Origin of the sequence: Sinomicrobium soli (genome assembly GCF_003285545.1) — a bacterium.
Taxonomy (GTDB): domain Bacteria; phylum Bacteroidota; class Bacteroidia; order Flavobacteriales; family Flavobacteriaceae; genus Sinomicrobium.
On the sequence record NZ_QLNV01000009.1, the window covers coordinates 115,343 to 172,664 of the forward strand.

Here is a 57,322-nt window from a genome sequence, read left to right on the forward strand (position 1 = left end):
TTACCCTGCAGCATATAGAACTCATGAACATTGTGATCATGATCACCGGTTCTATAGTAGGGTGTGCCTATATCACCGAATTGTTTATCGCGTGGTATTCGGGAGTGGAATACGAGCAGTATGCATTCCTGAACAGGGCTACCGGACCTTATGCCTGGGCCTACTGGATGATGATGAGCTGTAATGTGTTCTCTCCCCAGTTCATGTGGTTCAAGAAACTGCGAACCAGTATCATGTTCTCCTTTATTATTTCGATAGTGGTAAACATAGGAATGTGGTTTGAGCGTTTCGTGATTATCGTGACATCGCTTCACAGGGATTACCTTCCCTCTTCCTGGACCATGTTCTCCCCGACTTTTGTGGATATAGGGATTTTCGTAGGGACCATAGGCTTTTTCTTTGTGCTCTTCCTGCTCTATTCGAGAACATTCCCTGTCATTGCACAGGCCGAAGTGAAGACCATCATGAAATCATCTGCTGAAAATTATAAAAAACTAAGAGACGGCGATCATGAGCAATAAAGTAATTCAGGCAATTTATACCGATGATGACGTACTGCTGGGAGCAGTAAAGAAGGTAAAGGCCGCACATCATCACATAGAGGAAATATATACGCCATTTCCCGTTCACGGTCTCGATAAGGCGATGGGGCTTGCCCCCACACGTATAGCGATAGCATCGTTTATATACGGATGTATTGGTCTGGCCGTTGCCATAGCAATGATGAACTATATCATGATCGAAGACTGGCCCCAGAATATAGGGGGAAAACCGAGTTTCAGCTTTCTGGACAATATGCCTTCCTTTGTGCCGATCATGTTCGAACTGACCGTGTTTTTTGCGGCCCACCTTATGGTGATCACCTTTTACCTGAGGAGTAAGCTCTGGCCTTTTAAAGCGGCGGAGAACCCCGATGTGAGAACTACCGACGATCATTTCCTGATGGAAGTGGCCGTGAGCGGAAATGAAGAAGAACTGTCTGCCTTTTTGAAGGATACCGGAGCAGTTGAAGTTAAAGTTTCAGAAAAGCATTAGCAGGGAAACAGGCGGTATGGGATTGTCTTGAAAGCACAATACCGGCCGGCCTGGAACCCACAACGTAAATATTGTTTCAATGAAGAGCTTTGTAAAAATAGGAATAGCACTTGGTGTGGCTGCGATCATGACCTCTTGTTTCGACAAGTCCAGCCGGAACTATCAGTTTATGCCCAATATGTATGAGTCGGTAGCTTATGAGCCTTATCAGGAGTCGGAGGCCTTTAAAAATGGTGTGGAGGCTCAATTGCCGGCAGAACACACGATAAACAGGGGCTGGATGCCATACGAGTACGAGAATACTACCGAAGGAAAGGATCTGGCCATGGCAGAACTGAAGAACCCTCTCGCTGCCGATTCTGCTTCCTATGAGAAGTATGTGGGCAACGGAAAGGAGCTTTACGACATATACTGTGCCATCTGTCATGGTGATAAGGGTGACGGACAGGGACCGCTGGTAGAGCGTGAAAAGTTTCTCGGGATTCCCAGCTATGCAGACCGTGAGATTACCGAAGGAAGTATCTATCACGTGATCTATTACGGCCTGAACTCCATGGGGTCTTATGCGGTGCAGCTCAATGAAAAGGAGCGTTGGGAAGTGGTTATGTATGTGGAGCAGCTCAGAAAGGATCTGACCAAATAAAACAATCAGGTATACGGCAGTACCGGCGGATAAAACAGGCAAGGCCGGGTTCGGGACTGGGGATATACGAAACAGAATTTACAATAAAGAGAATTTTCAGGATATGTACACGTTTTCAAACAAATTAAGGCTGTCTGCATTTGTTCTAATGATTGTAGGTGTTCTCGGTCTGGGATACGGCTTTCTGGCTGCTCCTGCTACGGTAGAAGAAGCAAAAGCCATGGTGGCAGACGCCCATCACGGTCACGGTGATGCCCACGGGGAAGCCGCACAGGCACATGAAGAACACCACGATGCTTCGCACGATGAACATCTGTTGCATCAGTTACAGAACAAGCCCTGGGCGGCACTGTATGTGGCGGCTTTCTTTTTTATGATGATCCCGCTGGGAGTACTGGCCTTTTACGCCATTCAGAGAGTGTCCCAGGCAGGGTGGTCTCCGATTCTGTTCAGGGTTATGGAAGGAATTACGGCTTACCTGCTGCCCGGTGCCGTACTGGTATTTGTCATCCTGGCCCTTTCCGGTGTGCATATGAACCATCTCTTTATATGGATGGATTCCGAAGTGGTAGCCCATGATGAGCTTATACAGGGAAAGGCGGGATATCTCAACGTGCCCTTCTTCCTGGTAAGAGCCGCGGTGTATATCGCGGGATGGGTAGCATATCGCCACTTTTCGAGAAAGTTCTCCATCGCTCAGGACACTGCCGGCGACGATAGTAATTTTAAGAAACTTTTCAAAATGTCTGCCGGGTTCCTGGTGTTTTTCCTGGTATCCGAATCCATGATGTCGTGGGACTGGATCATGAGTGTAGACCCGCACTGGTACAGTACGCTGTTCGGATGGTATGTGTTTGCAAGTATGTTTGTCTCCGGAATTACGGTGATAGCACTTACTACCATCTACCTCAAGTCCAGGGGATATCTCGAGGAAGTGAATAACAGCCATATTCACGACCTTGCCAAATTTATGTTCGGGATCAGTATTTTCTGGACCTATCTCTGGTTTTCACAGTTCATGCTGATATGGTATTCCAATATTCCTGAAGAGGTTACTTATTTTATCACGAGGATCGAAGATTACAAGTTACCGTTCTTTGGTATGGTAGTGCTGAACTTTGTGTTCCCGCTGCTGGTGCTTATGAACAGTGATTACAAACGTCTGAACTGGTTTGTGGTGATGACCGGAATAGTCATACTCGCAGGTCACTATCTGGATATCTATAACATGATCATGCCGGCAACCGTAGGAGACCAGTGGTTTATAGGAGTTGCCGAAATAGGAGGGGTGCTTTTCTTCCTCGGGTTGTTTATCTACGTGGTATTTACGGCGCTTACAAAGGCCCCGCTGGTACCGAAACGCAACCCTTATATAGAAGAGAGCCGACACTTCCATTATTAATAAGTAAAGAGAAATCAAGTAAACAGGAGATAGTAAAATGACTGCTTTATTAACCATAATTGTACTTATACTCATTGCCATAGCTGTTTGGCAAATGACGAAGATATTTGAGTTTTCACAGATCGGAATAGAAAATGCCCAGGTGGCCAATGATAAGGACAATAAGCTCAACGGGTACCTCATGTTTGCTTTCCTGGGGTTCCTGTATATACTTACTATCTTCAGCCTGTGGAAATGGAGCAGGGTGCTGTTGCCGGAGGCTGCCTCCGAACACGGTAAGGACTACGATACCCTGATGGCCATATCGATGGCACTTATTTTTACCGTACAGCTTATTACGCAAACATTACTCCATTACTTTGCATTCAAGTATCACGGGAAAAAGGGCAGGAAGGCACTGTTTTATGCAGATAACGATAAACTCGAATTTATCTGGACCATAATTCCCGTTATCACCCTCGCCGGGCTTATCCTGTACGGGTTGTATACCTGGACGACAATTATGGATATAAACGAGGACGACGATCCTATTGTTATAGAATTATATGCCCAGCAGTTCAACTGGAAAGCGAGATATGCCGGGGAAGACAATGTGCTGGGAGATGCCAATGTCCGTTTCCTGAATGACTATGACGGACAGAATATACTGGGGATCGATTCTTCCGATCCCAACGGGATGGACGATGTGGTGTCTACCACCGAAATTCACCTGCCCGTAAACAGGAAGGTAGTGTTCAAGATGCGTTCGCAGGATGTATTGCATTCGGCCTATATGCCTCATTTCAGGGCGCAGATGAACTGTGTGCCCGGCATGATCACCCAGTTTTCCTTTACGCCTACCATAACTACGGCAGAAATGCGGGAGAAGCCCGGTATTCAGGACAAGGTAGAGCACATCAACGAGCTCAGGGCGGAAAGAAGGGCCAAAGGAGAAGACCTGGACGACTGGGAATTCGATTATCTTTTAGTATGTAATAAAATTTGCGGAACTTCGCACTACAATATGCAGATGAAGATTGTGGTGGAAACAGAGGAGGAGTTCAATGCATGGATGAAGGAACAGAAGACTTTTTCGGAAACCGTAGCCGGAACCGAGAGGTAGTACACGAAAAGTCATTTAGTTTTAGAAAGTAACAGTAACGATAACGATTAGCAACAAGATTATGTCAGCAATAGCAACAGCACAGGCGGACGACCACGCGCAGGATCACGGACATCATCATAAAGAGACCTTTATTTCCAAGTACGTATTCAGTTATGATCACAAGATGATCTCCAAACAGTACCTCGTTACGGGGATATTTATGGGGATAATCGGTATTATGATGTCGTTGTTATTCCGGATGCAACTGGCATGGCCGGGAGAATCTTTTGCCATTTTCGAGGTGCTTCTCGGAAAATGGGCGCCGGAAGGGGTAATGGACCCGAATATCTATCTTGCCCTAGTAACCATTCACGGTACCATCATGGTGTTTTTCGTACTCACTGCCGGGTTGAGCGGTACGTTCAGTAACCTGCTGATCCCGTTGCAGATCGGGGCGAGGGATATGGCATCGGGCTTTATGAACATGGTCTCTTACTGGCTGTTTTTCCTTTCCTGTGTTATTATGGTGAGCTCCATATTTGTGGAAGCAGGTCCTGCTGCTGCGGGATGGACCATTTATCCTCCCCTGAGTGCCCTGCCACAGGCGCAGGGTGGTTCCGGTCTCGGAATGACGTTGTGGCTCATATCTATGGCGGTCTTTATCGCGTCTTCCCTGCTCGGGTCGCTGAACTACATTGTTACGGTACTTAATCTGAGAACAAAGGGTATGTCCATGACCAGGCTGCCCCTTACTATATGGGCCCTGTTTATCACGGCTGTTATCGGGGTGGTTTCTTTCCCCGTATTGCTGTCTGCTGCATTGCTGCTGATTTTCGACCGGAGTTTCGGTACATCCTTTTTCCTTTCCGATATCTTTATCCAGGGAGAAGTATTGCATTATCACGGCGGGTCTCCCGTGTTGTTCGAACACCTTTTCTGGTTCCTCGGGCACCCCGAAGTGTATATCGTATTACTGCCTGCGCTGGGGATTACCTCGGAGATCATAGCGACCAATGCACGTAAGCCTATTTTCGGTTATCGTGCGATGGTAGCCTCTATCCTGGCTATTGCCTTCCTGTCTACCATCGTTTGGGGGCACCATATGTTTGTCTCCGGAATGAACCCGTTCCTGGGATCGGTATTTACCTTTACGACACTTCTGATCGCGATACCTTCGGCGGTAAAAGCATTTAACTATATCACTACCCTGTGGAAGGGGAATCTGCAGATGAACCCCGCCATGCTGTTTTCGATAGGACTGGTATCTACCTTCATCACCGGGGGGCTTACCGGGATCATCCTCGGCGACAGTACGCTGGACATCAACGTTCACGACACCTATTTTGTGGTGGCACACTTCCACCTGGTAATGGGGATATCGGCCATTTACGGTTTCCTTGCCGGGGTATATCACTGGTTCCCGAAAATGTTCGGAAGAATGCTGAACAAGAACCTGGGATATGTACACTTCTGGGTCACCGCAGTCTGTGCCTACGGAATCTTCTTCCCCATGCACTTTGTAGGGATGGCCGGATTGCCGAGACGGTATTACACCAATACCAATTTCCCGATTTTTGACGACCTGATGGACATCAATGTGGTCATGACGGTATTTGCCCTTATTGCCGGGGCGGTCCAGGTGGTATTCCTGTACAATTTCTTTTACAGTATGTTTTACGGAGAAAAAGCTCCCCGTAACCCCTGGAAATCCAATACGCTGGAATGGACTACCCCCGTGGAGCACATACACGGTAACTGGCCGGGGGAAATACCGGAAGTACACCGGTGGGCATATGACTATAGCAAAACCAAGGAAAACGGGGAATACGTTATTGCCGGGCAGGATTATGTGCCGCAAACCGTACCTCTCCAGGAAGGTGAAGAGGAACTCAATCACTGACCTGGTGTTAAAAAATAACAGGGAGAGGCTGTTTTCAATAGAAGGCAGCCTTTTCCTGTTTTAAGATAACTTTCCGATATGCTCCATGGTTTTTTCCAGGCGGGCAAGAGCTTCCCGGATCTCATCCGTATTGAGTGAAGCAAACCCCATGCGTGTACCGGGATAAGGAGGTTCGATGGGATCGTTTTCATCTCCGCAGGAACCCCCGATCTGCAGACCGTTTTTCAAAGCCTCTTCCTTTATTTTATTCCACGAATAATTACCACGCAACCGTACCCATACGGCCATGCCGCCTTCGGGAACCTGAAAATCAAAGTAACGATGCAGTTTTTGCCGGAGCAGCGAACAAAAAAGATTCCGGCGTTCGTGATATATTTTCAGGGCTTTCTTACTGTGCCGCTGTATCTCTCCGTCGCGGATCATATGGGCAAGCGTAAGTTCCAGTAACGGGTCGCCCTGCCTGTCGATTACCCTTCGCAACCGCGAAGCTTCATCTGTAAAATCACGGGGCGCTACCATATACCCCACACGTATGGCCGGAGCTACAATCTTGCATAAAGCACCTATATAAATTACATTTCCCCCACTATCACTGCTGGCCAGGGGCAGAATAGGAGCATTGCTGTAGTGGAAATCATAATCGTAATCATCTTCGACAATGGCAAAATGGTATTTTTTAGACAGTTCCAGCAGGTGCATTCTCCGGTTTGCAGAAAGTGTTACCGTAGTAGGATGATGATGATGGGAGGTGACATATACGGCACTGATCTTTCTGCTGCGGCATATCTGCTCCACATCGTCGGTGACTATACCGCATTCGTCCACCCTGATACGCTCCAGTTTTCCTCCTGACTCTATAAATACCTTATTGGCCGACCTGTAATTGGTCTCCCCTACCACCACGGTGCCCCCTTGCCCGAGGAGCAGCCTTGCCGATAAGTATATCCCCATCTGGCTTCCCCTGGTAATTAATACGTTTTCGGGAGTGGTATGCAGCCCTCTCGTGTCATTGAGGTAATCGGTCAGGGCTTCCCGAAGTTCCCTGTTGCCATAGACCGAGCCATAAGACAGGTGTTTCCGGTTATAGGACTTTCGCACGACATTCCTGTACTCCCTCGCTATCTCCTCGATCGGGGCAATACGGCTGTCCGGTATACCATCATCAAACACGATCATCCCTTCTTCCGGGAAGCTGGCATCGGTGTTGTCCAGATGCCTGCGGTGTACAAAGGGGAACCCTGAAGCCTGCTGTATTCTCAGGGCCTCCCCCGTTCGTTTTTCTCCGGGAATGGGACGCTGTTCCACAATGGGAAGCAAACTGTTTACAAATGTTCCCCTGGCCGGTGAGACTTCGGTCCATCCCTGTGTTACCAGTTCGTCATAAGCTGCAATCACCGTTTTGCGATGAATACGAAGTGTGTCTGACATCCACCGTGTTCCCGGGAGTTTGGACGAAGGGGGCAGCACCCCGCACTTTATCAGTTGTACCAGCTGGTTGCATAACTGAATATATATGGGAGTGCAGGACTTTTTATCTAATCGGATAATCGTTTTATAAGGAATCATAACCGGACTACTTTATATGTTAAAACCGGACCACTAAAACACTCCATAAAACTACTACTTTTGAATAAACAAATCAAAATTACAGGAACCTTAGAGAATAATAAGCAGAAGCAAAGACAGAACCACAATCATAAAAACAGACATGTTATGCCGGATTACAGGATTTCCGATCTGAACAAAGTCACCCGTGGCCCGAAAAGGGCTGCTTACGACCAGGAGCAAATACATGGCATCCTCGACGACACCTTTTTGTGTCATATTGCCTATACCTGGCAGGGGCAAGCTATTGTTATCCCTACGGCTTACGGACGTGACGGAGACAAACTTTACATACACGGTTCGTTAAAAAACCGGATGATGACCTGTCTGCTGGAAGCGGGAAAGGCCTGTGTGTCGGTTACCCGTCTCGACGGGCTTGTGCTGGCCCGTTCGGCATTTCATCATTCGGCCAATTACAGGTCGGTCAATATATTCGGGAGTGTCCGGGCCGTAGAAGATGACACGGAAAAAATGCATGCGCTCCGGTATATTATCAATCATATGGTTCCGGATCACTGGGCTCACGTCAGGCAACCCAACGACAAGGAACTCCGTGCCACACTCGTTCTGGAGATCAGCATAGACACGGCCTCTGCCAAAATACGTGCAGAAGGCGTTATCGACGATAAAGAAGACCATCAACTTCCGCTATGGGCCGGGGTCATCCCGGTGGCCGAAGTTACGGGAACTCCCATCAGTGACCCTTTACTTCCGCCGGGTATTGAAATTCCCAGATCGGTCGAACAATATGTTAACCGGTAAACGCCCTGGGGCCGAAACCGGAATATTCAAACCTCAAAAACAAATAGCTATGTCTTCATCTGCATCATGTACCTGTTGTGACACCGGATACCGGGAGCGTTCCGGTTCTTTTACCCTGACCATAAAGAAATTTATGGAAACCACCCGGGATAAAATTTCGGTCTTACACCCGCAATTCCTGGTTTTCAGCAAATAAAAAAGAGGCCACCTTCTGAAAAAGGTGGCCTCCTCCCGTTTTTTGGCTGTCCTGTCGATACGGATGTACTGATGGGTTTCTTTTTTGGCAGAGAACCATTTGCAGCGCATTTGTCCGTAATATCCACAGTAAACATCCCGGCGTACAGGGGCTTATTTCCCGCTTATGGGCGCCGTCATACAGTGTTCCGGTATACCATAGCCGTCAATTAGTGAGGCGACATGAGGTCTCAGTTCTGTACATAGCCGTTCTACCCGTTGCCTGATCGCCTTGGATTTGTTGCCGCTGATATACCCGTGTTCCAGGTACCAGGAGGCATCGGCATGTATGTGGTGCAGGGCATACAAGGTGCCGAGTTTGCGGAAGAGGAACTGCATCTTCTCGTCTTCGATACGGTTTACGAATCCCGAAAAGATCTCATAGGAGAGCATGACGCCATAGGCTTTTCCCAGGGTTATAAGGTGGGTCTGAATGTTCAGGGAAACCTGTTGTGGCGGAACTCCTTTTTTCACATAGCGCCTTATCCGCGAGGCGGCACTGAAGGTAAGCCGTCTTACACGGTACCGGAAAGCCTCCAGGTGAAAGTCCGGATCAAAGAGATGTTCTTTGTCCGTATTATTGGTAAACAGTGGATTGAAAGTGGTCAGGCGGTCGCTGAGCTGTTTTCCTACCAGCTTGAGCAGGTCTCCGTAGCTGTCGCTGTTGAATTCGGAGGTGAAATCCGTCAGTACGCCTTTGGCGGCAAGCTGGAGCAGCACGGTATTGTCGCCCTCGAAAGTGGTAAAGATATCCACATCGTTTTTCAGGTCGGCGATGCGGTTTTCCAGCAGGTATCCCTTGCCCCCGCATGCTTCCCGGCATTCCTGGATGGTCTTGTTGGCAAAATCGGTGATCAGCGCCTTTAATGCGGCTACCTGGGTTTCCGTCTTTCTTCTCGACGCCTCCGATGAAGAAGCGTAGTCGCGTATCATCTGCTCCAGGGTAATGTGGTATACATAGCTCTGCGCGACAGGGACTATAAGACGCAGCTGGTGTGAGGGATAGTCCATAATGAGGTCTTCCTGGATTTTTCCCCCGCTGTTGAACTGCCGGCGGTGTAATGCGTATTTTGCGGCAATGGCCAGGGCCATTTTGGCTCCTCCCACAGCACCTTTGGCGACACATATCCTTCCGCCTACCAAAGTGCCGAGCATGGTGAAAAAGCGTTTGTTCGGACTATCTATGGCGGAAGTATACGTTCCGTTCTGGTCTATGTCCCCGAAGCGGTTAAGCAGGTTTTCCCGGGGAACACTCACATTTCTGAACCATATTTTACCGTTATCCACCCCGTTCAGCCCCAGTTTGTACCCGTTGTCTTCGATGTGCACCCCCGGCATCAGCTGGCCCTTGTCGTCCCGTATCCGGACCACTATTGCGTGAACCCCTTCGTTGGTCCCGTTCACGATAAGCTGTGCAAATACGGTGGCCATCTCCGAATGCAGGGCATTGCCTATATATTCCTTGTTGTCGTTTTCGCCGGGGGTGTCGATCACAATGCTATCGGTATCCGCGATATATGTTGCGGTGGTCTTTATGCCCCTTACATTGGAGCCATGCCGGGTTTCGGTCATGGCAAAACACCCTAATGTCTTCGCTTCTCCCGTAGATTTCAACCAGCGGTCATGATGCTTTTTCGTACCGAGGTTCTGGATACTGCCACCGAAAAGGCCGAACTGTACTCCGAATTTTATGGTCAGGCTGCCGTCGGCAAACATCAGGTTTTCAAAAATACCCGCGTAGGCAGGCATGTTCCCGATTCCCCCGTATTCCCTGTCATAGGCCATGGCGCCGTACCCGGCAGCTGCGAGCCGTTTTACCTGCTCCAGTACCCGCGGCCGGAAGCTGTCTTTGTCCCTGGAGATCTCCCATCGGAAGAGAGGATCGGAAAGGAATTCCCGGAATGCATCGATATGGGGGGTGTGCTCCCCCTTGAGCAGGGTGTCTATCTTTCGCGCATCGTAAAAATCGGCCCCGGACGATTTCCGGGTTTCCACTTCAAACAGATGGCGGTAGTGATTGGGCTGGATACCGAGGTTTATTTCGATGAATTTGAGGTTTTCATCGGATATTTCCTCTTCACTGTCCCTGGTATGCGACAGTTTCATGCTGAAGGAAGTAAGCGGATAGGTTTCACGCTCCACGAGTTTTATTCCCGATTGGCCTATGAGTTGTTTCCACGATGTGATCGTAGTGTCGGAAGGAGGGGTGCCGGGACGCAGCCACGAATTGATCTTTCGCTTTTCCTCTTCCGCAAGCATGTCGTTCTGCACGGCTTTTCTGAATACGGCAATTTCCGAAGCGGTCAGCAGGTCATCGGCCCATACGACGTACAGGAACGGAATGTATTTGGTAATACCGGAAGTGTATTTTTCAGTGTTCATAGTACTGCAGGTGATCGTTGTGTAATGATAGTGGAAAGTTACGATTTTTATTACATATCTTTGTCCTGTATGAATGAGTATTTAGATCCTACAGGCGAACATCTGTCCTCGGAAGAAATGGATATCGAAAAGACGCTCCGGCCACTCTCTTTCGACGATTTTACGGGGCAGGCACAGGTATTGGAAAACCTTCAGGTATTCGTAAAGGCTGCAAACCTCCGGGGCGATGCCCTGGATCATACCCTTTTTCACGGCCCTCCCGGTCTGGGGAAGACCACACTGGCCCACATACTGGCCAATGAGTTGGGGGTGGGCATCAAGATTACCTCGGGGCCGGTCCTGGACAAACCCGGTGACCTGGCAGGACTGCTTACCAACCTGGAGGAAAGGGATGTGCTCTTTATCGATGAGATACACCGCCTGAGCCCGGTGGTGGAAGAATACCTGTATTCGGCCATGGAAGACTACAAGATCGATATCATGATCGAAAGCGGGCCCAATGCCCGGACGGTCCAGATCAACCTGAATCCCTTTACCCTGATCGGGGCCACGACCCGTTCCGGGTTGCTCACTTCACCCATGAGGGCGCGTTTCGGTATTTCCAGCAGGCTGCAATACTATACTACCGAACTCCTGTCTACTATTGTGGAACGCAGCGCCGATATCCTGAAAACACCTATAACCGCGGAGGCGGCTATTGAAATTGCCGGCCGTAGCCGGGGTACGCCGCGTATAGCCAATGCATTGCTGCGCAGAATACGCGATTTTGCCCAGATCAAGGGAAATGGTCGTATCGATACCGGGATCGCCCGGTTCGGGCTCAATGCACTCCATGTAGATACGCACGGACTGGATGAGATGGACAACAAGATACTGGCTACCATCATCGACAAGTTCAAGGGAGGCCCCGTGGGAATCACCACCCTGGCCACGGCAGTCTCCGAAAGTGCCGAGACCATAGAAGAGGTCTACGAACCTTTCCTGATCCAGCAGGGGTTTATTGTCAGGACACCGAGGGGCCGCGAGGTTACGGAAGCGGCGTATAAACACCTTGGAAGAACACAAAGCGGATTCCAGGGAGGGCTGTTTTAACCCGGTAGTTTGAAGCCGGAAATCATGATCAGGAGCAAAACGGAGAAATACACACAACTCATTAAGGAAGAAGCCCTTCGCCTGGGTTTTATGTCCTGTGGTATATCCAGGGCAGAGTTTCTGGAAGAAGAGGCCCCGCGACTGGAAGGATGGCTCCGGCAGCAGATGCACGGCGACATGGCCTATATGGAGCATTATTTCGACAAGCGGCTCGACCCGCGACTGCTGGTAGAAGGGGCCCGGAGTGTCATATCCCTCACGCTGAACTATTTTCCGGAGAATGTCCAGAAAGATCCCGATAGCCCGAGGATCTCCAAATATGCCTACGGAAAGGATTATCATTTTGTCATTAAGGAGAAGCTTAAACACCTGCTGGAATTTATACGGGAAGAGGTCGGGGAAGTAGGCGGCCGGGCATTTGTAGATTCCGCTCCCGTACTGGACAGGGCGTGGGCCACCAGGGCAGGATTGGGATGGATAGGAAAGAACAGTAACCTCATTACCAAAAAGGTGGGGTCCTTCTTTTTTATAGCCGAACTCATCATAGACCTCGAACTGGAATACGACCACCCCGTAACCACGGATCACTGCGGGAGCTGTACGGCCTGTTTGGATGCCTGCCCTACACAGGCCATCACGGCGCCGATGGTGGTAGACGGGAGCAAGTGTATCTCCTATTTTACCATAGAACTCAAGGGCAATCTCCCTGCGGAGTTCGAAGGTAAGTTTGACGACTGGATGTTCGGTTGCGACGTATGCCAGGATGTTTGCCCGTGGAACCGTTTCTCAAAGCCTCACAGCGAACCCCTTTTTGACCCGCATCCCGATCTTCTGGAGATGAGCAGGGCAGACTGGGAAGACATTACCGAAGACATTTTCCGGGACATCTTCCGGAAATCCGCCGTAAAGCGGACTAAATTCGAAGGGTTGAAACGGAATATCGAATTTCTCAAAAAAGACTGATCCGGGATGCCAACACCCTCCGCATTTACAATTCAAAATTCCTACGATCTGGTAGTTTCCCGCAGCACCAGGTGTGTCTGTAACTTGATCTCGTAGAATTCCACAGGTTGCTTTTTGTGTTTTCTTTCGATTTCGTTGATGAGGAGCGAGGCCGATTCTTTGCCCATCTGTGTGCTGGGCTGGTCTACCGTGGAAAGATGCGGTTTTATGTAGGGCGTTATCATCCAGTTGCTGAACCCCATTACGGAGACCTGCCCGGGGACAGGGATACCGGCATCGTTGAGATAAGAGATGGTTCCCAGCGCTATATGGTCGGTAATACAGAATATACCGTCGGTGTCCGGGTGGTTTTTCAACAGGGTTTCGGCATTTTCCCGGCCTTCCTCTATGCTGAGATGACCACAGGAAAATACCCTGCTGTCGTCGTAAGCCATCCCGTGTTCTTCAAGAGCCCTTATATATCCCCTGAGGCGGGAGTTGTAGTTGCTGGGAAATTCCGGCCCCGACAGGATGCCAATGTTGCGGCACCCGGTCTTTATCATATGGTTTACGGCCTTGTAAGCCGCTTTTTCGTCGTCTATAATGACCTTGGAACAATTGACCTGCCTGGTTATCTTGTCAAACAGTACCAGGGGTACCTGGTTCTTTACCACCTTGTGAAGGTGCCCGAAACGGTTGGTTTCATTGGCCAGGGACATCAGGATGCCATCTACCCTTTTTTCCAGTAAAAGGTCTACCTGCCTCTCTTCGGTGGCTACGGATTCGTCAGAAAACAGTACGATGACCTGGTAACCATGTATATTGGCTTCCGAGATAATCCCTGTTATGGTCTCTGCAAAAAACTGGTGGTCTACCTTGGGAAGAATGGCTCCGATAGTCCTGGACTGGTTGCTCCTCAGGGTTACCGCATGAATGTTGGGCTTGTAGTTCAGCTTGTCGGCAAGCAGTTTCACCGCGTGTTTGGTGTCATTGCTGATATCAGGATAATCCTTGAGTGCCTTGGACACGGTGGTCACTGAAACTCCAAGTATCGAAGCAATATCTTTTAAGGTAACTTGACTCATAAATATCTCGTTAGGGCAGCTTTCTTCAATACAATGTCGGCATGGGATAGAGCCATCGTACAAAGGAAGTACTTTTTTGGAGATTTAAAAAGCTTAGTTACTTTAAAAATACGGTATAAAAATCATAAAATGTTAAATTTCGCCGATGAAATTACACAGAGGTCAGTTTTTTGATGAGAAAAATAATGTATTCCCAATACCTGCATCTTCGGAACCGGCCTGCAGAAAATGTTCCAGCAGTTCACGAACCTTTTCCGTGTCGTGTACAAAATAGCGTGCCCCGGATTTTTTTATGCCCACCTTTACGGTAACCGCTTCATCCGGAAGCTGTTCGAACATGTATTCGTCTGTCCAGTCGTCGCCCATGGCAAATATGAAGTCGTAATTTTTTTCGGTAAGCATCCTTGACGACGCTCTTCCCTTGTTTACATTACTGCTTTTGATCTCAATGACCTTGTTGCCTTCCAGGACGCTCAATTCGTAGTTGGATATGAGGCTGGTAAGTACGGTCTTCAGTTCTGTGGCGCGCATTTGCCCCAGCTCCGGGTCGGCTTTGCGGAAATGCCAGGCCAGCGAAAAGTTTTTTTCCTCCAGAAATGTTCCCGGAGTGCGGTCTACAAAAGTATCGAGTACGGGTTTGAGGTTTTGCATCCAGTCTGTTCTCAGGGTTTCCAGCGGGGTCCAGTCTTCTGTCCCCTCCTTTTTCCAGGCCCCGTGTTCCGCAATCAGGGTGTACCCCCTGTCTCCGAACCATTCGCCCAGGGTTTCCTTGTCCCTGCCGCTGATGATCACCAGGTCTGTGCCGGGAGTCTGGTGCAGCCTGTCCAGCAGGTCGTAAAGTGCTTCGTCAGGCCGTGCTTCCTTCGGCTTGTTGGTAAAGTTGACCAGTGTGCCGTCGTAATCCAGCAAAAGCAGCCTGTTTTTTGATTTGTAGTAATCGAGGAGCACCTGTTCCCGGATCTCTGCGTTCAGTTTTCTGGAAACCATGACGTGGTGCAGTTTTCTGGTAGCCCTGAGGGCTTTCAGGAACTCTCCGGCCCATTTGTCTACGCTGTAGCGTTCCAGGCGCTGCTGGAGGAAGGCATTTCTTTCTGCCTGTTCTTCCACGGGCATTTCCAGGGCCCTTTTAAGGGTATCTGCGATCTGCTCGAAGTTGTTGGGGTTGATGAGCAGTGCTTCGTTCATCTCCTTGGCTGCCCCGGCCATTTCACTCAGGACGAGTATTCCGCTTTGGTCTACCCTGGTTGCGATGTATTCCTTGGCAACGAGATTCATTCCGTCGCGTATGGGGGTGATCAGGGCGACATCGCAGGAGGTATAAAGGTCGATAAGGTTCTCGAAAGGCATGGAACGGTAAAAATACCAGATAGGTGTCCAGCTTACCGAGGAGAATCTTCCGTTGATACGGCCTACGAGTTCATCAGTTTCCTTTTTCAGAAGCTGGTACTGGGGGACATTGGACCGTGAGGGTACGGCAAGAAGCACAAAACGCACCTTTTCCCGGAATTGCGGGTATTTTTCCAGGAAATACTCAAAGGCTCTCAGGCGGTTCGGTATTCCCTTGGTGTAGTCGAGGCGGTCTATGGAAAGGATCATTTTGGCCCCGGGGGTAGACAGCAGGTGGGTGTCCAGTCTTTTCTGCAGATCCGACTTCTGCGCTTCGTTCTGCCGGCCGTGGGCAATGGCTGCATTGTGAAATTTCCGGTAATCGATGCCCATCGGGAAAGAGTCTACGCGAATGGTACGCCCTTCATAAGATATTTCGTTGAAATGGGTGTCCAGCCGCAGAATACGACGTACCGAACTCAGAAAATGCCGTTCGTAGTCATAAGTGTGAAAACCCAGCAGATCGGCACCCAGCATGCCACGCAGCAGTTCCTCCCTCCAGGGCATGGTACGGAACACCTCGTAGGAGGGAAAGGGAATATGCAGAAAGAAGCCTATGGAGGCATTCGGCCGTTCCCTCTTGATGAGTTCGGGAAGCAGCAGCAACTGGTAGTCGTGGATCCATATGGTGTCTCCGTCGTCAGTGTGCTTCAATACCATGTCTGCAAACTTCCGGTTTACCCGCTTGTAGGATTCCCACTGGATGTTTTCGAAATAGGTATACTCCATAAAATAGTGGAACAGGGGCCAGAGCGTGCGGTTGCTGAACCCGTAGTAAAAGTTGTCGAGATCTTTCCCGGTCAGGGAAACCGCTGCACAGTGTTCCTGTGCTACGGCCTGGTCCACTTTTCGGGTAAGGGTGTCGTCCAGATCCTCTTCCTTTAATCCGGACCAGCCTATCCAGAGCGTCTTTCCCTCTTCGTGAACCGATTTCATCCCGGTGGCCAGTCCGCCCACACTCGGGGTAATACGGAGCTTGTCATTACTGATATCTATTTGCAGCGGCAGTCTGTTGGAGACGATGATGGTCTTGTTCATGTGGTCTTATTTTTTCGGATTGTTTTCTTTTACATTTTTCAAGCGGCAATTTTGTCATTCGGTAATTCGTCCCCCTGTTTTTTTATTTTTTTCCAAAAAGCCGGATTTAGCCCTTATTTTTTCGTTAATTTAAGGATTTTATTCGAATTTTAGGGAGAGAAAAGGTATAAATAACGTTACGGCTACGGCTTCAGGAACTTTTAAAATCACAGTATGTTTCCCGGACCGGGCCGTTAAATTTTGTAAGACTTCATGGATAATCTCGATTACGGTATTATTGGAAATTGTAAAAGCGCGGCTCTGATCTCTAAAACCGGATCGCTGGACTGGTGTTGCCTGCCGGAATTCGATTCTTCCTCGGTGTTTGCCAGGCTGCTGGACAGGAACCAGGGGGGGAATTTTGAATTTCTGGTGGCTGACGATTGCCAGACCAGCCAGCGGTATATCCCGAACACCAATATTCTGGTTACCCGTTTTATGCAGGGCGACCATATTTTTGAGGTTTGTGATTTTATGCCGAGGTACAAGACGGAAAACGGGTCGTATTACGTGCCCTCCGACATTGTCCGTTATATAAGGCACGTGTCCGGCACCCCGGAAATCCGCGTGAAATACAATCCGAAGCTGGAGTATGCCGTGGGAAACACTTCTACCAAGATAAAGCCCGATTATATTGTGAGTGTCACGGAGAACGGGAAATACGATTCGCTGTACCTGTACAGCAGCCTGGACAAGAAAAAAATACTTGACGGGGAGCTCGTCCGGCTCGAAAAGGATGAATTCTTTCTTTTGAGCTATAACGAGAAGATATACCGGCAGACCACCGAACGTGCTTACCTGGACCTGGAACGCACCAAGGTATACTGGCTGAACTGGGCAGACCGGACCCCGGCTTTCCGCAAATACCAGGAGCAGATCATGCGCAGTGCGCTTACCCTTAAATTGCTGAGCTACGACCGTACCGGTGCCGTTCTCGCTGCCATAACCACCTCGCTTCCCGAAACGATAGGGGAGGTGAGGAACTGGGATTACCGGTTTTGCTGGATCAGGGATGCGTCGATGGTGATCAAGGTGGTTTCGGCCCTGGGGCATTTTAGTGTGGCCCGGCGCTATCTCCGGTTTATTATAGACCTTATTCCCGACAAGGATGAGAAACTGCAGATCATGTACGGGATCAATAAGGAAAAAATGCTTGAAGAGAAGACCCTGGATCACCTCGAAGGTTATGAAGGCTCCCGCCCGGTACGGGTCGGAAATGCGGCATATGAACAGCGGCAGAACGATATTTACGGTATCCTGATGGACGTGATCCACCAGCAGATCGTCAAGTTCGAAACGGCGCTGGACAATTGTGAAGAACTGTGGACCATTACCAAGGGCGTAGTGTGGGTGGTGGGAGAACACTGGGCCGAACCCGATAAGGGGATCTGGGAGTTCCGCACCGAGGAGCGGCACTTTACCTTTTCTAAGGTGCTGTGCTGGGTAGCCATAGACCGCGCCATTAAGGTGGCCCATATACTGGGCAAGAACAACCACGTAAAAAAATGGATGAGCCTGGAACGGGAGATCAGGCAGGATATCATGGACAAGGCATGGAATGAGAAAGTGCAGGCCTTTACCCAGGCGTACGACAGCGAAGACCTGGACGCAGCGGTATTGCTGATGGAACCCTACGGGTTTATCCGGGCTTCCGATCCGAAATACGTGATGACCGTTAAAGGCATAGAACGGGAACTGTGTAATGACGGATTGCTCTACCGCTATAAGAACAGGGACGATTTCGGACTGCCTTCTTCTTCCTTTACCATATGTACGTTCTGGTTTATCAACAGCCTCTACAAGATAGGAGAACAGAAGAAAGCCATCCGCATGTTCGACAAGCTGCTCTCCTACAGCAATCATCTGGGGCTCTTCAGTGAGGATATCGATTTTAAGACCAAGAGGCTGCTCGGGAATTTTCCCCAGGCCTATTCCCATCTCGCCCTTATAGAAACGGCCATCAATCTCTCTAACGGACTTACCGATGAGGAAGAGATCAGGGCACAGGTATCCTGACCGGGAGAAGGAAAGGCTATAAAAACATAAAACCACGCGGGGGGATAAAACTTAGACGGTTTTCTTATATCACTGCTGAATTATTCCTCGTAAATTTGTAGATTCTATAAATTTTGCATTATGACAAAAAAGAACAGCAAGCTCAGAAGAGAGGCCCTGGTATATCATGCCAAACCGCAGCCGGGAAAGATCAAGATCGTGCCCACCAAAAAGTACGCTACCCAGAGAGACCTGGCCCTGGCCTATTCCCCCGGAGTGGCTGAGCCCTGCCTGGAGATCGCAAAGGATGTGAGCAATGTCTATAAATATACTTCCAAAGGAAACCTCGTAGCCGTAATTTCAAACGGTACCGCCGTACTCGGACTTGGAGATATAGGCCCCGAAGCCGGAAAACCGGTGATGGAGGGAAAAGGACTGCTCTTCAAGATATTTGCCGATATCGACGTGTTCGATATCGAACTGGACACCAAAAATGTGGAGACCTTTATCGAGACCGTAAAAACCATTGCCCCCACTTTCGGAGGGATCAACCTGGAGGATATCAAAGCCCCTGAAGCTTTTGAGATAGAGCGCAGGCTCAAGGAAGAGCTCGATATCCCGGTCATGCACGACGACCAGCACGGAACAGCCATTATTTCCGCTGCGGCATTGCTCAATGCCCTGGAAATAGCCGGAAAGAAGATCGGGGAGGTGAAGATCGTGGTGAGCGGGGCAGGAGCGGCAGCAGTGTCGTGTACCCGCCTGTATAAAGCTTTTGGCGCCCGGGGCGAAAATATTGCCATGCTGGACAGCAAGGGCGTGATCCGCAGGGACAGGGAAGGGCTGTCGAAGGAAAAGCTGGAATTTGCTACAGAGCGGAAAATAGATACCCTGGAAGAGGCGATGGAAGGGGCGGATGTTTTTATCGGTTTGTCCATCGCTGATATCGTATCTCCGGAAATGCTGCTGTCTATGGCAGAAAACCCCATTGTGTTTGCCATGGCAAACCCCGATCCCGAGATCGATTACAACCTTGCCGTATCTACCCGGAAAGACATTATCATGGCCACGGGACGCTCCGACCACCCCAACCAGGTCAACAATGTGCTCGGTTTTCCCTTTATTTTCAGGGGGGCTCTTGATGTAAGGGCTACCAAGATCAACGAAGAAATGAAAATGGCCGCTGTAAAGGCTCTTGCAGACCTGGCCAAACAAACCGTCCCGGAGCAGGTGAATATAGCCTATGGGGAGACCAAGCTGAACTTCGGACGGGAGTACATTATTCCCAAACCCTTCGACCCCAGGCTTATTTCCTGTGTGCCCCCGGCAGTAGCCCGTGCCGCCATGGACAGTGGGGTGGCAACGGCTTCCATAGACGACTGGGACAAGTATGAGGAGGAACTGCTGCACCGGCTCGGTAATGACAACAAGGTGGTACGGCTGCTTCACAACCGGGCCAAGACCGACCCCAAACGGGTGGTGTTTGCCGAAGCCGACCAGATCGATGTGCTTAAAGCTGCGCAGATCGTTCATGAAGAAGGAATAGGGCATCCCGTACTGCTTGGCAGGGAAGATATTATCCGCGAGCTGAAAAAAGAGATCGAATTCGAGGCCGATATACCCATTCTGGACCCCAAGACGGACGAGCATAACGATATGAAAAAACGTTATGCCAGGCGTTACTGGGACGGAAGACAGCGGAAAGGGCTCACACTTTACGAAGCCGAACAGAAAATGCGCGAACGCAATTACTTTGCCGCCATGATGGTCAATGAGGGAGATGCCGATGCCCTGATCACGGGATATTCCAGAAGTTATCCCGCGGTGGTAAAGCCCATGCTCGAACTTATAGGTAAGACCAAGGGTACGGGCAAGGTGGCGGCCATGAACCTGATGATCACCGAAAGGGGGCCCATGTTCCTCGCCGATACTTCCATCAATATCAACCCGACAAGCCGCGAGCTGGCCAAGATCGTCCAGATGACCGCCTATACGGTAAAAATGTTCGGTTTCGAACCGGTAATCGCCATGCTGTCGTACGGAAATTTCGGTTCTTCGGATTTCCCGGAGGCCGCCAAGGTAAGAGAAGCGGTAAGCTATCTTCACAAATACCATCCCGATATCATAGTCGACGGTGAATTACAGTCCGATTTTGCGCTCAACCGCGATATGTTACAGGATAAGTTCCCCTTTTCCAAACTGGCGGGTAAAAAGGTAAATACACTCATATTTCCTAACCTGGATGCCGCAAACATCACCTATAAGCTGATGAAGGAGCTCAACAAGGCAGAATCCATCGGTCCCATACTGTTAGGCATGCGCAAACCGGTGCATATTCTCCAGCTCGGTGCCAGTGTGGAGGAAATGGTCAATATGACCGCTGTGGCTGTAGTGGATGCCCAGGAGAAGGAGAAAAAGGAGAAGGAGAAAAAGGGGAAGTAGGTAGCTGGTTACAAATTAACCCGTAATCTGATCACTTCTTTTTATTTTTTATATATTTGATTTAAAGCATTTTAATCCTAAAAAAGCGTCAGTATGAGCATTCTTCGACCAATGACCAGGTTTTGTATATTAACGACCTTGATCCTTCTCTATTCGGCATGTAAGAGAACCCCCGAAAATATAAACCGGACAGGAATTATCCCTCAGCCTGTGAGCCTGGAATTCGGGGAAGGGGCTTTTGTGATCGATGAGGATACAAAAATTTTATACCCCGATGCTTTTGCCCCGGTAGCAGATTTTTTGTCGGAATATATCGGGGGCAGGGTCAATACGGAAATGCAGCGCACGGAGGATGAAGATACCTATACGATTATTTTCAGGCAGGATGAAAGCCTGGAGAATGAAGAGGCCTATGCGCTGAAAGTGACCCCGAAAAACATTGAGATCTCCGCTTCGTCGCCCAGGGGAGCGTTTTATGCCGTACAGAGTTTAAGGCAGCTCATGCCTGTACCTTCCGGGGATATGGTAACAGGGGAGGACGAAATGGGCATACCTGTGGTGGAAGTATTTGATGAACCCCGTTTCGGGTACCGCGGGCAGATGCTCGATGTGGGGAGGCATTTTTTTCCCGTGGAATTTATCAAGAAGTATATCGACCTGATGGCCATGTTCAAGATCAATACCTTTCACTGGCACCTTACCGAAGACCAGGGATGGCGCATAGAGATAAAGAAATACCCGGAACTTACGAAAGTCGGGGCATACAGGGACAGTACGGTGATAGGCCATTACAGGGACGAACCGAGGCGCTGGGACACTACGAGATATGGCGGGTTCTATACCCAGGAAGAGGTAAAAGAGATTGTAAAATATGCGCAGGACAGGTTTATTACGGTAATTCCGGAAATCGAAATGCCGGGGCATGCCGAGGCTGCACTGGCGTCTTACCCGGAACTGGGGTGTACGGGAGGGCCATACCAGGTACAGGGCATCTGGGGAATTCACAAGAATATATACTGTACTAAGGAAGAGACATTCACCTTCCTGGAAGGAGTGCTCGATGAGGTTACGGAACTCTTTCCCGGTGAGTATATTCATATAGGGGGCGATGAAGCGCCCAAAGACAACTGGGAGCAATGTGAAGTGTGCCAGGCATTGATAAGAAGTGAAGGACTGACCGATGAGCATGAGTTGCAGAGTTATTTTATTCACCGCATCGAGAAATATCTGAACAGCAAGGGGAAGCAGATTATCGGCTGGGATGAGATCCTGGAAGGAGGGCTGGCCCCCAATGCTACGGTAATGTCGTGGAGGGGAACCGAAGGGGCCATAGAAGCGGCCAGGCAGCATCACGATGTGATCATGACCCCTACGTCGCACTGTTACCTGGATTATTATCAATACGAGTCGGATAAGGAGGACAAGGATATTCTTGCCATAGGGGGGTATCTGCCCCTGTCCAAGGTTTACAGTTTTGAACCCATACCGGAGGAACTGACCCCGGAGGAAGGGAACTATGTATTGGGCCCCCAGGCAAATGTGTGGACGGAGTATATGAAGACCCCGGAGAAGGTGGAATATATGGTATATCCCAGGGCCATAGCCATGGCCGAAGTGGGGTGGACTTCCAAAGCGAACAAGGATTATGACAACTTTTTATACCGGCTGGAGCCGGTGATCAAAAACCTGGAAGCCATGGGGGTAAACCACGGTTATAAACCCGAAGAGGTCAGAAAAGAGGAGTAGGCTGTAGCTGTGAAGGAATAGTTTTGTTACCAGCTTTTGCATTATGCTTGTAGAAATATGTGCCAATTCACTCCGTTCCGCCCGTAATGCGGAACAGGCAGGGGCAGACCGTATTGAACTGTGCTCGGAGCTGGGTGTGGGAGGGGTCACCCCCTCGCATGGTCTTATCGGGAAGGCCCTGGAAACACTCCGCATCCCGGTATTTGTGCTAATACGCCCCCGCAGCGGCGATTTCTGTTATGACGATGATGAATTTGCCATCATGAAGGAGGACATTGCATACTGTAAAGAGATTGGATGCGCGGGTATAGTATCGGGGGTTCTTACTCCTGCAAATATATTAGACGCAGCACGTACCAGGGCTCTTGTGGAGCTGTCACACCCTATGGAATTTACGTTTCACAGGGCGTTCGACCTGGTGAAAGATCCGCTGGAAACCCTGAAGCTTTTGGAAGAGGCCGGGGCGGACAGGGTGCTCACTTCGGGACAGCAACCGGATGCAGAAGCGGGTTTGCCGTTGCTGACACGGCTGCGCAGCTTATGTGGGAACAGGCCCCGGCTGATGCCGGGCGGAGGAATAGGAGTGCACAATATCAGGCGTTTTGCCGAAGCCGGGTTTCCCGAAGTGCATTTTTCGGCGACGACATTATATCCCTCTCCCGCCGGAAAACCCGGGCTGGAGATGAATAGCCCGAGGTTTCTCGATGAAGCTGTGATCCCTGCTTCCGATCCGGGTAAAATTGCTGAGGTGCTGCGCGCACTTTCAGGAGACGACCGGGACCGTTGATTTTTTCACAGGCGGAGCCCCCTGATTTTCTTTAACATAATCATAACAGCCGCACTTGTGGTAATGCATTACTTTTATCCCGTTAAAATATAACGGTTTAGCCATGTGGAACTGGATATTGTTCGTATTCATATATATCATTGTCAGTTTTTACGCCTTCCAGGCGGTGAGGACATTGACGAGGTCTCCGTATGTCCTGTATGCCTATATCCTGGTGTTACTGGTCGTATTGGGTAATTTTTTATATCACTTTGCCTTTCCGGGAGAAACCAGAGGCTTCCGGGGTGCCCGCGGATATGCGGCGAGCTTTTTGCTGATGGTGATCTTGTTTCAGCTGGTCACCGTGATCTTCCTGTTCGGGGAGGATATGGTCAGGATGCTTACTGCGCTGGCAGGTAAATGGAGCGGCAAAAGCGCGGAGATATCCCTGCCTTCACGGCGGAGGTTTGTCAGTTTGCTGGGGATGGGACTGGCAGCCATTCCTTTTAGCGGATTGTTATACGGTATGGTAAAAGGTAAATACGACTTCAGGGTGTTGAAATACGTATTGGAATTTGACGATCTTCCCGATGCTTTCGACGGTTATCGCATTACCCAGTTGTCCGATATTCACAGCGGAAGCTTTGACGACCATGAAAAGGTATCCTATGCCGTAGACCTTATAAACCAACAGGAGTCGGACCTGCTGCTCTTTACCGGGGATATGGTCAATGACAAGGCCGATGAACTGCTGCCCTGGATGGAGACTTTCTCCAGGCTCGGGGCGCCGGACGGTATGTATTCCGTACTGGGGAACCACGATTACGGCGATTATGCGCGATGGGGCAGTGAAGCGGACAAAGAGGCCAACCTGGATAAATTAAAAGAGCTGCAGCGCCAGATGGGATTTGAGCTGTTGCTCAACGAACACCGTTACCTGGAAAAGGACGGGCAGCGTATAGCACTTATCGGGGTGGAAAACTGGGGAGCCGGGGGCTTTAAGAAAGCGGGCGACCTGGATAAGGCGATACAGGGAATGACCCCCGATACCTTCAAGATACTGATGAGCCACGACCCTTCCCATTGGGAACAGCAGGTTATCAATCATCCGTACCATTATCACCTGACCCTCAGCGGGCATACCCACGGCATGCAATTCGGGGTGGAAATTCCCGGAGTGGTCAAGTGGAGCCCCATAAAGTGGCGTTATAAATACTGGGCAGGTATTTACAGGGAAATGGGGCAATATATCAATGTGAACCGCGGACTGGGATTTCTCGGTTATCCCGGACGGGTGGGAATGTGGCCCGAAATTACCGTGATAGAACTAAAAAAGTCGGCCAAAACCGCATAATTCACAGAAAATACTACATTTGTAATACTAATTCCTTGTAGAAATGTCAAAATTCGGTGAATTAATAGATAACAACATCCCTGTTCTGCTGGATTTTTATACCGACTGGAACGAGGCTTCTACGGCCATGCACCCCGTATTGCGGGATGTGGCAGCGGCTATGGGAGATAAGGCCAGGGTGATAAAGATAGATGTCGATAAGAACCAGGAACTGGCCAATGCACTTCGTGTAAAGGGATTGCCTACGATGATGATATACAAAAAAGGAGAGATGGTCTGGCGCCAGAGCGGAGAGCTCGATGCCAATACCCTTATAGGTCTGCTACAGGAGTACGTATAAGATAAACCCTTCCGGAATCCTCACGGGACCCCGGAGGGGTTTTATATGCTGCCGGGTTATTTTTCTGCAGATTGGTTTCCTGCCTGTACAGGTAATGTCCTGTATCCCATTTCATAGAGTGTAAACCCGAAAACATCGGCAGTCTGCTCGATGGTTTTGCTTATCGGGGTGCCCGCCCCGTGACCCGCATCTGTTTCTATCCTGATCAGTACGGGGTTTTCTCCCGAATGTTTTTCCTGAAGGGTAGCCGCAAACTTAAAACTGTGTGCGGGAACCACGCGGTCATCGTGATCGGCAGTGGTGATCAGGGTAGACGGGTAAACGGTGTCATTCGCGATGTTGTGAAGGGGAGAGTACCCCAGGAGGTACCTGAACATTTCCTCATTGTCTTCGGAGGTGCCGTAATCATAGGCCCATCCCGCACCGGCCGTGAATTTGTGATACCGGAGCATATCCAGTACCCCTACTGCGGGCAATGCCACTTTCATCAGGTCGGGACGCTGTGTCATGGTGGCGCCTACGAGAAGCCCCCCGTTTGAGCCGCCCTTAATGGCCAGGTATTGCGAAGAGGTATACTGATTGTCGATAAGGTATTCTGCGGCGGCAATAAAATCATCGAACACATTCTGTTTCTGCATTTTGGTTCCCGCGTCATGCCATTTCTTGCCGTATTCCCCGCCTCCCCTCAGGTTGGGCACTGCATAAATGCCCCCCTGTTCCAGCCAAATGGCATTTACGGTACTGAAAGAAGGCTGCAGGCTGATGTTAAATCCGCCGTAACCATACAGGATGGTAGGGTTTTTCCCGTTGAGTTCCGTCCCTTTTTTATAGGTGATGATCATGGGAATGCGCGTGCCGTCCTTGGAGTTGTAGAACACCTGTTCGGACATATAGTTGTCGGGGCTGAAGTTTATTTCCGGCTTCCAGTAGAGATCGGAAACGCCGTCATTGACCTCGTAGGAATAGATCCTGCCGGGAGTGTTGTAATTGGTAAATGAATAATACAGTACTTCCTGGTCCTCTTTCCCGAAAAATCCGCCTGATGTCCCTACCCCGGGCAATGCTATTTCGCGGACCTGTTGTCCCTTATAATCGTACTGGTAGACTTTCGATATGGCGTCTACCATATATTTGGCAAAGAGATAGCCGCCCCCGGTAGATACGTTCAGTACGTTTTCCGTTTCCGGGATAAGGTCGGCCCAGTGTTCCGGTCCGGGAGATGCGATGGTTGCGGTCACCACTTTCTGGTTGGGCGCATCGAGGTTTGTGACCAGGTAAAGGGTATCTCCGCGGCTGTCGAGGATGCCGGTGTCGCTGTCGGTATGGTCGAGGATGGTAATGATCTCCGAACCGGGGGTGCCGAGGTCCTTGACAAAAAGCTTGTTTCCGGAGGTAGAATTCGATGCTGATATCGTAAGATAGCGCTCGTCTTCGGTAAGCCCGGCAAAGACATATCTGTGTTTTTGTCCGGGAGTATCCCCGAAGATGACCTCGTCTTCTTTCTGGGAAGTACCCAGTTTGTGGAAATACAGTTTGTGCTGATCTGTTTTTGCCGAAAGTTCACTGCCTTCGGGTTTGTCGTAACTGGAGTAGAAAAAGCCTTCGTTGCCTTTCCATGCCATACCGCTGAATTTGATGTCGGTCAGGGTATCTTCGAGAATCTCCCGTGTCTGCGCATCCATGACGATAACCTTACGCCAGTCGCTTCCCCCTTCCGAAATGGAATAGGCCAGCAGCTTGCCGTCTTTGGTGAACGAGAGCCCCCCGAGAGATACCGTTCCGTCTTTGGAAAAGGTATTGGGGTCGAGGAACATCTCTTCCGATCCCTCATCGTTTTTGCGGTAGATCACCGATTGGTCCTGCAAGCCGTCGTTTTTGGAGTAGTAGGTGTAATCTCCTTCGCGGAAAGGGGAAGAGAGCCTTTCGTAATTCCACAATTCCTGTAAGCGCTCCTTGAGCTGTTTTCTGAAAGGGATCTGTTCCAGGTATTTCTGTGTTACCTTGTTTTCTTCGGCTACCCATGCCGCCGTTTCTGCCGACCTGTCATCTTCGAGCCAGCGATAGGGGTCCCTGACTTCCGCTCCGAAATACACATCGGTGGTGTCCGTTTTTTTGGTTTCCGGGTAATTGATTTTCATATGATCTTCCTTTTTTCCGCACGAATACCACAACAGTGGTGTGACCAGTGCAAGTATGGCTGTTTTTTTCATAAGGCAGATGTGTTGTTTAAGTGTTTGACGAAGTTCAGGCGAACTCCGTACAAAAATCATTGAAAAATATGAAAAAAGCGGGATGGTAAGAAGATTTTGTATGCCTTTTTCCTGTTTTTCTTCTGTGCTTACAGGGTATTTCCATAATAAAAGGCTGTCCTGTACGGATACTGGACAGCCTTTTAATGCATCTGATACGGGTTGTGTTCTCTGCCCTATTCTTCGATATGGAGATGGAAATTGACTTCCATATCGGTTTCGCCACCTGCATCCTCCAGTCCCGTGTTCGGCTTTTTGGGCTGATGTTTCAGGATCACATTGAGTTCTCCGTGTCCTGTGGCTCCCGTGGTAAGCGTAAATTTCAGCCCCACCGGATTGTCAGACCCGCCGGTGATATAATCCGATTCCGCATCGGCATAGCCCGGTTCGATGTCGAGCCCTACCGGGGTAAAGAAGAACTGGTGTTCATCGGCCTCTTCCCTGATCTCATCGGTAACGTCTTCCCTCGGGGATACCGATTCGTTCCATAGAGCGATGGTCCCCGTATAAGTAACACCGGGTTTCAGCGGGCCTGAGGCCTCGCCTTCCACACCTTCGTGATCGTGATCGTCTTCGTCATGGGTTCCCTCCCCTTCATGGTCGTGGTCGTGGCCGAGCCCGCCCTCATCGGAATATTCCAGGATCACATCCTCTTCTCCCTCTGCTTCGAGCGTAATGGTCACCCTGGTGATCAGCTCTTCTTCGTTTACAGGTTTCGGGCTGTCGTCATCGTTGGAACAGGCACTCATGGCAAGGACCACAACCAGGGATAACATTGCTGTTTTTAATGTTTTCATAGTGTTAAACAGTTTGTGTAATTAATAATTCATTTTTATACTCAACTGCATATTGCGACCGAGATCATCTGAGAAAAACCGCAGCCGGTTCAGGTAATCACGGTATTTGGTGTCCAGTATATTGTTGACCGTCACTCCTACGGTGAGTTCCGACCTTTTCCGCAGGGGAAAAGTGGCCGAAGCGTCGAAGCCGAGTAAATGATAGGCGTCGGGCGGGGTGCTGATGTCGGCTGTGCGATCTACGTATTCCCCGTCTTCTATGACAGATATGGTAAAATTATTGTCCGGAAACTCGTTCTGCCTGAAAAAATAATCGCTCCTCAGGCTGAGTGTGAGCTGATGCCACTCCGGTTTCAGGTAGGTTATTTTATTGGTGGTATTGGCAGGGGGGATAGCGATCAGAGCCCGGTTCCTGCTCCGGTCCCTGGCATGTACGTAGGCGAATTTGTGATTAAAGGACCAGTGTTCCGAAATATCGTAATTGAGATCGAGATCCGCCCCTGCAAAAAGGGCATCTACCTGCCTGTACCTCCATACCGGAAAGGCCCCCCTTATGTTGAGTTCGCTTCCGGAGGGTTCGAGCAGGATGTAGTCGCCGATCATATTGAGATAGGGAGCGATGCTCAGGGAGAGCTTTCGGGTTTTGAGGGCATAGGACGCGGAGATCTTGTGAGAGGTTTCCTGGTCTATACGCAGGTCCCCGAGTTCTATGGCCGCTGCAGAATGATGCAGTCCGTCACTGAACAGTTCGGCGGGATTGGGGGGGCGGTTGGCCAGGGCGTAATTAAGGCGCAGGGTGCTGCTGCCCAGCTGGTACTCCAGCCCTGCGGTGGCGGAGATGCTGTGAAAATCCAGGGTGGGGTTGGTAAGCCACTGGTCTCCGTAATCTTCGGTGATAATGTCGCCGAAATCCTCATCGTAGCCCTGATCTTCCCAGCGGTCCTTTTTATAGAATTTTTCGGCATCCATCCGGTTGAAGTCGTAGCGTATTCCCGCGTCGACGACCAGGGATTCGTTTATGGCCTGTTTTATCGAGGCATACAGTCCGGCATCATAGCGGTCATAATCCGGGATAAGGCGGCGTACCCCGGTTTCCGGGTCCGGGACATTGTGCTGGTACCGCAGCAGGATGCCGGTGTTTATTGTTCTTCCGCCACGGGCGTCGAACAGGAAACCGGAAGTAAGGGTGTGGGTGGTGAGTTTCATGTCCATGGAGGGGGTGCCTTTCCGTTCTCCTCTCCTGAGGTCGTACTCCTGCCGGTTGTTCTGCTGGAAATCGTATTGGAGGTTCCATTTGCCCAGCTGTTCGAACCTCTTGAAAAAGTTGATCTTTGCCAGGTGGTGTGTTACCTGTTGTTTCGGTGCGTTGATGTCATACGAAAAATCCTCGACCACCAGAGGTTCCCGGTTGTTTATGGCCTGCAGGAGATCGCGCTGGCTCCCGATATGGGATGAACGCAGTATTCCGATTTCATTGCGGTAAAAGCTGTAGTAGGCTTCAAATCCGTGAGTGAATTTGTTCAGGCCGAAACCGGCAGAAAAGGCCTGTTGGGAATATCCTGTATTGGTGAGGGAATAACCGGGGGCCTTGAAGTCCCCGAAGCGTTTTAATGTACCCTGTGCCTGCCAGTGCCATCCGGTTTCATAGCTTTTGGTAAGGGAGGAAATAAGTGCCCCGCCACGACCGTTGGTAGCCCCTGAAAGTATGGTTTTTCCGTAGAGGGTATCCTTGACCGGGATCTTTGACGGTTCTGCTATGATAACGCCCCCTATGGCATCTCCCCCGTACTGCAGGGCGGCTGCTCCTTTTACCACGGTGAGGCTTCCGGCGGCGTTCAGGTCGAGGTTGGGAGCGTGTTCCATACCCCATTCCTGGTCCTGTAGCCTTACACCGTTGTTCATGGTAATGATACGGCTGCTGTGCAGCCCCTGTATTACAGGTTTTACTATGGCACTCCCGGTATTGAGGGAGGATACACCACTTATTTCCTTAAGGGCATCGCCTACGGATGCGGCGCTGAATTTATCGATGGTCTCCGTGTGGAGTATCTGTTCGGTGGCCGAAGCGGTAACCGGATGGTCGCGCGTGCCTTCTACAACGACTTCCCTGAGTTCTTCCAGGTGGTGCTCCAGGGTGATGCGCCGGGTGGTGATCCCGGTAATTTCCAGTGTCATGAAACGGGGAGTGCACGACTCATGGGAAATTTCTACCTCATAAGACCCCGGGCATATGCCTGATATGCTGAAATTGCCGTCTATGTCGCTGACAGCGGCCTTGTCGGTATGGTATAGCCTGATCAGGGCATTCTCCAACGGGTGGCCGTCGTGAAAGTCTGTAACCTTCCCTTCGAATACGGCCTCGCAGTTTTGCGATATGGTGTGTTGCGGGAATCCCCAAATGGCAATAAGTACTAACAATGGATATGTCAGTTTCATAAAATATGATTTATATTAATACCGGTGCGAAGGCGGATACCTGCACGGATATATGTTATCTGTGACGGGTATGGTGTTCTTTGCAGTTACCGGATGGGAAAAATGTGACCTGAACCCTGCTTCCCGGGAGTAGATATACCGTAGTTTCAACCGGTATGGCCAGGTAGGTACAAAAAGTTCGGAAAATTAACTCAGGAGGACCGGAGGGGCCCTAAGGGAATCTACGCTGTTGTTGACGGAAAGATCCGGAGAGGTACACAACGCAGGATGTTCGGTAGGTACGATGGTGTCGACCGGTGTGAAATCGAGAATTCCCGGAGTCTCAAACACGGATAGTTTGAAATCACAGACCGGACATTTATCTGCCGTATGCTGAAGGGCAGCCTGTTTTTCAGCCGGTACCGGAGGTAGCTGTGATGCGTGATCTATGGTGTGAAAGGCATGGTACAGTATGGAAAACAACACTGCGCCGATCAGCGAAATACTAATATGAACCCTCAAAGCCTTCATCCGGAACAAAAGTATAAAAAACCCGGGAGAGGTGGTACGGTTTTTAACAAAATATTGATATGGTGTGGGATAGGACGGATAGCATACTCCTGAATACGTCAGAAGCCCGGTTTATCTTTTAAGGTAACGGTAATGGTGTCGCTAAGGCTTGCAGCTTCGGCGGTGAGTTTACCGTCTACCCAGACCCTCATGGCACCCTGATCTCCTTTTCTGTCCGTATCCCAGTCTTTTTTCCAGATAATATCGATGTCGTGGTCGTGGTATCTTATATTGCCGAGGTAGAAGTAATCCCATGCATTCCCGGGAAGCAGGGGTCGTAATGAGAAGCTGTTGTCATGGGAGGGTGTGAACCCCAGGAGGTCTGCGATCAGGATATCCGGGAAGGTGGAATGGAAATAGTCTTTTACACCCCCGAATTCCGAGCCGCTACCGGGGATATACCATTCGCCTATATTGCTTTCTTCTCCGTGCAGGGATACCAGTTTTTTCACGTGGTCATAGAGCAGTTCTTTATCGGAAGCGGTAATTTCGCCCTTGTAATTTCTGAGGTAATTTGCATAGGCTTTATACACCACCGAATTCTGAAAGGGCCAGCCCCTTCCGTTCCAGGCATAGGCCTTTTCATTGAACAACGGGTGTTGCTGCTCGGCAGTGGTCATTCCCTTTTTGCCGTAAAACCCTTTTTCCGACGAAAACATGTCCCAGGCCTTGTCATAGGTGGTATCTCCTTTGGGAATCATGTTGAAATACCACGGGGTATACCCTGCAGATTCCCGTACACGGGACATTTTGTCTTTTACGCCGTAAGCGTTGTCTGCTGCCGTAAAGGAATAGAAGAACTCATCGGCCCCGTTCCAGAGGACAGACAGGGTTTTGTCACGCTGCAAACGTGCCCTTTGCAGATAATGTTCGCTTTTGCTGAGGTCTGTTTCCGATCCGGATTCCTGTGCCTTAAGTGCGTACAGATCGCCTAACGAGTGCAGGTTCCCGTAATAATAGCTGTTGACGGAAGGGCGTACAAGGTACACCAGGGGGTATGCATTGGCAAATGCTTCCGGAAATTTTTTGACATGACCCGAATTTCTCAGGTTGTCGATGGTCCCCCACCCGAGGTAGTACTGCTTCCAGGTCTCTTCCGTATATATGGCATAGGGGCCGTCGCTTTCTATAAGCGGCAGGGTGGCGGAGATGGTGAACTCCATGCCGTCGTAAAGGTCGAGTACTTTGTACAGTCCGTCGGTCCTGGCACCTGCCTTGCGGACCGTAAATGTATCGTCCCAGACTTTCTGATGTTTCTCGAGATAGGGGAGCAGTCCGTTTCGCCAGGGATTGTCGGGATGGATCTTCAGGAAAGCTTCGGTGCCGTCTATCATCCAGCTGGAAAAGTGATGGCTTTCCGGCCTCCGGATGTGGGTGTGGAAATTAGGACCTTCCCGCTGGTCATGCCGGGAAGCATATCCTTTCATGTAAAAATCGATGTAGGACCGGAGGTATTTCGGGTCTCTGAACCACCTGAGATCGTAAAACTGGTGTCCTGCAGGGCAGGGAATGGCCCCGCTTATGCTGCCGTGTGCGGGCCAGCCGAAGAATTCGGTAATAACCCAGTAATCCTTGTGGTCTTCCGGGTCTTTCCAGAGCCGGAAATGTTTGGACATCATCCACCAGCGGTAATTGTAAACCTTGGTGAAATCTTTATCTGACGAGATAAAATGGGGAATGTTGTCTCTTAAAAAATCTTCGACGTTATCCCGGTTAAACGGCCCGTCGGATTCAGGCCGGTCGGGATAGCTGTTGAATTCGCGGAGATTCTCTGAAAAGCCTTTCCGGGTCTCTTCCTTTATCCGGCGAAGCTCTTCATCATACGACTGGGCACTTGTGACAGGGATACAAAGGAGGTGTACCAATAAGAAAATAAATGACTTGCCTAAAATAAGGTTAACGCTTCTTCGGTTCAGGAACAGCATATTTATAGTGTTTATTTCTTTCAGACACCTCCCCTCCGGGTATTGTGTGATACCGGATCAGCCGACGAGCTTGTTCGCTACGAGATATTCAGCGATCTGTACCGTATTGGTAGCGGCACCCTTGCGGAGGTTGTCGGCCACGATCCACATGTTGAGACTGTTCGGTTGGGAAAAGTCTCTCCGGATACGGCCTACGAAAACATCGTCCTTTCCGTGGGCGTAAAGCGGCATGGGATAAGTATTGGTGTCGGTGTTGTCCTGGACGGTAACCCCGGGGGTGTCGTTCAGGATCTTTCGTATGTCTTCGAGGTCAAAGTCGTTCTTCAGCTGAAGGTTTACCGATTCGCTGTGACCTCCCACAACGGGGATACGTATGGCGGTAGCGGTTACGGCTATGGAGTCGTCCCTCAGTATTTTCCGGGTCTCGCGTACCAGTTTCATCTCCTCCTTGGTGTACCCGTTATCTTCAAATACATCGCAGTGGGGGAGTGCATTGCGGTGAATGGGGTACGGGTAGGCCATTTCACCCTGTATGCCCTGGTATTCGTTTTCCAGCTGTCTTACGGCCTTTACCCCGGTACCCGTAATGGATTGGTAGGTGGAAACAACTACTCTTTCTATGCCATATTTTTCGTGTAGCGGTGCCAGGGCCATTACCATCTGTATGGTGGAACAATTTGGATTGGCAATGATCTTGTCTTCTGTGGTAAGTGCATCGGCGTTGATCTCGGGAACGACCAGTTTTTTATCCGCATCCATACGCCAGGCCGAAGAATTATCGACCACGGTTGTGCCCGCCGCTGCAAATTTAGGCGCCCATTCGAGGGAGGTGGCTCCGCCTGCAGAGAAAAGGGCAATGTCCGGTTTGGTCGCTACGGCATCGGCCAGGCCGATAACTTTATAAGGCTTTCCTTCGAAAGTGATCTCCTTTCCTACGGATCTTTCAGAAGCAACAGGTAATAATTCCGTTACCGGAAAACGGCGTTCGGCCAGTACCTGTAACATGACTTCGCCAACCATTCCGGTGGCACCTACAACAGCAACTTTCATATGCTTATATTTCCATCAAAGGTTAAACAATCTAACTGGAGAGCAAAAGTAGCCATAAAAAGGAGACCCGCAAGCTAAATACCAAAGAATTATAATTTTAAAACAAAATGTTTGTTTTGTAACTATTCAGATTGTTGTCGACTGTATAGGATGACAAACCCCTGTCATACAGAGCGAAGCGAACCCGCCTGTCCGGCCGGCAGGGAATCTCCACCCCAGCACAAAGGAACTTCAACAACATAACGGAGAGCCCGGAGATTCCTCCATTCGTCGGAATGACAACCTTGTCATTCAGAACGTAGCGCAGCGAAGTGATGAATCTCCACCCAAGCCCAAAGGAATTTCAACCCCCCATAAAAAAGACCCTCCGCAGGGGGAGGGTTCAGGTTTGGAATATGTAGTGAAGCGGTCTACTTCTTTTCTTTCAGCAGGTCCCGGATCTCTGCGAGGAGTTCTTCCTGGGTGGGGCCGGCAGGAGCTGCAGGTGCGGGTTTTTCTTTCTTTTTGGTTTTTTCATAAGCTTTTAGCAGTATAAATATAAAGAAACCGATGATGATAAAATCGATGATAAACTGTATAAAGTTACCGTAATTGATGGTTACGGCTTCTTTGGTGACTTCCCCCGATGCGTCAATTATGGCTTCCTGCAGCACGTATCTGAGTTCCGAAAAATTGACATTTCCGAGCAGCATCCCGATGGGAGGCATTAGGATGTCGTTGGTAAAAGAGGATACGATTTTTCCGAAAGCTCCGGCAACGATCACTGCAGTGGCGAGATTTACTATATCTCCCTTTAGTAAGAACGATTTAAAGTCTTTAAAGAACCCCATAGTTTTGAATGGTATAAAATGAATGAATATATTTTACAAAAACAACATTAGACTCACCACCGGTTGAGATGGATAGATTGTTTGGATTTTCCGACACAGGTCTCACGGTCTTGCTGACTAAATTACGAAAAAAGTGGTTTAGTTTGTTAGTTCGTAGTTATTAGTTGTTAGTTTAGTTCAGTTGCAGGTTTGAATCAAACTTCAAGCGCCCGACTTCGGACTCCCGGCCATCTCTTCTTTTCAGGACTGGGAGTCTTTGGTCATGACTTCTTCTTTCAGTACTTCTTCCTTGACATCCGGTATGCTGTCCGGGTAACTGGTGGGAGCATTGTATTCCTGTTCAAACCGGTCGAGATAATCGTTAAATGTTTCCGTTTGTTTTTTGCCGAATTCCTCAACGTCATTTTCCGCCACTACGTCAAGGACACTGCGATAGCGTTGTATGTCGTATATTACGCTTTCCTGGGAGGTGTACGCTTTCCCGGAAGAGAGGTAATAGGACAGGTTTTCCTGGTATTTTCCGGCGATTTTCAGGAAGAGTTCCCGGGCCTTTTCGGTCTGTCCTGTTTTGTAATAACCATCGACAAAAGGCTCCAGGAATACGTAATATCCGTAGTATTCGAACGGAAATCTGCTCATGACCAGGTCTATGATCTCCCTGGCTTTTTCTTCCTCTCCTTCTTCCAGCAGGACCTCTACCAGGCGTGCCATGTTGCTCCTGTAGGAAATACTGTTTTTACGTGTTTCCGGGTCGTGGTAAATATCCGGGGACCCCGAATTGCCCCAGTTCCATTTCCCGGTAATATCGTACATCAGTTCGCTGTCTATGCGGCCCATTTCAAAACTGCCCTGGGGTACGGGTGTCTTTATTGGTACCAGCTTGTAGACCATGCCGTCCAGTTGCAGGTAATCCTTCATCCAGAGATATTCGGCAGCCGAGAAACTACCTCCGGTAAAATATATGGGCCTTTCCCAGTCGTTGTTGGCCAGGATATCGAGCATCATCATCCGGTTCTTTCCGATAGCGCTTTTGGGCAGGTCTATGTCGATATAATCCACGATAAGTGCACTGTCCTTTTCCTTGACAAGACCGCTTTTCAGTACGTTTTCCTTGTTGACGGGGACCCTGATCTTATTGGTCGGGTAAAATATGGTGCTCTTGGTGTTTTCGGGATACTGGCTGAGGTCTCCGCCCTGTCTTTTGATGAGGTTCCCTATGGTATTGTCGTTATTGGCCACCCAGTTCATAAACCTCTTGATATCCCAGCGCTCGTCGGTGAGTTGCTGGTAGTAAACGGCGTCCCGTACCCCGTAGGCATACTGCGAATGCTCCAGCTGCGATGGTATGGGAGCACTTTCGTAGGCCTGTCTTTTCATCTGGTCGATATACCAGTCGGTGGCAAAGAGGCTGGAATTGATGACCCTCACATCGGTACGGTGCCCTTCGATTTCCTGTATATACCACAGGCCGAAGGTGTCGTTGTCCCCTATGGAAAATATGATGGCCCCGGCATCTTCCTGGATGGAATTGAGGTAATTTCTCGCAATGGCCTCGGCGGTATACCTTCCGGAGCGGTCGTGATCGTCCCAGTTCTGGCTTGCCATGACTACAGGTACGGCAAGCAGGCATACCACGCTGACGGCTGGGGCCAGCACTTTAGGACCGAGGTATTTTTTAAGTCCTTCGTACAGGGCCAGCACCCCGATGCCGATCCAGATGGCAAAAATAAAGAAAGACCCTACCAGGGAGTAGTCGCGCTCTCTTGGTTCAAAAGGCCTTACATTGGTATAAAACTGTATGGCGATCCCCGTAAACATGAAGAATACGAAAAGCGCCCAGAACTGCTGGGGATTTCTCCTGATCTGGAATACGATGCCTATGATCCCGAGGATAAGCGGCAGGAAGTAATAGGTGTTCCTGGCCTTGTTGTTGAGTTCGTCCGAAGGCAGGTTGTCCTGAGGCCCTAGGTGCCATTCGTCTATGAACCCGATCCCGCTGAGCCAGTTGCCGTGGTTGTCCATCTTGCCCTGGATGTCGTCCTGCCGGCCTACGAAGTTCCACATGAAATAGCGCCAGTACATGTACCCGAACTGGTAGCGGAACATAAAGCCGATGTTGTCTGCCATGGAAGGAGGGTCTACTTCGATGTAATTGCCGAACTGTTGCAGGAAGTTAACATATCCGTCTTCATCGATCCTTCCGCTGGCAAAATCATTCCTGAACTGGCTCAGGGCACTTTTGAGTTCGTTGTTGGAAAGGTATTCGGATTTGATACTGAAGTCCAGCGGACGGGTAAGCCGCATGTAGTTGGCGGCGTGTTCCGAACTCCACATCCGGGGAAGAAGCCCAACATGGTTACCATTGGGGTTGGGAAGGGCATCCTTGTAATGGTTTACGACAATGTATTTTCCTGTTTTCTTGTCCTGTTCGTATTTGGGTTTGTCGTCTTTGTAAGGAGTTACAGGGTCTTGTCCGGCAAACATATCTGAAAACATGGCCCCGTAAACCGGGCTGTCTACTCCGGGATATTGCTCCCTGTTGTAATAGGCGAGCAGTGCCCGGGCATCTGCCGGGTCGTTTTCGTTGATAGGGGTATGGGCGTTGGCCCTGATAGGGAGCATCAGCCAGGACGAGAACCCGATAAACATAAACAGCAGGCACAGGGTTATGGTATTGTAGGTATAGAGCCTTTTTTTCCGGGTATAGCTCAATGCGAAATAAAAGACTGCGGCAAAGATAAGCCCCATGATAATGGTACCCGAGTTAAACGGAAGCCCTATGGTATTGACAAAAAATATCTCGCTCCATCCCAAAAGTTTCAGCACATAGGTCAGCGAAAATTTATAGATCACCAGCAATAAGGCCACTACGGCGATATTGGCCAGCAGGAAGTTCTTTACGGTGGTGGTTTTATAGGTTTTGAAATAATACAGCAGCCCTATGGTAGGAATGGCCAGGAAGCCCATAAACTGCACCCCGAAAGTGAGCCCGGTAACCAGGGCTATCAGGATCAGCCAACGGTTTCCCCGCGGGTGGTGCAGATGGTCTACCCATTTCAGTCCGAGCCATAGCTGCAGGCACATCAGCAGGCTGGCCATGGCGTAAACTTCGGCCTCCACCGCGTTGAACCAGAAGCTGTCTGAAAACGTATAGGCCAGTGCCCCTGTTACACCGCTTCCGAGAATGGCGATAGCTGCCGGACGTGACATTTCGCCCTCCTGAAGGGCCAGTTTTCGTACGAGGTTAGTAATGATCCAGAACAGGAGAAGGATGGTGAATGCACTCGACAATACAGACATATAATTGACCATAAGGGCAGTGTATTCCGTACTTGCCGCAAACATGGCGAAGAAGGCACCCAGCATCTGGAACAGGGGGGCTCCGGGAGGGTGGCCTACCTCAAGCCTGGCCGAAGTGGCGATGTATTCACCGCAATCCCAGAAACTTACGGTGGGTTCGACAGTGAGGCCGTAAGTGAGTAAAGCGATGGCGAATACTACCCACCCGGTGATCGTGTCCCATCGTTTAAATATGTCTGTCGTCATGGATCTGATTTTCTGTGAAAAGGCGAATTTAATAATTATTCGGTATATAAGCCCGGTTTTTAAGAAGTGAAATGTTTCTTTTTGATTGAGGGAATGCGTTTTGAAGTGGATAACTTAGGGCACGAAGTCAGAAGTATGAAGTTGGAAAAACCTGTTTTGCATGCCGAAACAAACGGCCCGATAAAAAAAATGATTTTTTTTTGCGCAGCTCGAACTTTGTTGTAAATTTGCATCCGCAATAAAGCGCTGGCCTATGGTGTAATTGGTAACACAGCTGATTTTGGTTCAGTCGTTCAAGGTTCGAGTCCTTGTAGGCCAACATAAAAATGGTAATCCCGATCTGGAAAACAGACCGGGATTTTTTTGTACTTCCTTTCCACTTTCCATAACTATTAAAAGCCTTACCTTTGGATCATACGATAGCATTGTTATGGAAACCGCAGAAGACAAACTCCGGGAGCGTATAAAAGAACTCGGCTGCCTGTACGAAGTCACATCGATCATAGTGAACTGTGACTACGACCATCCCGAACTATCGCTCGATGCCATTGTACGCTGCCTGGGTAAGGCCTGGTTATACGAGCAAGATGCCCGGGTGTTCCTGAAACTCGGGGAATACGAGTTCGGAGGGCTCGACGGAGAGGATGAGTGGGTGTCCATTCGTGCTGATATTCATGTTTTTAACAGGCCGGAAGGATATATAGAAGTAGGGTATCCGGCTGGGAAATACCGTGTTTCCGATTTCCTGGAGGAAGAGAAACAATTATTACGGAATGTTTCCCTGGAAGTGGGGAACCTGATGGAACGGAGAAAGATCAGGGAGAATGAACTGTCCATCAAGAGACAGATGGAGAGAGCCGACCGGCTCAATATTATGGGAGAGATCACTGCCGGGATAGCACATGAGCTCAATACACCGCTGACAAACATACTGGGTTTTTCCGAATTGCTGAGTGACCGTATGAGGGACAGGGAAGAGGCCGGAGACCTGGCAAAGATCAGGGAAAGTGCCATTTTCTGCAGGGAAGTGGTCAAGAAACTGATGTTTTTTACCTGTGAGGTCCCCCAGACCCGTAAGATCGTACCCTTAAAACCGGTAGTACAGCATGTACTGCAACTGCTGAGACCCTCTTTCGCAAATAAGCAGCTACAGTACCAGATGCATTTCAGTAATGATGATACGGGAGTTAAGGCCGATGAGATCCAGATGACCCAGGTGTTGTTTAATCTTATCATGAATGCCGTATATTATTCACCCGAAGGAGGGAAAATCACTGTTGAAGTGAAAGAGGGTAAAAGGGAAATAACGATCGTCGTTTCTGATCAGGGCCCCGGCATCCCTTCCGGAGTCGGCGACAAGGTATTCGACCCTTTTTTCACTACCAAACCCACAGGTGAGGGCACAGGGCTGGGACTGAGTGTGGTACATGGCATTATTACCGGTCACGGCGGGCAGATCACACACAGGAAGGGAAAAGGCGGTGGAACTGCTTTTGTGGTTAAATTTCCAAAACAGGAGTCATGAAGTATCACAGGGAGAACATTCTTATCGTAGACGACGACGTTCATATCCTGGAACTGGTGCAGCGGCAGTTGCAGACCATGCAGTACTATACCTATAAGGCCGTGTCGGTGAAAGAAGCCGTTTCCATTTTGAGAGATACCGAAATCGACCTGCTGGTGACAGACCTGAAAATGCCGGAGGTAGACGGTTTCCAGCTTATCCGCTATGTTTCCGAACATTATCCGGAGATGCCGGTGCTGGTGGTGACAGGGTATATATCAACAAAGAATGCCCTTAATATCGGAAAATCAGGCGTTGTGGATTACCTGATAAAACCCTTTACGGGAGAGGAGTTGCGCGAAGCGGTACAAAAATCCCTGGGAGCAGCGGCAGACTCCGGGGAGAAGGTACGGAAAAATGTTGCGGAAAAAACATCCGGCAGCCTGTACAGTGAGTTGACCGGTACTTCCGAAGCGCTGGAGAGGGTAAAGGATATCATAGGCAGGGTAAAAGACAATAAGGCCACCATTCTTATCGAAGGTGAAAGCGGTACGGGAAAAGAACTCATTGCAAGGGCCATACATTACAGCGGGAAGTTTTCGAGAGAGCCCTTTATTGCGGTAAACTGCGGGGCCATACCGGAGAGCCTCCTGGAAGCCGAGCTTTTCGGCTATGAAAAGGGAGCCTTTACCGGGGCATCGGAAAATCGTATGGGGCTGTTCCAGGCTGCGGACAAGGGGACCATTTTCCTGGATGAGATAGGCAATGCCTCGGCTGCGGTACAGAACGGATTGCTACGGGTATTACAGGAAAGAGAGATCATGGGAGTGGGCTCCAGAAAACCGAGAAAAATAGACCTGAGGGTTATTGCCGCTACCAATAGCAATCTGAAAGAGCTGGTACGGCAGCAGAAATTCCGGGAAGACCTGTATTACAGGCTTACGGTGGTGGAGATAGCTGTCCCTCCGCTCAGAAAGAGGAAATCTGATATCCCGCCGCTGACCGAGAAATATATACGCAAATACGGTGTGGAATACAAAGACCGGCTGGTGTCTATAACCCCGGAAGCCGTGGAAGTGCTGGTGAGATACGACTGGCCGGGAAATGTAAGGGAGCTGGAGAATATCGTGCAACGGGCCGTCATTATGTGCGACGGACGTATCGAGCTTAAGGACATCCCGGATCACCTGAAATTTCATATCGATTTTGAAGAAGAAGATCTCGTTTCCCTGGCTGAGATGGAAAAACAGTATATCCGCAAAGTACTCCGGGCCGTGGATAACAATAAGACCAGGGCCTCCGAAATTCTCGGTATCGATCGCAAAACACTGAGAAGTAAACTGTTGTGATATGAGGCCGGCGGATGATGGGTCTGCCTTGAGGCTCTTGTTCTGACCGCAGTTGAATCCTTCGGGGAATTTTTTCCCGGGAGGGGAAATAATCCCCGGACTATATAGCTTCCGTATTTTTCTTTTTAGGAGTTAATTATCTGAAAATAAGATTGTTTTTGTTTATTTTTAGGCATGGTGCTGTTTATGGCATACCTGTTGCCTGATAAAAGCACACATAACACTGAATACAATGGAGAAATACGGTAAAAGCATTTGCTCTACCTGCTGGTATGCGGATTCCTGTATACTTACCGCGAAAAAATCACGTGTCGTGTCGTGCAGCGAATACGATCCCGGGATACTATTCCCGAAGGCAGGAGATCCGGGGCAGGCCATCTGGTATTGATCCGGAAAACTTACACAAAACATTACAATGATCGCAAAAGAGGAAAAAGAAAAGCAGAAAAAACAAGGAATGCTGGATAATGTGATGAGGCAGTTCAATCACGCCTCAGACATTATCGGGCTGAATCAGAATGTCCGGAAAATACTCGGGATCACCAATAACGAGTTGGTGGTTCATTTTCCCGTAAAGATGGACAACGGAGAGGTAGAGGTGTTTACCGGTTACCGGGTACAGCACAACAATGCCCTGGGGCCTTATAAGGGAGGACTCCGTTATCATCCCACGGTGGATATCGACGCCGCGCGTGCGCTGGCCATGTGGATGACCTGGAAGACATCCCTGGCGGGACTTCCCCTCGGAGGGGCGAAAGGAGGGATACAGATAGATCCTTCCCGGTATTCGGCTTCTGAACTGGAACGTATCACCCGGAGGTTTACCTTTGCGCTTGGAGATAATATTGGTCCTGAACTGGATATTCCTGCTCCCGACGTGAATACCAATGCACAGACAATGGCCTGGATACTGGACACCTATATGTCTACCAAGTCGCCCAACGAACGTTCGAGCAACCTTCATGTCGTTACCGGGAAACCTGTGGGCGCAGGAGGTTCGGAAGGACGGGACCGTGCAACGGGATACGGGGTATATCTGTGTATTAAGTTCTGGGCCGATCACAATGGCATTTCTTTGGAAAACAGGAAGTTCATCGTTCAGGGCTTCGGGAATGTAGGGTATTGGGCCTCGCGTTTTCTCGAAGAAGAAGGCGCGGTGCTGATTGCCGTTCAGGATGCCTCCGGTACCGTGTATAACGACCGCGGGATCTCCGTGGAAAAACTCAGGGCCCATGCCGGTGAGCACGATAATATGGTGCAAGGCTTCGGCGATGCCGAACCTATAGATAGCGAACTGTTCTTCGGCCTGGACTGCGATATCTGTATTCCTGCCGCACTGGGAAACCAGATTACGGGAAACAATGCCTCCGGCATAAAAGCCCTCGTTATTGCAGAGGGCGCCAACGGACCTACGGATGTGGAAGGGGAGCGTATCCTGCTTGAAAAAGGCGTGGCTGTTATTCCGGATATACTCTGTAATTCGGGCGGAGTTATAGGCAGCTATTTCGAATGGCTTCAGAACCGTAACGGTGAAATATGGCAGTTGGATGAAGTCATGGCAAAGCTCGAAAAAAAGCTGAAGGAATCCTTTGACCGGGTGATGCGCGTAGCTTCGGAAAGGAATGTAGATATGCGTACTGCTGCTTTTATCATTGCCATAGAACGGCTTGAACAGGCATACAGGCAAAGAGGGATATTCCCGTAAATCAAGGAAATTCTAATGCCTTTCCGGCTGTAAGGTTATTTAATCATATGACATGAAATACGAAAGACTGATTATTGAGAAGAAAGAGTATGTGCTTTTAAAACAGCTTTTACAGCTTTCCGGCTATTACGGGGATAATGTTTTTAAGAGCTCGGTAAAGCATTTGAGCGATGAATTGCAAAATGCCCGGATATGTGATGCGACCGAATTGCCTGAAGATGTGATCCGGTTCAATTCCTTTGTCTCCATCACTTCCGAAGATGGCTGGAAAAAGCGTTTTCAACTGGTGTTGCCCAATGACAGCGACATCAAGCAGAGCAAAATATCTATCCTTACCCCTATGGGAGCTGCAGTGATGGGCTATGCGAAAGGCGATTCCCTGGTCTGGGAGTTTCCGGCCGGTTCCCGGACCCTGACCATTGTGGAAGTGGAACAGGAAAGCAAAGTATAAACCGATAATACCCGTTGTGTGTGAAATGACTCCGCCTGAAGTTCTTCGCTGACCCTGATAATAGAGTGAAATGGAAAAACTTACTTGTCCGCCGGTTTCGGAACCGGTGAACCTGGAGAGGTGACAGTTACCGGGCGGATTTCATAAAAGCACACAACGGTTTTTTTTAAGATATGGAGACAAAACCCTTTCATGTTCACGATGACGACAGGCAGATCATGATCAAAAAAGACCGGATACAGGCGAAGCACTGGGTAGAACATCTCGGGTTTATAGATCGGGAGATCGCCTATCTGATAAAACTGTCTTCCGGTTTCCGGGAACAGCTTGAAATGATCAGAAAACAGAATGAATTGCTGATATCGGCACTGTCTGCCTATGATACCCGCATTGCCGATATGGCCGAATGTGATGACATGGAATGTGAGGTCTACTACCTGGAACAGCACGAGGACTTCAGAAATGGATTTATCAATCATCGCAAACAGTACGAAGTGCTCAAGGAAGCACTTTTTTCAGAACTGCTGGCGAAGTAAGGAGGCGGGGATTTTGAAATGCGATACTGCCAAATCGTTAGTTTGCAAACAGCGAGATGGTAGGAAGCCGGGAGTTCTCTGAATGACAATCCCTTGTCATTCAGACCATAGGAAAGAATCTACACCCTGGCATAAAGGAGCTTCAAGAACATAACAGAAGCACCGGAGATTCTTCGGCTGCGCTAAGAACTACGAACTAACAACTACGAACTAAAATTCAGGTTCGACAGCATTTCTTCCGTTATGGCTTCCAGGTCGAATCCGGCTTTCCATCCCCATTGTGTCCGGGCAGGGCTGTCGTCAATACTTCCCGGCCACGAATCTGCAATCTTCTGGCGGAAGTCGGGTTTATAGCTGATACTGAACCCCGGTATATGCTTTTGTATGGTCTTTGCGAGCTCTCCGGGATTGAAACTCACGCCGGACAAATTATAGGAAGACCTTATCTTTATCGAATTACTCTCCGCCTGCATAAGGCTTATCGTGGCCCTGATGGCATCGTCCATATACATCATGGGAAGTGTCGTGTTTTCGTCCAGGAAGCACTCGTAGCTCCCTTTTTCAATGGCCTGGTGGTAGATGTCTATGGCATAGTCTGTAGTGCCACCTCCCGGACTGGTTTTCCAGCTGATGAGACCGGGGTACCGGATGCTTCGCACATCTACGCCGTAATTCTTGTAATAGTATTCACACCACCGTTCCCCGGCCAGTTTACTGATGCCGTATACGGTAGAGGGTTCCATAATGGTTTGCTGGGGCGTCTGCTCTTTGGGAGTACCGGGGCCGAATACGGCTATGGAGCTGGGCCAGAATACCTTTTTTATTTTTTTATCACGTGCAAAGTCAAGTACATGAAAAAGAGAGTTCATGTTGAGGTCCCACGCCTTGTCAGGATATTTTTCGGCAGTAGCAGAAAGCATGGCTGCCATCAGGTAAACATCGGTAATGCCGTGTTTGTCGATACAGGACCCTATCTGCTCCTTGTCTGTGGCATCCAGTATCTCAAAAGGACCGGAAGCCGCGAGTTCAGGGTTACTTTTACGAATGTCACTGGCAATAACCCGCGATGTGCCATAAATGTCTCTGAGTGTTAGTGTAAGCTCGGAACCGATCTGTCCGCACGCTCCAATAATTAAAATTTTCGGAGTCATATAACTTTCGGTTTAATTAATCTAAAAAATGGTTTATACCAGGTATTTTCGTGCATCCGGTAGACCGGAAGCCATCTGCCCTGATTTTTGGGCCAAAGATAGTGTTTCGGAGAAACTTTTGTATGAAAAACAAACAAAACCGTCGTATGTTGTTAGGATGCCGTATCTTCGTGCATGACTTTTCCATACGGAACGTTACCACGATGTGTTGAGTTTCAGTTTTTTCAGGGATTAAGGCATCATCAATAATGGAATACAATGAGTAAATATTTTTTGTTAACGGGATTTGTACTTGTGCTGGCAGGGTGCAGGGGAGATAAGGATAAAAACAATACGGCAGAACAGGAGAAGGCAGCGGAGACTACAGAGCAGGCGGAAGAAGTAAAGGTACCGGAGTTCTGGCAGTTCGGGGAGACGGAGCAGGAGGAACTGGCAGCGTGGGAGCAATACACGGCTTTCAGTACGGCCATAAAGGATTATGCCGCCGAAGAGGAAGGCGACCTGCTGATGCAGATCGATAATATACTCGAAAAGGAAAAGGAGTTATCTGATTCCGGTTTCCCGCAAAAATTTAACCATCCTTCGGTGAAGAGCAGGTTGTCCGTAGTCAATACCTTCTTATTACAGACCCGCCTGGAAGCTCCCGAACCGGTGACAGATGCCTTCCGGTTGCGGCAAAAGTTCAGGATACTGGTTGCTTTTTACAACCTGGAGCGACAGCTGGATGAGCGCATGGCAACCAATCTCGCCGATGAATACCTCGATGAAACAGCTAATATTCCCCTGGGGAAAAGGGATACACTGTACCAGGACAGTATTTCCCAGGAAAAGGTCGATACGATGAACACCGTAAAATAACCGTGAGCATGAAAAGTGTTTTTTTATTAACTTGCCGGTGAGAAAAATATAATTTTATAACAAAATGAAAATAACTTACACTAACAGCATTTTTCTGGCGGTAATGGTTCTCGGGCTTACTGCCGTTTCCTGTAAGCAGGAAAAGAAGGATGGAGATAAGGAAGGGGGCGCTTCGGTTGAGGAAGTCCCCGGAATAAATCTCCAATATATGGATACTACGGTACCTGCAAAGGATGATTTCTTCCGTTTCGTAAACGGTAAGTGGCTTGATGAGGCCGAAATTCCGGCAGACAAGACCCTTTGGGGAAGTTTTCTCGAATTACGTGATAAAACGGATAATGATGCCCTGGCCATTCTTAAGGAAGCTACGGAAGATACATCCCTGGATGCCGCTTCAGACCAGGCAAAAGCGGTATATCTCTACGAGACCATTATGGACACGGCTTCGAGAAATGCCGCAGGCGTAGCTCCGGTAACACCGATACTCGAAAAAATTAAAAAGATCTCTTCGCTCGAAGAGCTTCAGGTCTTTCTCCAGGAAACAGAACCCTACGGAGGGGCAGGTTTTTTCGGTATAGGAGTGGGGGCCGATGCCAAGGATAGTAATAAAAATGTGGCGTATCTCGGGGCGGGAGCACTGGGACTGCCGGACAGGGATTATTATGTGGCCGATGATGAAGACTCCAAAGACAAGCGCGAAAAGTATGAGGCTCATATCGCGAGAATGCTGCAGTTTGTGGATTACGACGAGGAAAAGGCCGGCGAACTGGCAGCGCGTATCCTCGCTTTCGAGACCCGTATGGCCCGGCCACGATTGGATAAGGTAGAGCGCAGAAACCCGGAGAAACGCTATAATCCGACCGCGGTTACCGACCTTGAAAAAATGGCTCCCGGGGTAGACTGGGGAGGGTATTTTTCTTCGCTGGAAGTCGCGGTGGATACCGTGATTATTTCGGAAGTAGCCTATTTTAAGGAACTCCCGGAACTTTTAAATGAAAATAATCTCGAAGACTGGAAAGCCTATCTCAGCTGGACAGCACTCAACCATGCTGCAGGGACCCTGTCGGAAGAGATCGAAACCGCAGACTGGGATTTTTACAACAAGACGCTTAAGGGAGCCAAAGAACAGGAGCCCCGTGACAAAAGGGCTCTTCAGACCATAAACAGGGCTATAGGAGAAGCCCTCGGAAAATTGTATGTAGATAAAAAGTTTCCGCCGGAAGCAAAAGCACAGGCTAAGGAAATGATCGGCAATGTTATATCTGCCTTCGAAACCCGGATTCAAGCTTTACCCTGGATGGATGATGAGACCAAGACAAAAGCCATAGAAAAACTAAGTAAGATTACGGTTAAAATCGGGTACCCGGACAACTGGAAGGATTATTCCGCACTTGATGTAAAAAGTCCTGCCGAAGGAGGAAGCTATTTTGACAATATACAACAAGTAAAGCACTGGAGTTTTAAGGAGGATATCAGTAAGCTCGGCAAACCTGTCGATAAAAGTGAATGGTATATGGCTCCTCAGATTGTCAATGCCTATTTTAATCCGTCCTATAATGAGATTGTGTTCCCGGCAGCCATACTACAGCCGCCGTTCTTTAATTTTACGGCAGATGCGGCTGTGAATTACGGGGGGATAGGTGCCGTAATAGGACATGAGATCTCCCACAGTTTTGATGATCAGGGTGCAAAATACGATGCCGACGGGAACCTGGCCAACTGGTGGACGGATGAAGACCTGGAACAGTTTCAGAAACTTGGCGATGATCTCGCCGACCAGTACAGTGCCATTGAAGTGCTCCCGGAGGTATTTATCAACGGGAAATTTACACTCGGGGAAAATATAGGTGACCTCGGGGGGGTCAATGCAGCTTATGACGGACTGCAACTCTACCTCAAGGAGCATGGAGATCCGGGGGTGATAGACGGATTTACCCCGGAACAGCGTTTCTTTATCTCCTGGGCCACGGTATGGCGGACCAAGATACGTGATGAGGCACTGAAAAACCAGATAAAAACAGACCCGCACTCTCCCGGGGAGTACAGGGCTACACAACCCTTGCTGAATATAGATGCCTTTTATCAAGCTTTTGACATACAGGAAGGAGACGGTATGTACCTGGAACCTGAAAAAAGGGTTAAGATCTGGTAAATACTTTTCAGGGATGCTGATTTAAACAGCATAACGGAAAAACCGGAGATCCCTCCCCGGGACAAAGGAATTTCAACAAGTTCTAATAACCCCGTCACTTCAGGTGACGGGGTTTTGTTATGAGTTCAAAGTTGTAAAACCAGTAACCTATGACCTGCAACCACAAACCTACAACCCCAGCTCCAGCTGGTCCGGCAGCAGGCGGAAACCCTTCCGGTGGTAAGGGCTGATACCGTATTTTCGGATGGCTTCGCGGTGTTCCCTGGTGGGGTATCCCTTGTTTTTCTTCCAGTTATACATGGGGAATTCCTCGTGCAGTTGTTCCATATAGGTGTCCCGGTATGTTTTGGCCAGTACGGAAGCGGCTGCGATATTCAGGTATTTGCCATCCCCTTTTACGACACACAGGTGTGGGATATCCCGGTAGGGCTTAAAGCGGTTTCCATCTACCAGGATATGTTGTGGCCTTGTGCTGAGCTGGTCGAGGGCCCTGTGCATGCCCTGTATGGAAGCGTGGAGTATATTGAGCTTGTATATCTCATCTTCAAAAATATGGCATACTCCGAAACACGATGCCTTCTCTTCAATGATGTGACGGAGTTTATACCGCTGTTTTTCCGATAACTGTTTGGAGTCGTTCAGTATGTCATCATTAAAATCCTCCGGCAGAATTACCGCTGCGGCCGTTACCGGCCCTGCAAGGCAACCCCGCCCCGCTTCATCGGTCCCTGCTTCCGGAAAAGAGTAAAAACACTTTTTTAACATATCGTTTTGTTTTTGATGATAAACGAAAAAACAGCAGGCTAATTTAGGAAATCGCAGTTTGTTTTACAGGATATACTGTTAATATTTATTTGTTTCAAGTATGTGGGGTTATATATCGGTACGTTTTAAGGTTGAGCTGTTAAATTTTTGTTATTTTTAAATTTATTTTAAGATATTTGCTCCCAGCTAAATCAAATAGATGTAATATGAGATCAAAGTTTACTCAAATTCTGACGCTGTTACTGGCGTTCGTAGTACAGCTCTCCTTTGCACAGGAGAAGACTATTACGGGTAACGTAACCGACGAGACCGGTATGCCGTTACCCGGGGTTAACATTGTGGTAAAAGGGACCACCAATGGAACCCAGACCGATTTTGACGGGAACTACAGCATCAGCACCAGTACCGGGCAGGTGTTGCAGTTTACCTATGTAGGAATGTCTGCCGTGGAAATGACGGTAGGAACTTCATCTGTTATAGATGTACAGATGCAGGAAGATGCACAGGCTCTGGAGGAGGTTGTTGTAACTGCTCTGGGACTTGTGAGAAAGCCTAAAGAACTTTCCTATTCCGTTGCGAAAGTGGATAATGAGGCCCTTACCGAAACCCGAGCCGTGAATGCGGCTACGGCGATGGTGGGAAAGGTCTCCGGTCTGCAAATTAATACGATTAGTAACGGGGTTAACCCTAACACACGGGTTGTTTTAAGAGGTAACCGTTCCTTGTTAGGGGAAAACCAAGCATTGATAGTTATCGATGGATACCCGTCAAGTCGTGGAGCTTTAGATAGAATAAACCCCTCAGATATTGAGAATGTGTCTATTCTTAAAGGTTCGAACGCCTCGGCACTATACGGTTCTGAAGCTTCTAATGGGGTCGTGGTCATTACGACTAAATCTGGAAAAGGAAAGTCAAGTATCACGATTACTTCTTCTATACAGCAGGAAAAAGTATCTTTTATGCCTAAACTTCAAAATAAATTTGGTGTTGGAGGCTTTCCTGATGGTACATTGTGGCCATTGGAAAATGTGAACTGGGGACCGAGGTATGACGGCTCTATGGTAGCTGCAAGTGAACAGGTAGAAGATGGATCCGTATGGATGGTACCCTTTTCTCCTATAAAGAACAACCACAAAAAATTCTTTAACACAGGGAATACTCTGAGAAATAGTATAGAGTTTAGTGGAGGAAGTGATAATGGGCATTATCTGTTTTCTTTAGACCAGACTAACACTGAGGGTGTTGTTCCGAATGACACCTATAACAGGACCAATGTAAGGTTAAAAGCAGGGTATGATTTTGGCAGACTAAAGACAGAAGGAAACCTGTCCTTTTTTAGATCGCACTCCAATGTTGTTGGAGAAGGGGGACGTCAAGCTAGGCCACTTTATTGGTATGTGTTAAATACGCCATTACATATTCCTCTTGCTGAGATGAAAAACTGGAGAACCGGAAAATATACACGTAATGAGGTATCGTATTATCGATTTTATGAAAACCCTTATTTCATTATTGATTCACAACGGGATTACAACGACACTTTTGAGATTAACTTTATTTCGAATACTTCTTACGAGTTTACGGATTGGTTGTCTGCAAATTTGAGATTGGGATATACCAGCTATAGTTGGGAAGAGAAAGAGAAACATGATGGATATACGAGTAATTTTACTCCTGTCAATGCTTATTCTGAAATTGCTAATTTCGGTGCTACGACAAGAGACGAGATGTTTAGATCATCCCGATTTAATAGTGATTTCATTATATCTATTGACAAGGATTTGTCGGAGAGCTTTAATGTAAATGCAAACTTTGGTCAGAACATAAGAATTACCGAAAGTAAAAATGTAGAGCTTACAGGAGAGAACCTGATAATTCCTTATTTCTATAATGTATCGACGAGAACAGGTCCTCTTGGAGGAGGAGAGGAGACGAAACGATATCGCAAGATTGGAGTATATGGAGATGTGACCTTAGGTTATAATGATTACCTCTTTCTCAATGTTACTGCGAGAAATGACTGGAGCTCTGCTCTCTCTAAAGAAAACCGATCGTATTTTTATCCTGGAGTAGGGGTGTCCTTTGTTCCTACTGATGCTTTTGAGGGAATGAAAGGTAACTTCTTGAGATACATAAAGGCAAACTTTAATGTTACAAAGTCAGGGAACGACCCTAGTGAGTACGAAAACCAAAGTGTGTTCAGTGCTCCTGACGGCTTCCCTTATGGCTCAACGGTAGGTTTGGGGCTTGATTCTAGGGATGCTGACCCTGATCTTCAACCCGAATTTACGGTGTCTTATGAAGCGGGTCTTGAATTTGCATTTTTTCAAGGAGATAGATTGTCAGGGAATATTTCCCTCTACCAGACCAATACAACAGATCAGATAGTCCCTATCAATACCTCAGTTGCTTCAGGAGCAAATAGTTATTTGACTAATATTGGAGAGATTAAAAATCAAGGAATTGAAATAGATTTGAATGGTGCAATAGTGAAAAATGAGGATTTTTCCTGGGATCTTGGGATCAATTATGCACTTAATAAATCTGAAGTACTCTCTCTTACGGATGGAGTAGATGAACTTGAGGTCGGTTCTTATTATTTAGATGGCCCTGGCTATGGAGCCTATGTTGTTGCGAAGGTAGGGGAGCCCTATCCGCTACTCAAAACCACAGATTATCTGAGAGATGACCAAGGACGTGTTATTGTAGGTGATAACGGAGATCCCATTCAGGATACCAACCTCCAGATACAAGGAAAAACTACACCGGATTATATTGTGGGGGTAAACACGACTTTCAAGTACAAAGGATTTAGCCTTTACGCAGTGGCAGATTACAGAACTGGACATTATTTTTATAATAATGTGGTGGATGCTCTAGAATTTACTGGATTAACACAACACAGTGTAACGTCTAACAGACAGCCTTTTGTCTTTCCTAATTCAGTCTATTCTGACGGTAATGGAGGGTATGTGGAAAATACTGACCGTTTGACTACAGGAGGTGGTAATGCTTTTTGGGATAATTATAACTTGGTTAAATCCAATTATGTGACAGATGCCAGTGTGTTGAAATTGAGAGAAGTATCCTTGGCCTATAGTTTTGGAGAGGAAATTACAGGTAAACTCGGTTTACAAGACCTTAGGGTTTCTTTGTATGGAAGAAATTTGTATATGTGGAGACCCAAGGATAATGTCTATTCGGATCCGGAATTTAATTACAATAACGGTAATGCAGTTGGGTTCGGAACACAATCTCAAACACCGCCAACGAGACAATTTGGTATGGCCTTAACCGTAAAATTCTAAAAAAACAATGATGAAGAAAAATATTCAAATAGTCATACAGAGCTTGTTGCTATTAGCGGCTATGGTTTTTGTAACAAGCTGTGAGGATTTTCTCGATGTTAATGAGAATCCCAATGATCCACCAATTTCTACCCCGAATTTGACGCTTCCGGTAGCGCAGCAGCATTTCGCCAATCTCAATGGTACTGAGATGACTTATCTGGGAAATTATTTTGTGTACAATTGGGCAGTGCCATCAAACTGGTCAGCGAATCAGGAAATGCTCCGATATACAATTACCAACGGATTTTACACTATGATTTTTGAAGAATCATATGGGGAGATATTTAGGAATTTGACATATATTGAAACTTATGAAGATGAAGAAGGCATAGTAGATTACAGTGCGTATAAAATAATATCTCAAGTGCTAAAAGGGTTTCAGTATCAGTACCTTGTAGACCTATACGGAGATGTTCCTTATACTGAAGCTAATCAGCGTGCAGAAAATGTTACCCCGATATATGACGATGCGGAAACCGTCTATAGAAGTGTTATCGATTCTTTGACAGCTGCTGCCGACCTCGCAATGAATATGCCTAATACTTACCAGGATCCGGGCACCGCCGATATCATGTTTGGTGGGGATATGGAGCTTTGGGCGCAATTTGCCAATACTGTGAAGTTGCGCATGCTTCTCCGTTTTAGCGATACCGGTCAGGATAATTATATTCAGGAGCAAATAGCGCTTATAGATGCTAATGGGGCAGGTTATATTGATGCGGATGTTGTAGCTAATCCGGGCTACTCCTCTGGTACAGATCAGCAAAGTCCATTTTGGGACTATGTCGGTTATGACGAAGGGGGCAACAGACAAGACAGGAATAGGTTAACTGTGGCCACAGATTATACCATATCTTACCTTGAGGATACCAATGATCCTCGTCTTGAGTATATTTACGCCCCTTCGGCAGACGAAGGTGAGTATAAGGGAGTCTATCAATCTGTTGAGCTTCCTGGATCAGGGTTTACAGAGACCCTGTTGTCACGCGTGGGACCAGGGCTGTTGAAAGGACCAGACCAAGATCAGCCTATCATGTTATTGGCTGAGGCACTTTTCTTGCAGTCTGAAGCTGTAGTTCGTGGGTATATTGATGGAGGTGATGCCGAAGCCAAGGCCTTGTATAACGAAGCTATAACAGCCTCGTTTGATTACCTAGGTGTTGAAGAATCGGTTTCGGATTATTATGATCAGGCTATCGAAAACGTAGGATGGGATGCTTCTTCAGATAAGATAGAAGCAATCATTACACAGAAATGGGTGGCTTTGAACGGGACTTCGTCTATCGAATCTTGGGTGGAGTTGACACGAACTGGATTTCCAGCAGATCTTCCTACTTCGAATTCTTCCACAAGAGGTGCGGGTGTATATCCTGTAGGGTTGGTTTATCCTGCTTCTGAGTATTCGAGAAACAGCAATAACGTACCCGCCAAGACTACGGATGATGCATTTACACAATATCCTTTCTGGAAAGGACAAAATTAAAATTAGATACTATGAAAAATATTTATAAGTATATATATATAATAGCGTCCATTCCATTACTTCTTTTAGGATCATGTGATGCGTTGTTAGATCAGGACAAGACCGATTTCGGCAAGGGGCCTAATTTTGTTGGATTTCAAAATACTGGATCGAGTGTGAGTATTTTGGTGACTGGAGCAGAAGTAAATATTGCAGTTCCCGTTGATGTTGTCGGTCCTTCGGTGTCAAAGCTCAGTCAGAATATTGAAGTGACGTTTGAGGTAATCGATAGCTTGACCACAGCAGTGGAAGGTGTGAATTACAGATTGGAGTCTAACGCTATAACACTTACCCCTAATGACTGGGGAGATTTGTATACTGCAGAGTTGCCAATTACTATTATTACGGAAGGGATCGAAGTTCCTTTAGAAGGGGACGCACCTGTTATCGGACTTTCTGTTACCGGAATTTCTTCTGAAGACGGAGTAATGATAAACCAGAAAAGTGTGGTTACTGAAGTTTCCTTGGCATATAGCTGTCCATTTGATATTAATGATTATGCAGGAACATACCTGGCTACTACTGATGAATTTGGAATTTATATTTCGGATCCGGTACCTTTTGAGGTAGAAGTTGGACCTGGAGATAACCAAATAACATTAGTCAATGTAGCTGCACATCCTGAGGCTTATGATGTCGTAGTCGATATCGATCCGGAAAATGGAAATCTTTCTATAGAAAGACAACCTGTTCTGAATAGTAATAATATTGGCTATACTTACGGTGAGTTGCGTTGGGATGGGACTGGCACTAGTATCCCTTCTCCTGGTCATTGTGTGGGGGTTTTGGATATTGCACCTAATTTCACCGTTGATGCAGGATCCTTTGGCCCTTTTAGAATTGTGTTTGAAAAACAATAGGGTATATAAACATAGTATTGATAATGAGGAGACTGCTTTTTGAAGTGGTCTCTTTTTTTGTTATTTCTGTATAGGTGCTAAATTCCCCCAAAAAACCTACCTTTGCCATCAGGATAAATGGCTTCCCAAAGTTTTGAAGAGGCAAGAACAGGGCAGCCCATGACGTTATCCTTTACGCAAAAGGAAGTGTTTTCAATGAGATATATAGCATACATCTTTCTGCTTCTCGGTCTGGTGGCGGAAGCACAGGAAAGAATACCTTCCGGGAGAGAGGAGGGCAGCCCTGAACCGGTAAGGCCTTCCGGGGTACAGGAAAGCGACAGCATTAAAGCTGCAAACGACACCATTCCCGACATACAGGATTACCAGATCATTTCCTACGGCCGGGATACGACGTATCTCGATACTTCACTTACCATTAAAAAAGAATACAGGTATAATTACCTGAGAAAGGATAATTTTGAGCTGCTTCCCTTTTCAAGTGTGGGGCAGACGTATAATACCCTGGCAAAGGATCTCGATTATAACAGCCTATACCCTCAGCTGGGGGCAAGGTCAAAGCATTATAACTATATGGAGGCTGAGGATATCAGCTATTACAGTGTGCCTACACCGACGACGGACCTCTTTTTTAAGACCACTATGGAACAGGGGCAGCTGCTGGATGCCTTTGTGACGATGAATACCTCCAGACGGTTTAATTTTTCCATTGCCTACAAGGGGCTGCGTTCCCTGGGGAAATACCAGCATATCCTTTCGAGTACGGGCAACTTCAGGCTTACGGCCAATTATACGACCAAAGACGGAAAGTATCGCATGCGGACGCATTTTACCTCCCAGGATATCCTGAACCAGGAGAACGGGGGGATATCCAACCGGGAGCAGTTCGAGTCGGGGGAAGAAGAATTTTCGGACCGGGCGAGGATGGATGTCTTTTTTGAAAATGCAGAGAACCTGCTTATCGGGAAAAGGTACTTCCTGGACCATGAGTACTTCCTGGTGCGTCCCGGAAAGGCATTTTCCAGGCTGGCTTTCGGGCATGAGTTCCGGTACGAAACCAAATACTTCAAGTTTAACCAGGATCAGGCTGTAGAAGATTATTTCGGAAGTGCCTATCAGCGGTCAGACATGGAAGACCGGGCCAGGCTGAAGACCATGTATAACCGGTTTAGTGTGAACTACGGAGACCGCATATTCGGCGATGTGAGTTTTAAGGCGGCTCTTTATAACTATAATTACTATTTTAACACGGTGCTTTACCGGGATGATGAGGTGATAGGAAGTCAGCTCAAAGGTACCCAGGTTACCCTGGGAGGAACATGGTCCAAGGTCATAGGAAGGGTAGGGCTCGATGCAGATGTGGAAATCAATACGGTAGGCGATCTCAACGGGAGTTCTTTTAAGGGAAATGCCTATTATGCCATAAGCGATGACCTGAAACTTGCCGGGTTTATCTCTTCGGTGTCGCGTATGCCCAATTTTAATTTTCTGCTGTATCACAGCCGTTATCAGAATTACAACTGGCAGAATGACGGATTTGGTACTGAAAAAACATATACCCTGGGCGGAACCCTGAGTTCGGAGAAATGGGGTAAGGTGACAGCCAGTTTTGCGACGATCGATGATTATTCTTATTTCTATGAATCCGCCGACCCCGAACAGCAACCCCGTATGGTGCTGTCCAGGCCCGCCCAGTACGACGGGACCATAGGGTATCTGAAAATAAAGGGAGAGAACGAGTTCAGGTTCGGAAAGTTCGGATTGCACAACACGGTCATGTATCAGGAGGTGTCCCAGGATGATCCGGTGATGAATGTGCCCAGGTTTGTGACGCGGAATACACTTTACTATTCCAACAATGTATTCAAAAAGGCCATGTACCTGCAGACGGGGATCACGCTTAAATATTTTACCGAATATTATGCCGATGGGTACAATCCTCTCCTTGGAGAGTTCTATGCTCAGGACAGGGAAAAGATAGGGGGATATCCCCTGCTTGATTTCTTTATTAATGCCCGGGTGCGGCAGACCCGTATTTACCTGAAAGCAGAGCACTTTAATTCGGCGTTTACCGGATATAATTACTACTCTGCTCCCAATTATCCTTATAGAGATTTTATCATAAGGTTCGGGCTGGTCTGGAATTTCTTCAGGTAGGGGGCGAATCATGAAGTTCTAACCTATTCACAATCAGCTTTTATAGAAATAGTTATAAAAAAAGGCGTAAAATATTTGTTTTGGAAGGGGAAGTGGTTTTATATTTGCACCCGCTTTGAGAGGGAGTATGTGTAGCTGGAGATAAGCGGAAGTTCTTTGTAGAGGCCATATATTTGAGGGTTGGTTTGGATAGAACGGTGATTTGGTTTATGGAGTGGAGATAGTATGGAGCCGGCGACCGAAAAAAAGTTGAATAAATATTTGCCAGGAATAAAAAAGGTATTAGTTTTGCAGCCGCTTACGAGTTA

The 57,322-nt window shown here is 48.4% G+C and carries 42 protein-coding genes and 1 tRNA gene (1 of these 43 only partly in view); 29 read left to right on the top strand and 14 right to left on the bottom strand.

Annotated features, from left to right (window positions below):
• The 6 genes from nrfD to DN748_RS13135 form a co-directional block, all read left to right on the top strand.
• Nucleotides 1–521 carry the final stretch of an NrfD/PsrC family molybdoenzyme membrane anchor subunit gene (gene nrfD / locus DN748_RS13110; RefSeq protein ID WP_112372279.1) on the top strand. It extends 874 nt beyond the left edge of the window, so only the last 521 of its 1,395 coding nucleotides appear in the window; the start codon falls outside the window, past its left edge; it ends in the stop codon at nt 519–521.
• Nucleotides 511–1,035 (top strand): DUF3341 domain-containing protein, encoded by a 525-nt coding sequence (locus DN748_RS13115; protein ID WP_112372280.1) that lies wholly within the window; start codon nt 511–513, stop codon nt 1,033–1,035. Before nrfD ends, DN748_RS13115 begins: the two co-directional genes overlap by 11 nt.
• A 79-nt stretch (nt 1,036–1,114) precedes the next feature.
• Entirely contained in the window at nt 1,115–1,678 is a 564-nt protein-coding gene (locus DN748_RS13120; RefSeq protein ID WP_112372281.1) for a c-type cytochrome, read from the top strand.
• 103 nt (nt 1,679–1,781) lie between these two features.
• Nucleotides 1,782–3,080 carry a quinol:cytochrome C oxidoreductase gene (locus tag DN748_RS13125; protein ID WP_112372282.1) on the top strand — a complete coding sequence of 433 codons (1,299 nt, stop codon included), beginning with the start codon at nt 1,782–1,784 and terminating at the stop codon, nt 3,078–3,080.
• Nucleotides 3,081–3,117: 37 nt separating this feature from the next.
• Nucleotides 3,118–4,182 carry a cytochrome c oxidase subunit II gene (locus DN748_RS13130; protein ID WP_112372283.1) on the top strand — a complete coding sequence of 355 codons (1,065 nt, stop codon included), beginning with the start codon at nt 3,118–3,120 and terminating at the stop codon, nt 4,180–4,182.
• Nucleotides 4,183–4,243: 61 nt separating this feature from the next.
• Entirely contained in the window at nt 4,244–6,064 is a 1,821-nt protein-coding gene (locus tag DN748_RS13135; protein WP_112372284.1) for a cytochrome c oxidase subunit I, read from the top strand.
• A gap of 60 nt (nt 6,065–6,124) precedes the next feature.
• Here the strand turns inward: DN748_RS13135 and DN748_RS13140 are convergent, their stop codons facing one another.
• On the bottom strand, nt 6,125–7,630 hold the full coding sequence (locus DN748_RS13140) for an aminotransferase-like domain-containing protein (RefSeq protein ID WP_112372285.1): 1,506 nt from the start codon (nt 7,628–7,630) through the stop codon (nt 6,125–6,127).
• 147 nt (nt 7,631–7,777) lie between these two features.
• Between DN748_RS13140 and DN748_RS13145 the strand changes: the two genes are divergently transcribed.
• A complete protein-coding gene (locus DN748_RS13145; protein WP_112372286.1) occupies nt 7,778–8,431 on the top strand; it encodes a pyridoxamine 5'-phosphate oxidase family protein in 654 nt (217 codons plus the stop codon).
• Between the two features lie 49 nt (nt 8,432–8,480).
• Nucleotides 8,481–8,627 carry a hypothetical protein gene (locus DN748_RS19120; RefSeq protein WP_161554563.1) on the top strand — a complete coding sequence of 49 codons (147 nt, stop codon included), beginning with the start codon at nt 8,481–8,483 and terminating at the stop codon, nt 8,625–8,627.
• 152 nt (nt 8,628–8,779) lie between these two features.
• Here DN748_RS19120 and DN748_RS13155 read toward each other — a convergent pair whose 3' ends face one another.
• Nucleotides 8,780–11,047 carry an acyl-CoA dehydrogenase family protein gene (locus tag DN748_RS13155; protein WP_112372288.1) on the bottom strand — a complete coding sequence of 756 codons (2,268 nt, stop codon included), beginning with the start codon at nt 11,045–11,047 and terminating at the stop codon, nt 8,780–8,782.
• A gap of 69 nt (nt 11,048–11,116) precedes the next feature.
• On the opposite strand from DN748_RS13155, the gene ruvB reads away from it, so the two are divergent.
• Together ruvB and queG are read left to right on the top strand one after the other, a co-directional pair.
• On the top strand, nt 11,117–12,139 hold the full coding sequence (gene ruvB / locus DN748_RS13160) for a Holliday junction branch migration DNA helicase RuvB (protein ID WP_112372289.1): 1,023 nt from the start codon (nt 11,117–11,119) through the stop codon (nt 12,137–12,139).
• 24 nt (nt 12,140–12,163) lie between these two features.
• A complete protein-coding gene (gene queG, locus DN748_RS13165) occupies nt 12,164–13,102 on the top strand; it encodes a tRNA epoxyqueuosine(34) reductase QueG (protein WP_112372326.1) in 939 nt (312 codons plus the stop codon).
• A gap of 41 nt (nt 13,103–13,143) precedes the next feature.
• Here the strand turns inward: queG and DN748_RS13170 are convergent, their stop codons facing one another.
• The gene (locus tag DN748_RS13170; RefSeq protein WP_112372290.1) at nt 13,144–14,166 is read right to left on the bottom strand and encodes a LacI family DNA-binding transcriptional regulator; all 1,023 of its coding nucleotides are present in this window, start codon (nt 14,164–14,166) and stop codon (nt 13,144–13,146) included.
• A gap of 162 nt (nt 14,167–14,328) precedes the next feature.
• Nucleotides 14,329–16,590, bottom strand: coding sequence for a bifunctional alpha,alpha-trehalose-phosphate synthase (UDP-forming)/trehalose-phosphatase (locus tag DN748_RS13175; protein WP_112372291.1), 2,262 nt, complete (start codon nt 16,588–16,590; stop codon nt 14,329–14,331).
• 252 nt (nt 16,591–16,842) lie between these two features.
• On the opposite strand from DN748_RS13175, the gene DN748_RS13180 reads away from it, so the two are divergent.
• From DN748_RS13180 to DN748_RS13205, 6 genes are all read left to right on the top strand, one after another.
• Nucleotides 16,843–18,645, top strand: a complete 1,803-nt coding sequence (locus DN748_RS13180; protein WP_112372292.1) for a glycoside hydrolase family 15 protein — start codon at nt 16,843–16,845, stop codon at nt 18,643–18,645.
• Between the two features lie 120 nt (nt 18,646–18,765).
• Entirely contained in the window at nt 18,766–21,066 is a 2,301-nt protein-coding gene (locus DN748_RS13185; RefSeq protein ID WP_112372293.1) for an NADP-dependent malic enzyme, read from the top strand.
• 93 nt (nt 21,067–21,159) lie between these two features.
• Nucleotides 21,160–22,812 (top strand): beta-N-acetylhexosaminidase, encoded by a 1,653-nt coding sequence (locus DN748_RS13190; protein ID WP_236636864.1) that lies wholly within the window; start codon nt 21,160–21,162, stop codon nt 22,810–22,812.
• Between the two features lie 43 nt (nt 22,813–22,855).
• On the top strand, nt 22,856–23,599 hold the full coding sequence (locus tag DN748_RS13195; RefSeq protein ID WP_112372295.1) for a copper homeostasis protein CutC: 744 nt from the start codon (nt 22,856–22,858) through the stop codon (nt 23,597–23,599).
• Nucleotides 23,600–23,702: 103 nt separating this feature from the next.
• On the top strand, nt 23,703–24,932 hold the full coding sequence (locus DN748_RS13200) for a metallophosphoesterase (protein ID WP_112372296.1): 1,230 nt from the start codon (nt 23,703–23,705) through the stop codon (nt 24,930–24,932).
• Between the two features lie 43 nt (nt 24,933–24,975).
• The gene (locus tag DN748_RS13205; protein ID WP_112372297.1) at nt 24,976–25,272 is read left to right on the top strand and encodes a thioredoxin family protein; all 297 of its coding nucleotides are present in this window, start codon (nt 24,976–24,978) and stop codon (nt 25,270–25,272) included.
• Between the two features lie 56 nt (nt 25,273–25,328).
• Here the strand turns inward: DN748_RS13205 and DN748_RS13210 are convergent, their stop codons facing one another.
• From DN748_RS13210 to DN748_RS13245, 8 genes are all read right to left on the bottom strand, one after another.
• On the bottom strand, nt 25,329–27,482 hold the full coding sequence (locus DN748_RS13210; RefSeq protein ID WP_112372298.1) for a prolyl oligopeptidase family serine peptidase: 2,154 nt from the start codon (nt 27,480–27,482) through the stop codon (nt 25,329–25,331).
• Nucleotides 27,483–27,697: 215 nt separating this feature from the next.
• Nucleotides 27,698–28,318 (bottom strand): type 1 periplasmic binding fold superfamily protein, encoded by a 621-nt coding sequence (locus DN748_RS13215; protein ID WP_146746612.1) that lies wholly within the window; start codon nt 28,316–28,318, stop codon nt 27,698–27,700.
• Between the two features lie 21 nt (nt 28,319–28,339).
• Entirely contained in the window at nt 28,340–30,754 is a 2,415-nt protein-coding gene (locus DN748_RS13220) for a TonB-dependent receptor (RefSeq protein WP_112372300.1), read from the bottom strand.
• A gap of 186 nt (nt 30,755–30,940) precedes the next feature.
• Nucleotides 30,941–31,264 carry a hypothetical protein gene (locus DN748_RS13225; RefSeq protein WP_146746613.1) on the bottom strand — a complete coding sequence of 108 codons (324 nt, stop codon included), beginning with the start codon at nt 31,262–31,264 and terminating at the stop codon, nt 30,941–30,943.
• A gap of 98 nt (nt 31,265–31,362) precedes the next feature.
• The gene (locus tag DN748_RS13230) at nt 31,363–33,228 is read right to left on the bottom strand and encodes an MGH1-like glycoside hydrolase domain-containing protein (protein ID WP_112372302.1); all 1,866 of its coding nucleotides are present in this window, start codon (nt 33,226–33,228) and stop codon (nt 31,363–31,365) included.
• Nucleotides 33,229–33,285: 57 nt separating this feature from the next.
• Nucleotides 33,286–34,278 (bottom strand): aspartate-semialdehyde dehydrogenase, encoded by a 993-nt coding sequence (locus DN748_RS13235; RefSeq protein WP_112372303.1) that lies wholly within the window; start codon nt 34,276–34,278, stop codon nt 33,286–33,288.
• Between the two features lie 410 nt (nt 34,279–34,688).
• On the bottom strand, nt 34,689–35,108 hold the full coding sequence (mscL, locus tag DN748_RS13240; RefSeq protein WP_112372304.1) for a large-conductance mechanosensitive channel protein MscL: 420 nt from the start codon (nt 35,106–35,108) through the stop codon (nt 34,689–34,691).
• Between the two features lie 240 nt (nt 35,109–35,348).
• Nucleotides 35,349–38,654: a glycosyltransferase family 117 protein gene (locus DN748_RS13245; protein ID WP_112372305.1), complete on the bottom strand. Its 3,306-nt coding sequence runs from the start codon at nt 38,652–38,654 to the stop codon at nt 35,349–35,351.
• Between the two features lie 247 nt (nt 38,655–38,901).
• On the opposite strand from DN748_RS13245, the gene DN748_RS13250 reads away from it, so the two are divergent.
• The 7 genes from DN748_RS13250 (at nt 38,902) to DN748_RS13280 (ending at nt 44,199) form a co-directional block, all read left to right on the top strand.
• Nucleotides 38,902–38,973 (top strand) — tRNA-Gln (locus DN748_RS13250).
• A gap of 111 nt (nt 38,974–39,084) precedes the next feature.
• On the top strand, nt 39,085–40,179 hold the full coding sequence (locus tag DN748_RS13255) for a sensor histidine kinase (protein ID WP_112372306.1): 1,095 nt from the start codon (nt 39,085–39,087) through the stop codon (nt 40,177–40,179).
• A complete protein-coding gene (locus DN748_RS13260; protein WP_112372307.1) occupies nt 40,176–41,507 on the top strand; it encodes a sigma-54-dependent transcriptional regulator in 1,332 nt (443 codons plus the stop codon). The genes DN748_RS13255 and DN748_RS13260 overlap by 4 nt, the downstream gene beginning before the upstream one ends.
• A 232-nt stretch (nt 41,508–41,739) precedes the next feature.
• The gene (locus DN748_RS19125; RefSeq protein WP_161554564.1) at nt 41,740–41,895 is read left to right on the top strand and encodes a hypothetical protein; all 156 of its coding nucleotides are present in this window, start codon (nt 41,740–41,742) and stop codon (nt 41,893–41,895) included.
• A 27-nt stretch (nt 41,896–41,922) separates the two neighbouring features.
• Entirely contained in the window at nt 41,923–43,212 is a 1,290-nt protein-coding gene (locus DN748_RS13270) for a Glu/Leu/Phe/Val family dehydrogenase (protein WP_112372309.1), read from the top strand.
• Between the two features lie 52 nt (nt 43,213–43,264).
• Nucleotides 43,265–43,663, top strand: a complete 399-nt coding sequence (locus tag DN748_RS13275; RefSeq protein WP_112372310.1) for a GreA/GreB family elongation factor — start codon at nt 43,265–43,267, stop codon at nt 43,661–43,663.
• Nucleotides 43,664–43,836: 173 nt separating this feature from the next.
• Entirely contained in the window at nt 43,837–44,199 is a 363-nt protein-coding gene (locus DN748_RS13280) for a hypothetical protein (protein ID WP_112372311.1), read from the top strand.
• A gap of 203 nt (nt 44,200–44,402) precedes the next feature.
• Here DN748_RS13280 and DN748_RS13285 read toward each other — a convergent pair whose 3' ends face one another.
• A complete protein-coding gene (locus tag DN748_RS13285) occupies nt 44,403–45,350 on the bottom strand; it encodes an NAD-dependent epimerase/dehydratase family protein (RefSeq protein ID WP_112372312.1) in 948 nt (315 codons plus the stop codon).
• A gap of 258 nt (nt 45,351–45,608) precedes the next feature.
• On the opposite strand from DN748_RS13285, the gene DN748_RS19010 reads away from it, so the two are divergent.
• Nucleotides 45,609–46,208, top strand: a complete 600-nt coding sequence (locus DN748_RS19010) for a hypothetical protein (protein ID WP_146746614.1) — start codon at nt 45,609–45,611, stop codon at nt 46,206–46,208.
• A gap of 64 nt (nt 46,209–46,272) precedes the next feature.
• Nucleotides 46,273–48,360: a M13 family metallopeptidase gene (locus tag DN748_RS13295; protein WP_112372314.1), complete on the top strand. Its 2,088-nt coding sequence runs from the start codon at nt 46,273–46,275 to the stop codon at nt 48,358–48,360.
• A gap of 168 nt (nt 48,361–48,528) precedes the next feature.
• Here the strand turns inward: DN748_RS13295 and DN748_RS13300 are convergent, their stop codons facing one another.
• A complete protein-coding gene (locus DN748_RS13300) occupies nt 48,529–49,125 on the bottom strand; it encodes a ribonuclease HII (protein WP_112372315.1) in 597 nt (198 codons plus the stop codon).
• A gap of 206 nt (nt 49,126–49,331) precedes the next feature.
• Between DN748_RS13300 and DN748_RS13305 the strand changes: the two genes are divergently transcribed.
• The 4 genes from DN748_RS13305 to DN748_RS13320 all read left to right on the top strand — a co-directional run bounded on the left by DN748_RS13305 (nt 49,332) and on the right by DN748_RS13320 (nt 57,014).
• Nucleotides 49,332–52,433: a SusC/RagA family TonB-linked outer membrane protein gene (locus DN748_RS13305; RefSeq protein ID WP_112372316.1), complete on the top strand. Its 3,102-nt coding sequence runs from the start codon at nt 49,332–49,334 to the stop codon at nt 52,431–52,433.
• Between the two features lie 7 nt (nt 52,434–52,440).
• A complete protein-coding gene (locus DN748_RS13310; protein ID WP_236636865.1) occupies nt 52,441–53,958 on the top strand; it encodes a SusD/RagB family nutrient-binding outer membrane lipoprotein in 1,518 nt (505 codons plus the stop codon).
• 11 nt (nt 53,959–53,969) lie between these two features.
• Nucleotides 53,970–54,857, top strand: a complete 888-nt coding sequence (locus DN748_RS13315) for a hypothetical protein (protein ID WP_112372318.1) — start codon at nt 53,970–53,972, stop codon at nt 54,855–54,857.
• A gap of 195 nt (nt 54,858–55,052) precedes the next feature.
• Complete coding sequence (locus DN748_RS13320) at nt 55,053–57,014, top strand: putative porin (protein WP_112372327.1); 1,962 nt, start codon at nt 55,053–55,055, stop codon at nt 57,012–57,014.
• The last annotated feature ends 308 nt before the right edge of the window (nt 57,015–57,322 follow it).

What these genes read in the sequence shown, in the direction of transcription:
- DN748_RS13115 (WP_112372280.1), top strand. Translation starts at nt 511, where the DNA reads ATGAGCAATAAAGTAATTCAGGCAATTTATACCGATGATGACGTACTG.
- DN748_RS13120 (WP_112372281.1), top strand. Translation starts at nt 1,115, where the DNA reads ATGAAGAGCTTTGTAAAAATAGGAATAGCACTTGGTGTGGCTGCGATC.
- DN748_RS13125 (WP_112372282.1), top strand. Translation starts at nt 1,782, where the DNA reads ATGTACACGTTTTCAAACAAATTAAGGCTGTCTGCATTTGTTCTAATG.
- DN748_RS13130 (WP_112372283.1), top strand. Translation starts at nt 3,118, where the DNA reads ATGACTGCTTTATTAACCATAATTGTACTTATACTCATTGCCATAGCT.
- DN748_RS13135 (WP_112372284.1), top strand. Translation starts at nt 4,244, where the DNA reads ATGTCAGCAATAGCAACAGCACAGGCGGACGACCACGCGCAGGATCAC.
- DN748_RS13140 (WP_112372285.1), bottom strand. Translation starts at nt 7,630, where the DNA reads ATGATTCCTTATAAAACGATTATCCGATTAGATAAAAAGTCCTGCACT.
- DN748_RS13145 (WP_112372286.1), top strand. Translation starts at nt 7,778, where the DNA reads ATGCCGGATTACAGGATTTCCGATCTGAACAAAGTCACCCGTGGCCCG.
- DN748_RS19120 (WP_161554563.1), top strand. Translation starts at nt 8,481, where the DNA reads ATGTCTTCATCTGCATCATGTACCTGTTGTGACACCGGATACCGGGAG.
- DN748_RS13155 (WP_112372288.1), bottom strand. Translation starts at nt 11,047, where the DNA reads ATGAACACTGAAAAATACACTTCCGGTATTACCAAATACATTCCGTTC.
- ruvB (WP_112372289.1), top strand. Translation starts at nt 11,117, where the DNA reads ATGAATGAGTATTTAGATCCTACAGGCGAACATCTGTCCTCGGAAGAA.
- queG (WP_112372326.1), top strand. Translation starts at nt 12,164, where the DNA reads ATGATCAGGAGCAAAACGGAGAAATACACACAACTCATTAAGGAAGAA.
- DN748_RS13170 (WP_112372290.1), bottom strand. Translation starts at nt 14,166, where the DNA reads ATGAGTCAAGTTACCTTAAAAGATATTGCTTCGATACTTGGAGTTTCA.
- DN748_RS13175 (WP_112372291.1), bottom strand. Translation starts at nt 16,590, where the DNA reads ATGAACAAGACCATCATCGTCTCCAACAGACTGCCGCTGCAAATAGAT.
- DN748_RS13180 (WP_112372292.1), top strand. Translation starts at nt 16,843, where the DNA reads ATGGATAATCTCGATTACGGTATTATTGGAAATTGTAAAAGCGCGGCT.
- DN748_RS13185 (WP_112372293.1), top strand. Translation starts at nt 18,766, where the DNA reads ATGACAAAAAAGAACAGCAAGCTCAGAAGAGAGGCCCTGGTATATCAT.
- DN748_RS13190 (WP_236636864.1), top strand. Translation starts at nt 21,160, where the DNA reads ATGAGCATTCTTCGACCAATGACCAGGTTTTGTATATTAACGACCTTG.
- DN748_RS13195 (WP_112372295.1), top strand. Translation starts at nt 22,856, where the DNA reads ATGCTTGTAGAAATATGTGCCAATTCACTCCGTTCCGCCCGTAATGCG.
- DN748_RS13200 (WP_112372296.1), top strand. Translation starts at nt 23,703, where the DNA reads ATGTGGAACTGGATATTGTTCGTATTCATATATATCATTGTCAGTTTT.
- DN748_RS13205 (WP_112372297.1), top strand. Translation starts at nt 24,976, where the DNA reads ATGTCAAAATTCGGTGAATTAATAGATAACAACATCCCTGTTCTGCTG.
- DN748_RS13210 (WP_112372298.1), bottom strand. Translation starts at nt 27,482, where the DNA reads ATGAAAAAAACAGCCATACTTGCACTGGTCACACCACTGTTGTGGTAT.
- DN748_RS13215 (WP_146746612.1), bottom strand. Translation starts at nt 28,318, where the DNA reads ATGAAAACATTAAAAACAGCAATGTTATCCCTGGTTGTGGTCCTTGCC.
- DN748_RS13220 (WP_112372300.1), bottom strand. Translation starts at nt 30,754, where the DNA reads ATGAAACTGACATATCCATTGTTAGTACTTATTGCCATTTGGGGATTC.
- DN748_RS13225 (WP_146746613.1), bottom strand. Translation starts at nt 31,264, where the DNA reads ATGAAGGCTTTGAGGGTTCATATTAGTATTTCGCTGATCGGCGCAGTG.
- DN748_RS13230 (WP_112372302.1), bottom strand. Translation starts at nt 33,228, where the DNA reads ATGCTGTTCCTGAACCGAAGAAGCGTTAACCTTATTTTAGGCAAGTCA.
- DN748_RS13235 (WP_112372303.1), bottom strand. Translation starts at nt 34,278, where the DNA reads ATGAAAGTTGCTGTTGTAGGTGCCACCGGAATGGTTGGCGAAGTCATG.
- mscL (WP_112372304.1), bottom strand. Translation starts at nt 35,108, where the DNA reads ATGGGGTTCTTTAAAGACTTTAAATCGTTCTTACTAAAGGGAGATATA.
- DN748_RS13245 (WP_112372305.1), bottom strand. Translation starts at nt 38,654, where the DNA reads ATGACGACAGACATATTTAAACGATGGGACACGATCACCGGGTGGGTA.
- DN748_RS13255 (WP_112372306.1), top strand. Translation starts at nt 39,085, where the DNA reads ATGGAAACCGCAGAAGACAAACTCCGGGAGCGTATAAAAGAACTCGGC.
- DN748_RS13260 (WP_112372307.1), top strand. Translation starts at nt 40,176, where the DNA reads ATGAAGTATCACAGGGAGAACATTCTTATCGTAGACGACGACGTTCAT.
- DN748_RS19125 (WP_161554564.1), top strand. Translation starts at nt 41,740, where the DNA reads ATGGAGAAATACGGTAAAAGCATTTGCTCTACCTGCTGGTATGCGGAT.
- DN748_RS13270 (WP_112372309.1), top strand. Translation starts at nt 41,923, where the DNA reads ATGATCGCAAAAGAGGAAAAAGAAAAGCAGAAAAAACAAGGAATGCTG.
- DN748_RS13275 (WP_112372310.1), top strand. Translation starts at nt 43,265, where the DNA reads ATGAAATACGAAAGACTGATTATTGAGAAGAAAGAGTATGTGCTTTTA.
- DN748_RS13280 (WP_112372311.1), top strand. Translation starts at nt 43,837, where the DNA reads ATGGAGACAAAACCCTTTCATGTTCACGATGACGACAGGCAGATCATG.
- DN748_RS13285 (WP_112372312.1), bottom strand. Translation starts at nt 45,350, where the DNA reads ATGACTCCGAAAATTTTAATTATTGGAGCGTGCGGACAGATCGGTTCC.
- DN748_RS19010 (WP_146746614.1), top strand. Translation starts at nt 45,609, where the DNA reads ATGAGTAAATATTTTTTGTTAACGGGATTTGTACTTGTGCTGGCAGGG.
- DN748_RS13295 (WP_112372314.1), top strand. Translation starts at nt 46,273, where the DNA reads ATGAAAATAACTTACACTAACAGCATTTTTCTGGCGGTAATGGTTCTC.
- DN748_RS13300 (WP_112372315.1), bottom strand. Translation starts at nt 49,125, where the DNA reads ATGTTAAAAAAGTGTTTTTACTCTTTTCCGGAAGCAGGGACCGATGAA.
- DN748_RS13305 (WP_112372316.1), top strand. Translation starts at nt 49,332, where the DNA reads ATGAGATCAAAGTTTACTCAAATTCTGACGCTGTTACTGGCGTTCGTA.
- DN748_RS13310 (WP_236636865.1), top strand. Translation starts at nt 52,441, where the DNA reads ATGATGAAGAAAAATATTCAAATAGTCATACAGAGCTTGTTGCTATTA.
- DN748_RS13315 (WP_112372318.1), top strand. Translation starts at nt 53,970, where the DNA reads ATGAAAAATATTTATAAGTATATATATATAATAGCGTCCATTCCATTA.
- DN748_RS13320 (WP_112372327.1), top strand. Translation starts at nt 55,053, where the DNA reads ATGAGATATATAGCATACATCTTTCTGCTTCTCGGTCTGGTGGCGGAA.